Source organism: Arthrobacter sp. PTI12 (assembly GCF_056679915.1).
In genome coordinates this window covers 2,563,435-2,619,598 of the sequence record NZ_CM155256.1, presented here as the reverse complement: position 1 = coordinate 2,619,598, position 56,164 = coordinate 2,563,435, and the positions used below count along the sequence as shown (strand labels likewise).

Sequence of the window (56,164 nt, the reverse complement as noted above, 5' to 3'; positions counted from 1 at the left end):
ATAGACGAGGCCCAGCACCGCGAACACTCCTGCCTTTGCTGCGGCCAGGATTACGAGGTTCTGGGATTGGATCGGCAGGATCACGACCAGCGCTGCCGCCGCCGCAATACCGAGCGTGATGTAGGCGAACGCGCCCGTTCGTCCAAGTGCGAACAGAGCTGCCATGCCGATGAGATATAACGCATAGCCGGTGGACACGAGGGGCAGAACCTTGGCTACCTGCACAAGCTCCGGCATGTCCCCGGCCAGCACCCAGATACCGACGTTGGCGCCGGCAATGCCCAGAAGCCCGAGCAGGAAGGCGGTTCCGGCAGCTTGCCGCGTCACAACACCAAGTTCCGAGGTGAAACCTAGGCCGTTGGAGGCCGCCATGATCCGTGGCGTCCACACGTTATTGAGGCCGGCCAGGACGGCGAAGGGACCGAGAGCGAAGGCGGCTGCGGCAATGTATCGCCCGGCCGCCACGTCTCCCTCCAGCAGTTTCAGGAGCAGGCCGTCACCCTGCATGATCAGGATCATCGCAAGGCTGTGCGGCACAAGCGGGAGCGAGATGCGTACGGCATCCCAGACAGGCCGGGCATAGCTCCGATGGATGGCCGGCTTCGCCAGCAGCAGCGCGACGACGGCGGTGACAGCCATCCCGAGCGTGAAGGAGATCAAGTAAGCGGTCGCGGAGCGTTGAATCAGGAGAACGCCAGCGAGCCCGAGGGTATGTGCTCCGAGGGAAGACCCTGCGCTCAGCAACACGAATCTCACAGCCTTCCTTTCAGCACGCAGATGCGCCTGGGCTGCCACGATCACACTCAACAGCCCGACCGCCGGAATAGTGATGAGGAAGGGGAGGTTTGATTCGAGGTCCCGCTGAGTGAGGAGTACCAGCGCCCAACTCACAGTGATAACCAGAGCTGCACCGATGCTGAACAGCGCGCTTGCAGCTATGATGGCGCGGGAGTGCCGCGGGCCATCGGGGGTTTTGAAGTATGCGCGGGTTACCGCGAGTGGCACACCCGCGGAAAGGATCACCAGACCAACCTGCAGCATGGCAGTGGCGACACCAACGCGCCCCCACTGGGCCGGATCCAGGCTCCTGATGACAACCGGCTGAACCAAGATCGGAGCCAACCCCTGTACCGCCGCTCCGATGAGGTAGAGCAGAGACAGGCGTCCGTTGGACGACGCTTGGGCAGGAGTTGCGCTCAAGGGTCAACCAGGATCCGTGGTTCGACGGCCCGCGAGCTTGCCGAGCGCGGAAGGCGGTCGGGTAAATGCTCCAGGGGATGGCGCAGGAAGTGTAACGGAGAGAGCTTGACCTCGTTGATGACGGGTCCCACGGCCCGACTTTTCATCCCTAGGACGGCCTGGGCCTTTTCAAGTGGGGCACCGAGCCAGTAGTCGAAGAACGGGCGCGGCGACGGAGTCTGCCAGCCCAGAATCTGCCGAAGACCGACGGGGGACCGCATAAACTCCCTACCCAGTTCCTTGTCCGCGATGAGCCGCAGTTCCGATGCGCTGACATTTTCATAGAACTCCGGCCACAGTTTCCTCAGGTAGTCCTCCGAAGAGGTCTCGCTGATGCCTGCAATCTGGAAGTGAGGACCGTATATCGATACCTCGATTCCCACCGACGCGCCGTACACAAGCGCAGTGGCAAGGCGGTTCGAGACCACCTTGCGTGAGGACAGCAGGAGCCAGAGGACACGTGCGAGGAACTCAGGGTCTCGCCGATCACCAGCCGAGGTGATTCTATGGCCGGCGCTACCCCAGGCGTCCAAGAGTTCGGGTCGCTGAAGATCGTCAATGTGCATGCAGACGGTTGAGGGGCCTTCACGTTCATAAATCTCCCGCGCGTAAGCGTGCTGGTCGCCCTCAACCGCCACCAGACGAGTGCCGTGAAATGGGAAGACAACAGTGTCGATTGTCTGTGCAGGCTTGGTGCCGGCTGAATTGACCATGTCGAGGAGGTACAGGAAGGGCGATCCGATGGCAGTTGTAGGAAAGCCCGTAGCGTGGCATGACTCCGGTTCGGTCCAGCCCCTCGACGAGTGGGTCCAGGTGAGAAGGTTCCCCTTTGGAGCTGAGGCCGCCAAGTCCGCGAAGTGGGTGGAGACCGGGGAGACAGGCGTCCATCCGTGCTGGATCAGCCCCGCCACGTGACGCGGCCGCGGGAGGCCGCAGTGCGCCGCGTACACGGCAGAGTGTCCGTAGAAGTGGTTCTGGATGTCCATTGGTTCGCGTCTTCCGTACGGGATCATCAACTGGATGGTCACAACATGGGTGTGCGGCTTTGCTGTAGCAAAGCCGCACACTGACCACAATAGTTCATGCGGAATGGCGCTGAAGTGCGCCCTAGCCGACGCCAAGAATGGTCGACTGGAAGCGTCCTGAACCGTTGCCGTTATACAGCCAGAGTGTTCCGTCGAAACCTCTTGCGATGATGTCAGGCGTCCCCGAGCCGGAGAAGCTGCCGACGCTCGAGAAGCTGGAAAAGCCATTCCAACTATTGCCGATGAGCAGCCGGGGCAGGAAGCCGGCCGCGCCGTTTCCGGGGTAAAGCCAAAGGGTGCCGTCTTCTTCGCGCGCCAGGAGGTCCGCCTTTCCGTCGCCACTGAAGTCATCGCCGCTGGTTATAAAGTCGAAGGCATTCCAACCGTGACCGATAATCCGCGATGCCCGAAAACCCCCAGTGCCATTGCCCGGATATACGTGAAGGGTGCCGTTGGTGCTCCGAGCAGCGAGGTCTGGTTCGCCGTCGCCTGTGAAATCCCCTGGAGCGACGATGGAGCTGAAGATCCCCCAGCCGTGGCCGATCGCCCGGCGCCTCTCAAAGTGTCCGTATCCATCGGTGCCGTACAGCCAGAGCGTCCCGTCGTGGGCCCGAGCCATAAGGTCGGGTGTGCCGTCTCCGTTGAAGTCTCCGACGCTGCCGATCCAGTTGAACTGGTTCCAGCCGGCGCCGACCTGGCGACGTGGCTCAAACCCGCCACTACCGTTTCCGGGATAGAGAAGGAGATCTCCGGACTTGGTTACGGCGAGGAGATCCATGGGGCCGTCGCCGTCGAAGTCGCTGCCTTCCCACACCTGCTGGAAATGCTGCCAGCCATGCCCGACGGCGAGACGCGGCGCAACCGACCCTGTACCGGTGCCGGGGTAGACGAGGAGACGGCTTCCTGAACGCACCATGATGTCGTCATTACTGCCGGCCGCGAAGTTCTGTCCTCCGATGACCTGACTGAATGCATTCCAGCCGGTGCCGACCACGTGACGGGGGAGGAATCTTCCCCTGCCGTCAGCCGGGTAGTGATAGAGGGTGCCGCCAGTTGAGCGAGCCATCAGTCCAGAGCGGGAACCGCCGCTGAAATCCCCGGCGGCGGTTAGTTCGTTGAAGATGTTCCATCCGCTGCCGATCTGGCGACGGGCTTGGAAACCACCGGACCCGTTTCCGGGATATAGCCACAAAGCGCCGTTGAAAGTGGCGGCGACGATGTCGTTCCGGCCGTCTCCAGAGAAATCATTCACTGCGGTGATGTTTGCGAAGATTCCCCAACCGGAACCCACTTGGCGGCGTGGAAGGAAGGAACCCGTGCCGTCGCCCGGGTAAAGCCACAGACGGCCGTCGCCCATCCGAGCGATAATGTCTGCTCGCCGGTCGCCATTGAAATCGGCGGTACCGAGGACGCTGCTGAAGATATCCCAACCTGCGCCAATCTTTCGTGGAGCAGCGATCTGGTTGCCCGGCAGCCCCACCCGAATCACCAGATCGCCGGTCGGCTCCCTGGATATGAGGTCGTCACGTCCATCCCCGTTGAAATCACCGGCAGACAGGTCGATGGGCGCCGTGAACCGGTCCGGGCTGGTCGAATTTTGCGCGAAGGCTTTCAACGAGGTCAGGGAACCGTTCCAGTGATTCCAGTCCCCGACGACGGGCCCGTTTTCGGTGTACTGCCACATGCTGTAGTTACTCCACCCGGCTGGGAGGGCCGGTCGGGTGGTTTCCCAATGTGCGACGTGCAGAGCATGGTCAGAAAAGGCGGTTGAACTGCCGGTGCAGAAGTTCCACCACCCAGCGTTGGTGTAGATCATCGGCTTTCTGCCGGTGAGAGCGATCATGCGGTTCGAAAAATCGCGAACCCAGTTCACCAGTTGACTTGCCGACATTCCGTAACACGGGTCGCCTTCACCTGAAGGAAGGACTTCAGAATCGTATGGATTGTCTTCAATATCCAGCAGGGGTGCGAGAGTACGTCCATCAGCCGACCAGCCCCCGCCTCTCGCGACAAAGTACTCCGCTTGGGCGGCACCCGAAGTTCGGCTCGGAATCGCAAAGTGATAGGCGCCGCGCAGCATGCCCTGTTTGGCCGAACCCGCGTATTGGTGCCCGAACGTTTCGCTAAGGAAGTAGTTACCTTCAGTCGCTTTGACGTAGGCGAAACGGGCTCCATTCGCCCACGCGGCTCCCCAGTCCACTTCGCCTTGCCAGTCAGAAACGTCTACGCCGAGAACGCCGGACGAAGGACGCCAACTGCTCGACTGGGGGATGGTCAGCGCGTCCGCAGTTGCCGCGGCGCCCCGTTCGCCGAGAAGATCCCGACTCTCGAATTCGCTCTCGGAGGGGATTTGCGGATTGCCGGTTTCGGAGATTCTCGATAGTCCCTGCCCCATTCGTGCGCTTCCCAGACCCAAGTCGGTTGGAGACGTTCCTCCTTCGGGTGCGCTTTCGTCCGGCGACGGCGACGGCGAAGGCGCCGGTTCCTCGACGGTATCCGTCGGCTCGGTAGCGGCAACCGACGTTTCGGCGGGAGCACTCGGCGTCGTCGTCGTCGTCGTTTCAGTTCCGACCGCTGGCGTCATCCCGGCGAGGAGGCCAAGAGTGACCAGCGAGGAGAGTGCGAATGTTTTCGAGGCGCGGGAAGCTATCAAGGGAAATCTCCAGATATTGCAAGCCCCGGCAGGGGCCGGGCGTTTCCCAGGAAAGGGTACCTGCGTGTTACTTATGTGACCAGAGGGACAGATGTGACGACTTGAAGCATGGTTGTCCACAGGTCGCTTCATCGGGCTAGGTAAGTTGTTTCGCCGTGGCCTAGGCTTTGAGGCAGGGAAACAAACCTTTGATCGTGCATTACCAGTCTGACAGTCTCCGGCGTGCGCCTCCCTCCTGCATGCCGAATCCTTGGGGAAAACTATGGATGCAGTGCGCATTGTTGAGGATGAGGTAAGAGAACTCATCCGTCGTCGTGGTCTTGATCCGTCCTTGCAGGGTCCGGAGGTGCGGCGGCTTGTCGAAGCGGCAGTCAATGACTACGACGAACGGTCGCTCGTCGGTCCGCTGCCTCCGCTTGGGCATCTGGAGCAGGCCAGGCGCCATGTTTTCGACGCTGTGGCAGGCTACGGCGCGTTACAGCCGCTGCTCGACGATCCAACCATTGAAGAAATCTGGATCAACTCTCCCTCGGAAATTTACGTCGCGCGCGCAGGAGAATCTGAACTCACCTCGCTGACTCTCACCGAGCAGCAGGTCCGCGACGTCGTCGAGAAGATGCTCAAATCGTCCGGTCGCAGGCTGGACCTCTCTTCGCCGTTCGTCGATGCGTCCCTGCCGGACGGATCCAGGCTGCACGTCGTGATACCGGACGTCACCCGACGCCACTGGGCAGTCAACATCCGAAAGTTCATCTCTCGTGCGACGCGCCTTGAGCATCTGGTCGAACTGGGGTCACTGACGCCGCAGGCCGCCAAGTTCCTCAACGCCGCTGTGGCCAGCGGACTGAATATACTCGTTTCCGGCGCAACGCAGGCCGGCAAGACCACACTGCTCAATTGCCTTGGAGCAAGTATCGGCTCGCGCGAGCGGGTCGTGACTGTCGAGGAAATCTTCGAGCTTCAGTTTCCCTTGCGTGACGTCGTGGGGTTGCAGTGCCGGCAGCCCAACCTTGAGGGCCATGGCGAGATACCGCTTCGACGCCTCGTTAAGGAGGCACTCCGCATGCGTCCCGATCGGCTCATCGTCGGTGAAGTTCGGGAAGCTGAAAGTCTCGATATGCTCATCGCTCTGAATTCGGGCTTGCCTGGAATGTGCAGCGTGCATGCCAACAGTGCCCATGATGCAGTGACCAAAATTTGTACGCTGCCTCTGTTGGCGGGCGCAAACATCTCCCGCGCTTTCGTGGTGCCGACGGTTGCCTCCTGCATCGATTTAGTGGTGCATTGCGTTCGCGAGCGATCCGGGCAACGGCGGGTGGCGGAGATCGTTGCACTGGGGCGCCGCGTCGAGAACGGTGTGATTGAGACCTCGACCTTGTTCAAACGAGCGGATGGTGAGCTGCATGCCACCGCTTCGAGCATGCCTGCCGAGGAGAAGTTCGCGGCCGCCGGCTACACCGTCGCCTCGCTCCTGAGCCCATCGTGACCGTTGCAGTCGGTGTGGCACTGGGAGCCGGACTGTTCCTGATATGGTGGTCGACCTGGGCGGTTCCACCGCGGCCTGCAAAGGCCCGGCGTGGTGCCGGCAAGGTGGAGGAACTGCTTCTGCGAGCCGGCGTCGAACGGGTATCAGCGAGCGGTCTGCTGGCAGCCAGCGGGATTGCCGCCCTCTTCGTGTTCCTCTTTGTCTTCGTCTTTACGGGTACGCCGGCCATAGCGGCCTGCTTCGCGATCTTCGGTGGGTTGTCGCCGCTCATGCTGGTTCGTTGGTGCGCGCGGAAGCGCACAGCTTCACTGCGGGAGCTGTGGCCGGATGTCGTGGACCATCTTCGTTCCGCTATCCGTGCGGGCCTGTCCCTGCCGGAAGCGCTGATGCAGTTGGGCGTAAAGGGGCCGGAGGAACTCCGGTCGGCTTTCCGCGAGTTTGCGGGCGATTATCGATCCGGCGGGCAATTCGATCAATCCCTCGATCGCCTGAAGGACCGGCTGGCCGATCCTGTGGCCGACCGCATCGTTGAGGCATTGCGCCTCACCCGCGAGGTCGGCGGCACCGATCTGGGCAGGCTGCTGGGCACCCTCGCGGAATTCCTGCGTGACAGCGCAAGAACCCGAAGCGAGCTTGAGGCGCGCCAATCCTGGACCGTCAACGCTGCCCGGCTAGCCGTGGCAGCACCATGGATCGTGTTGGCCCTACTCTCGACCCGGCCTGAAGCCGTCGCGGCGTACAACACAGCGGGTGGCGCGGTAGTGCTCATCGGAGGACTGCTGGTCTCAGCGTTCTGCTACTGGATTATGCTGCGGATCGGCGCCTTGCCTGATGACGAGCGGGTGCTGAGCTGATGGAGTTTGCACTGGCGGCACTCGTGGGCGCATGCCTGGGATCCGGGCTCTGGCTGATATTCGTTCGACTGCCAATCATGCGTCAGCCGCGGTTCGTTGAGCGCATCGCTCCCCAACTGAAGTCTGTAGACGTGAGCTCAAGACTTCTGCATGCCCAAACGGTTACCCCCTTTGGACCGCTGGAACGAATCATCCGGCCAGTGGCGCGGGACGCCGTCACCTGGCTCAACAGGTTCAGCCCGGCGTCGTCCGTTCTCGCGAGAAGGCTGGAGCAGGCGGGCCGCTCACAATCCGTCCTCGACTTTCGTGCCGAGCAAATCATCTGGGGGAGCATCGGGCTTGCCGCGTCGACAACAATCCTTCTCACTTTGGCGGCCTCCGGCAGTTTCAACGTAATGCTCGCGATCCTCATCGTGTTCGGCAGTGCCGCCGGCGGCTATCTCCTGCGCGATTACCTGCTCGGCGCACAGATAAGGAAGCGGGAAAGCCGCATCCTCGCAGAATTCCCAAGCCTCGCAGAGTTGATGGCCCTCGCCGTCAGCGCGGGCGAGAGCGCTACCGGCGCACTGGAACGTATCTGCAGGACAGGCCACGGTGAGCTGACCAAAGAATTCGCACGCGTTCTTGCCGAAACCTGAGCCGGAACGCCCTTGATGCAGTCCCTTCAGAACTTCTCCAACCGCACCCAACTGGCGCCGCTCGTACGGTTCGTTGACGGCATCAGCGTAGCTGTTGAGAGGGGAACACCGCTCGCCGATGTACTCCGCGCCCAGGCGCAGGACGTGAGGGACCTCTCAAAGCGGGAACTCATGGAATCTGCCGGACGCAAGGAGATCGCCATGATGGTGCCCCTCGTATTTGGCGTCTTGCCGCTCACCGTTCTGTTTGCCGTCTACCCAGGTATTGCCCTGATCAACCTTGGACTCTAATCACCTCAAAGAAAGGAACCAGCATGCGTAACCGCCTCATCGCACGCTTTCTGTTCACGACGACCCTCCTCCGAATCCGTGGGCACCTCACGCACACTGCGGACCACCCCGAGCGCGGTGACGTGCCTGGGTGGGTGATGATCACGCTGATGTCAGCCGTCCTGGTGGCCGCACTTCTGGCTATTGCATCGCCGGCGCTGGAGGGACTGTTCAACGAGGCGATCAACCGCGTCAGTCCATAACGCGGTGACTCTCCTCTCCTCGCGCATGGACAACCGGCACCGGCACCCGAATGAACGGGGCGCCGCAACGGTCGACTTCGCTCTCATCGGCGGCCTGCTGACGATCATCTTCATTGCGATCGTTCAACTCACGCTCGTACTTCATGTGCGAAACACGCTGATCGACGCGGCCTCTTCCGGTGCTCGCTACGGCACTCTCGCCGATCGCTCACCAGCGGATGCAGCAGCGCGCACAAGTTCACTCATCGCCGATGCGATCAACAGCGCCTACGCACAGGACGTGTCGGTGAGCCGGGTCAATCGGGGCGGCTCTGCCGTCCTTCAGGTAACGGTTCGGGCTCCGATTCCCGTGATCGGGCTGATTGGTCCGTCCGGAACCATGGAGATCAGCGGACATGCCGCGCTCCCTTCCTGAACGGGTCTGCGCAGCTTGGCAAGACAACGACGACGACGGCAGCGCAGTTCTCGAATTCACCTTCCTTGGTCTGCTCTTGCTGGTGCCCGTTGTCTACCTCGTGCTGACTGTGGGCTCAGTGCAGGGGGCGTCATTCGCCGTCGTTGGCGCTGCCGACCAGGCAGCCAAGGTTTTCGTTGACTCGGATAGCCCAGAGGAGGCTTATGCCCGCGCTGAACAGGCTGTGGAGTTCACCATCAACGATTTCGGATTCGCACCCGAAGACGCAGCGGTGACGATTACCTGCGCAGGCACCTGCCTGGAGCCCGGGTCGAGCGTCACCGTCGCCGTCGATCTGAGGGTTCCGCTGCCGCTGATCCCCACGATGCCCGGCCTCAACACGTCAGCAGCCACGGTCGATTCAAGCGCAACCCGGCTCGTGGAGCGTTTCGGATGATGCCCCCGGACCGAAACGTGGATAAGGATGATGACGAACAGGGGCAAATCACTGTTCTGATTATCGGGTACATTTTGCTTTCGCTCCTGGTGGTTGCGGTTGTCACCGCGGTTTCCGCCGTCTACATCGAGCACAAGAAGCTGCTATCGGTAGCGGACGGAGCGGCATTGAGCGCAGCCGATACCTTCTCGGTCGCCTCCATAGATTCAGGCGGCGGGGAACCAGTACCGGAACTTGAGAGCGACTCGGTCTCGCGGGCAGCGGCCGCCTACCTCGAGCGGTCGGGCGCGCCGGCGCGGTTCAATAACCTGAACCTGGACCCTGCGACAGGAGCACCGGATTCGCAAACCGCTCGGGTGGTTCTGACCGCCGTCGTTCATCCGCCGATCGTGAACTTTCTGGTTCCAGCCGGCATCCCTATTGCCGCGACGGCTGATGCGCGAGCGGACCTGACCCGTTAACTCCGACCGCAGGACCATGACGTAGTCTTGAAACACCATGGCAGCTATTGATTTTTCCGCGGAGATCCGCGCCCTTCGTGCAAAATACGACTCCATCGTGGCAGTGACGGACGTCGAGGCGATCCGGACGGAAATCGCCGAACTCAGCGAGCAGGCCGGCGAACCCAACCTGTGGGATGATCCTGCCGCCGCACAGCAAATAACCTCCAGGCTGTCCCACAAGCAGACCGAACTCGACCGCTTGGCCAAGCTGACCGCGCGCATTGATGACCTCGAAGTCCTCGTCGAACTGGCGCAGGATGAGGACGACGAAGAGTCCCGCGTCGAAGCCGTGAAGGAGCTAACGTCCCTGAGCAAGGCGCTGGATGACCTCGAAGTCGTCACACTTCTCGCGGGGGAGTGGGACGAACGCGAAGCCGTCGTCACCATCCGCTCGGGCGCCGGAGGAGTGGATGCCGCAGATTTTGCGGAAATGCTCCTGCGCCTGTATCTCCGCTGGGCGGAACGCCGCGGTTACCCGACTCAGGTGCTCGACACGTCCTACGCCGAAGAAGCGGGCCTCAAGTCAGCTACCTTCGAGGTCAAGGCCCCGTACGCGTTCGGCACCCTGTCCGTCGAAGCAGGTACCCACCGCCTGGTGCGTATCAGCCCCTTCGACAATCAGGGCCGGCGCCAGACCTCCTTTGCGGCGGTCGAGGTGATTCCGCTGATCGAGCAGACTGACTCCATTGACATTCCTGACAACGAAATCCGCGTTGACGTCTTCCGGTCATCCGGCCCCGGCGGCCAATCGGTCAACACCACAGACTCGGCAGTTCGGCTGACGCACATTCCCACGGGCACCGTCGTCTCCATGCAGAACGAGAAGTCGCAGATCCAGAACCGCGCGGCGGCACTGAGGGTTCTTCAGTCCCGGCTTCTCCTGCTCAAGAAGGAGCAGGAAGATGCAGAGAAGAAGGCGCATGCCGGTGACGTCAAGGCGTCCTGGGGAGACCAGATGCGTTCTTACGTGCTGAATCCATACCAGATGGTGAAGGACCTGCGCACCGAGCATGAGGTGGGCAATACGTCCGCAGTGTTCGACGGCGAGATCGATGACTTCATCGACGCGGGAATTCGCTGGCGCGCCAACAACCGCAACAGCGGAGAGTGAGCCGGCGGCGCTGTTCGGCACGATGCCGCCCGTTATGGATCCGCGACACACCGTGATGGTGCCTGCCGCAGCGCGGAACTGCTGCCTATAGTCGAGAAGGCCGGTCTCCCTTTCCCCACCCATGCCCATGTACCGGCAGTGTTATGTGGGCGCAGAGTAGTCATGATCAGATTCGAGCAAGTTACCAAGGTCTACGACCAGAAATCGAAGCCGGCACTGGACAGTGTCAGCCTTGATGTCGACCGTGACGAGTTCGTTTTTCTGGTTGGCGCATCCGGCTCCGGTAAGTCGACGTTCATCCGCCTGGTGCTCAAAGAAGACAGGGCAACACGCGGCGCTGTGTATGTGGCCGGGCAGAACGTCGCCAATATCCCGAGCTGGCGCGTTCCGCGGCTGAGACGCGGTATCGGCGTCGTCTTTCAGGATTTCCGGCTGCTGCCCAACAAATCCGTCTTCGCCAACGTAGCTTTTGCAATGCAGGTCATCGGAAAGAGCCGGGCCGTGATCCGCGAAACCGTCCCGGAAGTGCTGAAGACGGTGGGCCTCGAAGGCAAGAACAACCGCATGCCGCATGAACTTTCCGGCGGCGAGCAGCAGCGTGTGGCCATTGCCCGCGCGATCGTGAACAAGCCCGGAATCCTGCTTGCCGACGAGCCCACCGGGAACCTGGACCCGACCACCTCCATGGGCATCATGAAGGTGCTCGACAAGATCAACCAGAACGGCACCACAGTGGTGATGGCAACCCACGACGACGACATCGTGAACACCATGCGCAAGCGCGTGGTTGAGCTTCGGGACGGCTCCGTGGTCCGCGACGATGCGCAGGGCATCTACATCGGAGAAACGACGACGACGGCGGCTGCCGGATGAGGTTCGCATTCGTACTTGGGGAGATCGCTTCAGGGATGCGACGAAACCTCGTGATGGTGGTTTCGGTGGTGCTGGTCACTTTCATCTCGCTCACCTTTGTGGGCGCGGCCGGGCTGCTGCAGCTGCAGATCAATCAGATGAAGGGGTACTGGTATGACCGCGTGCAGGTGGCCGTGTTTCTCTGCGTTGAGAACTCCACCTCGGAGAGCTGCGCATCGGGCCCCGTCACTGATGAGCAGCGCAGCGCCATCGAGGCGAAGCTGAACTCGTCCGAACTGAGCAGTTATGTGGACACGGTGGAGTACGAGTCGCAGGATCAGGCACTGGTCCACTTCCGTGAACAGCTTGCAAACTCGCCGATCGTGGAGGCCGTGACGGCCGATCAGCTTCCGGAGTCCTTCCGCGTTGGTCTCGTCGACCCGGAAAAGTACGAGGTCATCAGCGAGGCTTTCTCCTCTGAACCAGGGGTGGATATCGTTAGTGACCAACGCGAGTATCTCGAGGAGATCTTCGGCTACATCAATATCGCCTCGCTCGTCGCCTTGGGTATTGCCGTAGTGATGAGCGTTGGTGCCATCCTGCTGGTTGCAACCACAATTCGTCTCTCGGCGTTCAGCCGAAGACGGGAGACGGGCATCATGCGTCTGGTCGGCGCAAGTAAGGCGATCATCCAGCTCCCCTTCGTTCTTGAGGGAGTCATCGCCGCCATTCTGGGAGCTGCCATCGCTTCGGGGACGCTCTGGGCTGTTTTGCGCTACGGCGGGGAATGGCTGTCCCGGGAGTATCCGCAGATGGGCTTCATCTCCACCCAGGAGCTTCTGCTCGTGGTTCCTGCACTGTTCCTCCTGGGTGCATTGCTGGCAGGCGCTTCATCGCTCCTAACCCTCAGACGCTACTTGAAGGTTTAGGGTAGGTTCTTGTGAGAAATGAGACTGTATGCGCAGCGTGAACTTATGTTCGCTTCGTTGGATTCCCCGCCCACCGGCGTTCAAGACGCTGACTGCTCTGTCGCTGGCCGCCGTGGCCGGTCTGACGTTGACGTTGAGCGGTCCCGTCCACGCTGATCAGCTCGAGGACCGCAAGTCCGCCCTCGAGGAGCAGATCGCTGAAGTTCAGCAGTCGATCGAGTACCTCGACGAGGACATCACTGAAACCATCGCCCAGCTGAAGGTGTACCAGGGTCAGCTCCCGGGTGCGCAGCAGTCGCTTGCGGATGCGCAGGGTCGCGTTGAAGCTGCAACGAGCGAGGTCAACGCCCTCGCGCAGCGGGTGCAGCTGGCGCAGGAAACCAAGAACAAGCTCACCGAACAGCTGAAGCAGGACGAAGCCGAGATGGCTGAAACCCGGAAGGTGATTGGCCAGATCGCGACGCAGGCGTACAAGAGCGGGGGAGTGCCGACTGGCCTCTCGCTGATGCTTGGGAGCAACGGTTCTGATGGCTTCGCATCCATGGAGCTCGTGGAGCAGGCACTCCGTAACCAGAATTCCGCCCTCGAGCGCATGGCGCAGCAAAACGCCACCAACGTGAACTCGCAGGCGCGGCTGGTCGCGGTTGAAGAGGAGATCGTTGACCTGAAGGCGAAGGCCGAGGCTGCACTCGCGGCGGAACAGGTTGCCAGGGATGAAGCCGCTGCCGAGAAGGCAAAGGTCGACAAACTCATCTCCGACACGTCAACGCTGTCCGAGAAGCTGCAGAAGCAGAAGCCGGTGATCGAGGCAAAGCTCGCCGAAGTCGAAGAGGCGCACCAGCAGGTCGTGGTCGACATAGCGGAACGCCAACGCAGGCTGATCGAAGAAGCCCGCAAGCGGGAAGAGGCCAGGCTCAAGGCCGAGGCCGAGGAGCGGGCACGAATCGAGAATGAGCGACGCGCAGCGGCGGCAGCGGAGGCCAACCGCCGCGCGGCAGCAGAGGCAGCGGAGGCAAACAGGCGTGCAGCGGAAGCAGCGGCAGCCGCCAATCGCCCGAAACCGCCTCCCGTCGTCGTACCTGCCCCGATAGTCCCGAAGCCGGTTGCGCCCGTAATCGTTCCGCCGCCGGCGTCCAGCCCGTCGGCTTTCGGGCTGCGCTCTCCCGTGAGCGGCCCGATCACCTCCGGCTACGGATGGCGTCCAACTCCGTTGGGCACCATCGATTTCAATGGCTCCGGCGGCTACACCCACACCGGAATTGACTACGGGGTGAACTGCGGAACCCCGCTGTATGCCCCGGCGGCCGGCGAAGTCTGGTACGCGGATTCCAACGCCCTTCCGGGTGCCGGCAACCGGATTGTGCTCAACCACGGCGTGGTCGGAGGCAACGCGCTGGCTACCAACTTCTACCACTTGGCGAGCTACCTCGTGGGCCCGGGACAGCGTGTGAGCGCCGGACAGCTGATCGGTTACACGGGTACCACCGGCAACTCGAACGGCTGCCATTTGCACTTCGAGACCGTGCTCAACGGCAGTCTGGTTGACCCGATGGGCCTGCTCTAGCACTTGGATACGGCGAACGGACCTGCGCTGTGGACGCGCACAGCGCAGGTCCGGCCCAACGCCGTAGACTAGGACGCGTTGTTCGCCTTCAGTCTTGAAGCGCACCGCACTATTGAAGGAGTTGAACCGTGCCCAAGGAAAGTGGCCGTCAGGTAGTGGCCACCAATCGGAAGGCCCGGCACGACTACCAGGTGCTGGACACCTATGAAGCAGGAATTGCCCTCCAAGGTACCGAGGTGAAGTCACTCAGGGCCGGCCGGGCGTCCCTGGTTGACGGGTTCGCCATCTTCTACAATGACGAGCTCTGGCTCGAGGGAATCCACATCCCCGAATACACGCAGGGCAGCTGGACCAACCATGCTGCACGCCGGCGTCGTAAGCTCCTTCTGCACCGCGAAGAGCTCACAAAGATCTCCCACAAGATCCGCGAGAGCGGATACACCATCGTGCCTTTGCAGCTGTACTTCCTCAACGGACGCGCGAAGGTGGAGATCGGTATTGCTCGCGGTAAGCGGGAGTATGACAAGCGCCAGACGCTGCGTGAGCAGCAGGACAGCCGCGAAGCGCAGCGCGCCATGCGGGAACGGAACCTAGGGGCATGAGCGATGTCTTCTGGGATGCCCAGGAACCCGACGAGGCCGAGGAAGAGTCCGAGCTCAAGTACAAGCGCCCCTGGTGGGTGACGGTCGGAGCCATCGTGAACCTGCTGTTGCTGTTCGCCGTAGTTCCCGCTGGGTTCCTGTCGCTGATTCCGTTCTTCTTCCTGATTTACGTGTATTTTGCACAGATCCTCGTGTGGATCTCTCCGATCCTGATCCTGCTCAACATGGCCGTATTTTGGTGGAGCTTCCGTCGCAAGCAGGCAGCGACGACGGCGCTGGCGGCTCTGGGGTTGGCGTTCGTGGCCGTTTCCTTCGTTGTCCTGATGCTGTGGCAGGCGCAGATCGTCATCCTTGGAATCAGGTTCTAGCATCCGCTGCCGGTTTTCGGGACTTCCGGAATGATTCGGGAAGTGGTTGCGTTAGACTAGGTATCCCGGAGCAACCCGGGGAGACAGCGAGTAGAATGGCTGCTTGAAAATTGAACATGGGGATGACAGGTTTCGACGATGTTAGTCGCGACAGGTGAAGCGGGCCGAGGATACAGAGTTATCTCGTAAACGCTCTCTGTAAAACAATAAGTGCCGAACAAAAGCGCACTGACTTCGCTCTCGCTGCCTAAGCAGCCGAGCTAGTCCGTCAGCCCGGGTATGCTCTCGACCCGGATCCTGGCGTCATTTAGAGGGCCACTGCTCTTGGTTTTCGTTGCAGGAACCAAGGGGACTCTTATGCAACTGAGCTTGGCAGCCACTTGTTTGCATGATGGCTGGAGCTGAGAAAAACCGACGCAAACTGCGCCCGGAGAAGCCCTGACTACACTGCATCGGACGCGGGTTCAATTCCCGCCATCTCCACTGACTAAGCCCCGGTTCGCCGGGGCTTTTTCTCTGCCTTTCGCAGCATTCAGTCCTGCTGATCGGAAAGATATCCACAGGTTCGTCACGGCAGGCGGCGTGTTTCTGTACGTTTGACCTCATGCCGTCCCGCTTCACAACCGCCTGGATTCATATGCCTTTCCTGCGCTCCGGCTCTCGCGCTCTTCTTCCCGCCGCGATGACGACGGCCATCGCCTGCTCCCTGCTGGTCGCGCCGTCGGCCGGAGCTTCGCCTATCCCGGCGAAGGTCCTCCCCGATGAGGTCGTGGCGGCCCCCGCCACGGCAGGATCGGAGGCGACGGCATCCACCGGGCGCTTCATCATCACCTTCGAGGACGGCCCCGCTGCGGTGCAAGGCGCCAAGGCGAACGCGTTTGGTCGCCTGGCGAAGGATCTCGGCCTGTCCGTCAGGGAGGTCCGCGAGACGGCGGACGGCGCCGTGGTGGTCAAAGCCGATGGTGAAGTATCAACCGTGGCTGCGGACGGCGTTGTCGCGGCACTTAACGAACTGCCAGGCATTGTGCATGTCCAGGAGGATGTGCTCATGCGGCCGCTCGCCGGGGTCAACGATCCCGGCTTCAGGGACCAGTGGAACCTTTTCGGCGAGCCGGCAGGCCTTCGTGTCCCGGCTGCGTGGGACCGGTCAACCGGGGCCGGTCAGACAATCGCAATCCTGGACACCGGAATCACCCCTCACACTGATTTGGACGCTAACGTGCTGCCCGGCTATGACTTCGTTGCGGATCCGGCAATCGCCGTTGACGGCAACACAGGGCGTGATGCCGACCCTAGCGATCCCGGCGATGCCTGTCTGGACCCGGAACCTGGCGCGGAACCCACCGAATCATCCTGGCACGGCACGCATGTGGCAGGTATCGCGGCCGCAATGGGTAACAACAGCAAGGGAATGGCAGGGGTGGCCTATAGGGCCAAACTCCTTCCTCTGCGTGTAATGGGAGCCTGCGGAGGGCTCCTCAGCGACACCGCTGATGCCATCAGATGGGCGGTGGGCGGCACGGTCGCCTGGACCGAGAACGGAATCTCGCACACGCTTCCGGCGAACCCTCACCCCGCCAGGGTCGTCAACATGAGCCTGGGAGCAGAGGAAGTATGCAGCCCGTATCTGCAGCAGGCTATTGACTTCGCGGTGCAGCAGGGGTCCGTCATCATCGCCGCTGCGGGCAATGAATCCCAGCCCGCAACCAACGTGATGCCCGCGAACTGCCACAACGTGATCACCGTCGGCGCTACTAGTCGAGCCGGCAACCACGCCAGCTACAGCAACTTCGGCCCGGAGGTGGACTTCAGTGCGCCAGGCGGAGACGGCAGCACCGGAGCTGAAAATATCCTCTCCACCATGAACAGCGGAAGGACAGCACCGGTGGCCGAGGCCTACGGGTACATGCAGGGAACGTCCATGGCTGCACCGCATGTTGCCGGCGTCGCAGCGCTCATGCTTTCGGTCAACCCGGCGTTGAGCCCGGAAGACATCGAACGAATCCTCGCTGATTCCACCCGGCCGCTGACCCGCGCCTGCGCCAACGGCTGCGGCACCGGTACCGTCGACGCCAACGCGGCCGTCTGGTGGGCGGCAGGTTTCCCGCCGTCTATCCGTGGTACTGCCGATGTCGTCGCTGCTGATGCTGCGGGCACACTCTGGAACTATCCATCGAACGGAAAGGGCGGATTCGCCCAGCGGGCAAGGATCGGCAGCGGGTGGTCCGCGCTGAAGAATGGCTTCGTCACTGATTGGAATCAGGACGGGGTGCTTGACCTGGTTGCGCAGTGGAAGGATGGGCGGCTGACGCACTATGCCGGAATAACCAGCGGAGGCTTCCAGCCGGCGCAGACAATCGGCAACGGCTGGGGCAGCTACTTTGTGACGGTCGGCAAGTGGCGCTCCGGAGATCGGTATCCGGGCATCGTTGCCTACGATCCGCAGGGCGCACTGTGGCACTACCCGAACCCGTCAGGCGGCGTGCTCGGCCCGCGGACGCGCATCGGTACCGGTTGGAATGGTCTTTACCTGACCATGACTGATTTCGACGGCGACTCCCGCATGGACATCCTCGCGAAGAAGGCTGACGGAAAGCTCATTCAGTACCGTTCCAACGGGACAGGTCAGTTCCTGTCGGAATCCCGCAGGACAATCGGCACGGGGTGGCGGAGTGTCAACTCCATGGGCTCCCTCCCCGGGTTCGACCAGTCCGGCGGGCAGGCCTTGATGACCCGGCTCACCGACGGCCGGCTCGCCTACTATCCCTTCGCCGCCGGCCGCTGGGCGGCCCGATCGATTGTCGGATCCGGCTGGAGCGACTACAACCTATTCCGCTGATTCGGCACACGAACCACCTCAAGGACCCGCGAACGTACACTGAACACATGAGTTCGGTGAACGGCCGCCCGTCGTGGCTGCCCCCGCTTCCGCCTCCGCACCGCGGCCGTGCGCTGATCGCGGTGGGTCTGGTGCTAGTCATCGCGACATTTATTTACATCTTCATCATGAGCTACGTCGGTGGAACGCACACGCTATACACGCTGCTGCCGTTGGCAACCGGACTGATCTGCCTCATCGTAGGCCTCACCAGACGAAACGAGGGGCGCTAGGTCAGCGTCTCGGGCCCAGGATCGAGCTCTGGATTGCCACCGCTGCGGCGCCTCGAGCCCACTGGCCGAAGTCGGTCGGTTCACGTGTCAGGTGCACCGGCGCTGCCTCGGGGTCCCGGTGTTCGTGGACTGACGCCCTGATCTCCTCGGCTGCAATATCGGCGAGAGCCGCGCCCTCGCCGGACAGGACCACGAGATTCACCATGGTGAGGTTGGCTACCGCAGCAATGAGGACACCAAGGGCAGTGCCCGCGTTCTTCACCACCAGCGCGGCGAGCCTTTCTCCGCTTCGCGCCCGTTGCAGGACCTCTTCGTAGGTGCATTCCTCCTCGGTGGCCATCCGCACCTGGCCACTGATGGCCGCCATGGTGAGCACAGCCCCAGCGCATCCACGGTGACCCTCCCTGCACAGTGGGCCGGCGGAGTCCACAGGGTAATGCCCGACGAGGCCGAGCCCGGCATCAACGGGGGCAATGACCCTGTCATTGATCACCAGGCCGTAGCCCACGCCCGCCCCCACCGTAAGTACCGCAAAGTTGCTGATACCCCTGCCCGCCCCGAACCATTGCTCACCCACGGTGAGGGCAACGACGTCGTTCTCCACGGTGACCGGGATGCCGGTTCGCTCCTGAACCAGGGAACCGAGCGGTACATCGCGCCACTGCAGAAAGGGTGCCCGCAGGACCGTGCCGTCGTCGCTGACCTTGCCGCCGATGCTGATCCCGATGCCGTCCGCCACCTGGCCGTCGTTCAGCCTGCCGACCACGGAGACAATCGCTTCAACGACGTCGGAGACAGCGTGGCTGACAAGCGGTTCCTCGGCAGCGGCAACTGTCTGGCACCGCAGGTCCGTTGCCACGCCGGAAGCGGCGGTACCGGTGAGTTTGATGCCGATGAACCGGTGCGTGCCGCCGGGCACCTCAAGTGGCCTGGTGGGACGGCCGACTCCGCCTTCAATTACTTCGCGGCCCTCCTGCAGGATCCCGGCTTCGATCAACGGCTTACTCAGGCGGGTCAGGCTCGCCACAGAGAGGCCAAGACGCCGTGACAATTCGCCGCGGGACAGCGGACCGCCGATCAGGACCTCCCTGGCAAGCAGACGGGAGGGGCTGTCAGGAGAGAGGGACGCGACCACGTTCATGAGCGTACCTTTCACCGGAGAGTAGTTTCCATAACGAAAATATAATCGTTGTTTCTGGATCTGTCACACGCGGATTCGGCGCACAATGTGATGATTGACACTTACTTAGTTCTACGGTAAAAATTATTGCATGCATTCACCACGCCCTATCCATCTCGCCCGCGGCGGCACCAGCGTCGTCGTCGACACCTCCACCGCCGGCCTGCCGTCCATCCTGTACTGGGGGCCGGCGCTCGGTGAGTGCCCGGCTGCCGAACTGGCGGCGCTTGCCTCGGCCTCCGTTCCGCAGCGGGTATCCGGAAGTATTGACACCCCTGCCCGCCTCACGCTGATTCCTCAGGAGTCTTACGGCTGGCAGGGCACCGCTGGGTTCACCGGGCAACGCGGCAGCGGATTCCTGACCCCTGCCTTCCAGGTGACGGACCTGACCGCCGGCGAAAACGAACTCACCATCACGGCGAACGACGACGACGCCGGCCTCGCCCTGAAAATACAGCTCACCCTTACGGACGCAGGGCTTCTCCGCCAGCGGCTTGCCGTGACAAACACTGGAACGGAGGAGTATGAGGTGCGTTCCCTCCTCGCCTTTTTTCCCCTTCCCGACAGTGCGCAGGAAGTCCTCGACCACACCGGGCGCCATCTGCGCGAACGATCGCCCCAGCGCCACAACCTCACCACCGGCTCTTATCACCGCGAGAGCAGGCGCGGCCGCCCCGGCGCAGACGCAACCCTGCTCGTTGCAGCGGGGGAGAGAGCATTTGGTTTCGAACGCGGGCGCGTGCATGCCGTGCATACGGCCTGGAGCGGGAACCACCAGTACATTGTGGAGCAGACGCCGTCCGGTGATCGATTCCTCGCGTGCGGTGAGCTCCTGCTGCCCCAGGAGATGTCGTTGGCTCCCGGTGCCACCTATGCGGCCCCGGATGCATTCGGTTCCTGGGGCGATGGGCTCAATGAACTTGCATCCCGCTTCCACACCGAGTTCCGCGGCCGGCCGGAACACCCCGACCGGCCGCGGCCGGTCACGCTCAATACCTGGGAAGCCGTTTACTTCGATCACAACCTTCCCACTCTGAAGGCACTTGCAGACAGGGCTGCCCAGGCGGGCATCGAACGCTATGTGCTCGACGACGGCTGGTTCAGCGGACGCCGCGATGACACCGCGGGTCTGGGGGACTGGTTCATCGATGAAACAGTGTGGCCCGATGGCCTTACCCCGCTGATCGATCACGTGCGCTCCCTGGGGATGGAGTTCGGGCTCTGGTTCGAACCGGAGATGGTGAACCCGGACTCGAAGCTTGCCCGCAATCACCCGGAGTGGATCATCCAGACGCCGGGCCGACTGCCGGTCGCCGCCCGCCAGCAGCAGGTGCTCAACCTGTCGATCCCGGAGGCGTACGACTACATCCTGACCTGCATCGATGATGTGCTCAGAACCAATGACATCGCCTATATCAAGTGGGACCATAACCGCGACCTGCTGGAAGCCGCAGACGCGACGAGCGGTGCCGCCGTCGTCCATTCCAATGTGGAGGCCGTCTATCGACTCATGGCCGAGCTGAAGGAACGTCACCCGGGGCTGGAGATCGAGTCCTGCGCCTCAGGCGGCGCACGCGTGGACATGGGGATCCTGCGTCACACCGACCGCATCTGGACGAGCGACTGCATCGACCCCATCGAACGGCTGGTCAACCAGAAACACACTGGGCTCCTGGTTCCGCCTGAGCTGACGGGCATGCATGTGGGCGGTCCCCGATCCCATTCGACCGGGCGCACGCACACCCTCTCATTTCGTGCAGCTACAGCGATCTTCGGTCACTTCGGCGTGGAATGGGACATCTCCAACCTCACGGCCGAAGAACTTGGCCGGCTCGGTTCCTGGATCGACCTCCACAAACGCTGGCGGGACGTCCTCCACACGGGGACGACCGTGCACGCGGATCTCCCGGACCCGTCAATGGACCTGCGCGGCGTTGTTGCGAGCGACAAGCAAAGCGCCCTGTACGGCTACTCGCTCACGGGCTCAAGCGCATCCTACCCACCCGGCCGAATCACCTTTCCCGGCCTTGATCCCATGACGACCTACAGCATCACACCGGCTGCTTTCGACTACGAGGACCAGGGCCAATCCGGCCTTGCCTGGGTCGAAGCCGCCCGCAATGGCTCACCCCTTGCTATGAGCGGCCGGCTTCTGGGCGCACTCGGCGTCCAGGCGCCGGTACTTTTCCCCGAACAGTCCGTTCTCATCGAAGTCCGACACCACACATCCTAAGGAGAGATTCGTGAAGCATTCCGCTACACGAAGGAAACTGGCGGCGGCTGCGGCCCTGGCGGCGCTGACGCTGTCCGGCTGCACTCCCGCCAGCGGGAACGACGACGTCGTCACCCTCGATTTCTTTCAGTTCAAACCCGAGGCGGTGGGCAACTTCGAGGACATCATCGCCGATTTCGAAGCTGCCAACCCCGATATCGACGTAGTCCAGAACCACGTCCCGGACGCCGACACGGCAATTCGCACGCTGCTGGTCAAGAACAAGACCCCGGACGTGCTGACGCTGAACGCAAACGGGAACTATGGGCTGCTCGCCGAGGCCTGCGTCTTCGCCGATCTGACGGACATGCCCTCTGCTCAGACGGTCCTTCCCGCGGTGCAGGACATCGTGCAGGAGCTCGGAAGCTGCGACGGCTCGGAGATCAACGCGCTGCCCTTCGCGAACAATGCAAGCGGGATCATCTACAACAAGGACATCTTCGAGGAGTACGGTGCCGAGGTGCCGGGAACGTGGGATGAACTGGTGGCGCTCGCCGACATGTTCGAGGCAAACGGTGTTACCCCGTTCTACACAACGCTGAAGGACGGGTGGACCGTAAGCCCCGCCTTCGTCAACCTCGGCGGGGCCCTCCAACCGGAGGGTTTCTACGATGCGCTGCGGCAGGACGAGACTTCATTCTCTGCTGAGTACGAAGAAGCCATGGAGAAGGTTTCAAAACTGTTCTCCTACAGTCAGGAAAACTCGCCCAGCCGGGACTACAACGCAGGGAACGCAGCCTTCGCCAACGGGGAATCCGCCATGTACCTGCAGGGCAGCTACGCCATACCGCCCATCCGAGCCGCGAACCCCGACGTCAACGTCGGTACGTTTCCGTACCCGGCCACCAACGATCCGCAGGACACGGTCGTGGTCTCAGGTGTCGACGTCGGACTTTCAATTGGACGGGACACTGAGCATCCGGAAGAAGCGCGCCGCTTCGTCGAGTTCATGATGTCACCTGACATCGTCGAACGGTATTCGGAAGCGCAAAGCACGTTCTCGCCGCTGAGTGAAAGCCCCTCCAACACGGATCCCGCCCTCGAAGGATTGGCCCCGTACTTCGAGAGCGGCCGAATCATCGGATTCATCGACCACCAGATCCCGCCCAGCCTTCCACTGCCCGCCTACCTCCAGGAATTCATCCTCAGCGGAAACACCGAGAGCTTCCTCGCGAGGATGGACAACGAATGGGACAAGATTGCCGAGCGCACCATCACCCGTGAGGAGGCACGCTCATGAGCGTTCCCACCCTGTCCCGGCCCGCGAAGAAGCTGCCACGCGCTTTCTACATCATGGTGCTGCCGGCCTTCGCGCTGTTCCTGATTTTTCACACCGTACCGGTGCTGACCGGCATCTACTACAGCTTCACCAACTACGCAGGCTACGGCGAGTGGTCCTTCATCGGACTCAGCAACTACATCAATTTGTTCCGTGACGAACGGATCCTGAACGCCTACGGATTCACCTTCCTGTTCGCCATCGTCTCCACCATCGCAGTGAACATCATCGCTCTGTCGGTGGCCATGGCGTTGAACAGCCGGATCAAGTTCAAGACGGGATTCCGCGGAATCTTCTTCATTCCGAACATCCTCTCGATCCTGATCGTCGGGTATGTCTTCAACTACCTTTTCTCCAACTCCGTGCCGGCCATCGCCGAAGCGCTCGGAATCAATGCGCTCACGAGCAGCATCCTGGCCAGCGGGGATACGGCGTGGATCGGTGTCGTCATCCTCTCGGTCTGGCAGGCGGCGGCCTTCAACATCATCATCTACCTGGCCGGCCTCCAGACCATTCCCGGTGAGCTCTACGAAGCGGCGTCGCTTGACGGCGCCTCGGCCTGGAAGCAGTTCAGCACCATCACCTTCCCGCTGATCGGTGCGTTCTTCACCATCAACATGGTCCTGTCGCTGAAGAACTTCCTGCAGGTCTTCGACCAGATCATCTCCCTGACAGGAGGCGGACCGGGCACCTCCACGGAGTCGATTTCCGTGCTCATCTACCGGGGTGGATTCCAGGGCGGCGAATACGGATACCAGACCGCCAACGCAGTGATCTACCTGTTTGTCATCATTGCTATCTCGTTCATCCAGCTGCGCATCCTGCAGCGTAGGGAGGCCTCGTTCTAATGACTGCAACTGCCTACTCCGCCGAGCGAAGTGCCCTCGGGAATAACGACCGAGATTCACGCGTCCACCGTCCCGATCGGCGTCAGATCAACTGGTGGCTGACCGCGCTGGTTTCCGTGCTCTCGCTGACGATCTTCATTCCGCTCTATTTCACGGTGGTGACGGCCCTGAAGACTCCCGATGAGCTGGGCGGTTCCGGATTCGGGTTGCCCGGCACTCCGGCCTGGAGCAACTTCGCCGAAGCCTGGACCCTCACCGACTTCCCGCATGCGCTGATGAACAGCGCGCTGATCACGGTGGGGGCAGTGCTGCTGACCCTACTCACCAACTCCATGGTGGCCTATTCGATTGCCCGCAACATGCACCGGAAGCTCTTCAAGGGGCTGTACTTCTACTTCATCGCAGCGCTCTTTGTACCCTTCCCGATTATCATGCTTCCCGTCGTGAAGGAGACTGCGCTGCTCGGGCTGGACAATCAGCTCGGCCTGATCCTGCTTTATACGGTGTACGGCCTCTCCTTCAATATCTTCGTCTACGTCGCGTACATTCGGTCCATCCCGATGGAGCTCGAGGAAGCGGCGATCACCGACGGCGCCAGCACCTGGACGGTCTTCTGGAAGGTCATCTTTCCGCTTCTTGGTCCGATGAACGCCACGGTCGGAATTCTCACCTGCCTGTGGGCCTGGAACGACTTCATGCTGCCGTTGGTCATTCTTTCCGACCCGTCGGCTCAAACCCTGCCGCTGGCCCAGTACGTCTTCCAGGGCCAGTTCAACACCAACTATTCCGTTGCGTTCGCTTCCTACCTGATGGCCATGGCGCCACTGCTTCTGGTGTACCTTTTCGCACAGCGATGGGTTATCTCCGGTGTGATGAGAGGATCAACCAAATGAGCACCACCAACAGTCCTGAAACCGAACCCGCCTGGTGGACCGGCGCCGTCGTCTATCAGGTGTACCCCCGCAGCTTCGCCGACTCCAACGGAGACGGAATCGGGGACCTTGGCGGGATCATCAGCAAACTCGACCATCTCGCGGAACTCGGCGTGGACGTCCTGTGGCTTTCCCCGATCTACTCCTCGCCGCAGCACGACAACGGTTATGACATCAGCGATTACCGCCGAATCGACCCGACCTTCGGCACGCTCGAGCAATTCGACGAGCTCCTTGAGGGCGTGCACCGGCGCGGGATGAAGCTGGTGATGGATCTCGTAGTAAACCACACATCGAACGAGCACCCGTGGTTCGTTGAATCGGCGTCGTCGACCGACAATCCCAAGCGGGACTGGTACTGGTGGCGGGACGCACGGGAGGGCTTTGACACGGGGGAGAAGGGCGCCGAGCCGAGCAATTGGGGCTCGGCGTTCAGCGGTCCGGCCTGGACACTGGATCCCGCCACGAACCAGTACTATTTGCACCTCTTCGCACCCGAGCAGCCGGACCTGAACTGGGAGAACCCGGAGGTACGCCAGGCTGTCTACGAGATGATGAACTGGTGGGTCGACCGGGGAGTGGACGGTTTCCGGATGGACGTCATCAACTTCATCTCCAAGGACCCTGCGCTGCCGGACGGCCCGGTGCAGCCCGGGAAACTGTGGGGCGACGGCTCCCAGTATTTCGTGTCCGGACCCCGCATCCACGACTATCTGCAGGAAATGCACCGCGAGGTTTTCGAGGGGCGGAAAGCCGAGCTCATCACGGTCGGCGAGATGCCAGGTGTCACCATCGACGAGGCGAAGCTCTTCACTGATCCTGCCCGCAGCGAGGTCGACATGGTTTTCCAGTTCGAGCACGTCGGCCTCGATCATGGGCCAGGCGGCAAGTGGGACTACAAGGGACTGGACCTTCGTGATCTCAAGACCTCATGGAACCGCTGGCAGAAGGGACTGGCCGGTACAGGCTGGAACAGCCTGTACCTGAACAATCACGACCAACCGCGCCTGGTTTCCCGGTTCGGCAATGACGAGGCTTTTCGCTACGAATCCGCCACCCTGTGGGCGGCGCTGCTTCACCTGCACCGCGGGACGCCGTATGTCTACCAGGGCGAGGAAATCGGTATGACCAACGCTCCGTTCGAGAGCGTCGAGGATTTCCGTGACATCGAGTCGATCAACCACTTCTATGAGGCCACAGGTCCGTTGGGCCACAAACCGGCGGAAGTGCTGCGAAACCTGCGCATCATGAGCCGGGACAATGCCCGCACGCCCGTGCAGTGGACGGCGGGGGAGCAGGCAGGCTTCACAAGCGGTACGCCCTGGATTGCGGTCAACCCGAATTATCCGACGGTCAATGCGGACACGGACCGCGCAGCCGACCAATCGGTCTTCCGGTTCTACCAGCAGCTCATCGAACTCCGGCACAAGGACGAGGTAGTCCGTCTCGGCGAGTTTGTGATGCTCGCTGAAGACCATCCCACCCTCTACGCCTTCACCCGTACGCTGGGCGGCGGGTCGCTCCTCATTGTCGGCAACGTCTCGGGTGACACGCTGAGCCTCCCCGACGACGCAGAGCTAGCGGATCAGGTCAGCGGCGGAACACTGATCCTCGGCAATTACGGCGACGAACCCACGCCTGAGCTTCGACCCTGGGAAGTGCGGATCCTCCGCACTGCGTGATCGGCGTTGATTCGGCAGGACACGCCCCTAATGCTTCGCCATTAGGGGCGTGATCGGCGACTGAACGTTCAGCGTTCGGCGATCAGCGTCTCGGTGTAAAGGTCAATCAGCCCGGTGACACCGCTTTGTTCCATTGCGCGGCGCTGGCGGACAGCGCCGGTACCGCGCTCCCACACCGTCTTGAGGCCGGTTTCAATCCAGTGGGAATCGCCCGCGTCCTCCAGTGCCGTGCCGACGTACTCGAGCAGGCGGTCCATCTGTTCACGGACGGGCGTCAGCTTTCCGGTCAGTGGATTGACGACGACGTCGCTCAGCCCCTGGCGCGCGGCCTGCCACTGTGCCGCATCCAGCAACTCGGCGTCGGGATCCGGATACGGCGTGCCGTTCAGGGCATCGCTGACCGCTGTGCTGACGAGGCCGCGCACCAGGCCGGCGATGAGCACGGAGTCCTGCGCCTCCAGCTGTGCGTCTGCTGTGCGAACCTCCAGGGTGGGGTAGCTGTCGGAGAGCCGGGCAACCCAGGTGAGAACCCCGCGGTCGATGATGACGCCGGTATCCACGAGGCGTTCGATCCGGCGCTCGTACTCCGCAGCATCCGCGAAAATCGGCGGAATGCCCTGTACCGGCCAACGACGGTAGTGCACCGTCCGCCAGCTGGAGAAGCCGCTGTCCCGGTCAAGCCAGAACGGAGAGTTTGTGCTCAACGCAGTGATGATGGGAAGCCAGGGTCGGATCCGGTTGAGCGCCTGTACACCGGTTTCCTTGTCCGGGATGGACACGTGCACATGAAGCCCGTTAACGAACTGGTCCGCTACGATCCCGCGGGCGCTCGATTTCAGTTCGTGGTAGCGCTGTTTATCAGTGAGCTCGGGGTACCCCTCCTGGATGCGGGGAGCCGTTGCCGATCCGCTGGCCCGAACTCCTGACTTCCGCGCCGCTGCCGCCAGTTGCCGCCGGAAATTCAGCAGCGATTCCTCCGCTTCGGTGAGCGTATGGCACACCGGCGTTGCGGTTTCGATTTGGCAGCTCAGCAGTTCGCGTTGGATATCCTCGCCGCTGACTGCGCCGCCGGATTCGAGAAGTGCCTGGACGTCCGCTGCATTGAAGACGGGCAACCCCGATTCGGGATGGAGCAGGAGGTACTCTTCTTCGATTCCCAGCGTGGTCATGGAGCGCCTTTCGATGCGTTCACGGATCCACTTCAGTCTAGTCAGCCAGCTTTGTACTTGTGTTTTCCCGCGTCATATTGTGCCGATGATCAGAAGTCCCAGCGCGGCCGCGGCCAGCCCGCAGCCGGAGTTTGCAAGCACATGCACGACGGCGGCCACCCGCCTCCTGCCCCGCCACAGGAGAACAGCCGCGACAGTGAAGGTGCTGAACGTGGTGAACCCACCGGCCAGTCCCGCACTGAGCGCGGTGTAGACGGGGCTACTGAGTGCAGAGTTCAGCAGCAGTCCCCAAAGGATGCCGATTCCACCCGATCCAAGAATGTTGACCACCAGCGTTCCCATGGGAAAGGGCGGCACCAGCGAAGACGGGTGCCGCCGTCGTGCACGGAGCGCTTCATACGCTGTGTCGACGGCGAAGCGGAGCAGCGCGCCGACCATTCCTCCAAGGCCCACCAGAGCCGCAGTCATCATGGCGCCCGCCTCTGCCCCACGATGATTCCGGCGGCAGCGGCCGATACACCGAGCGCGAGCGACAACCCGACGTACGGCACCATCAGCGCCGGCTCGATCACCGCGGCAAGCGAAACCGCGGAGAAGGTTGTGAATGACCCAAGGAGGCCCGGCCCCAACCCCGCCCGCAACTCCCGCGGCCCGCGGGTTCCTGCCCAGCGCTCGGTCAGCCAGCCAAGCAGGAAACTTCCACCCGCATTGATCGCGAGCGTGGTCCAGGGGAATGCGCCGGGCGGCTCGGGAAAGAGCAGGCCGAGCAGATATCGTGCCTCGGTTCCTGCGAAGCCTCCCATGGCGACGGCGGTCCATACCTTCCAGCCGAGAGGTGCAGGAAGGGCATCCGGTTGAGCGGTCATGGCACCAAGCTACAGCCGGCGTGTCGGCCCACTGACTCGACCCAGATGGCCCCGGTGAGTTCCTTACCGAAGCTGAAGTCCCGCGCACCGGTCCCGGTGCCGACGCGCGCCTGAAGCGGACCGCCGAAGGGAGTCCTGCCCAGCACTTCCACCGGAGAACCAATACCGATGTCTTCGGCCGCCAGGAACCTCAAGAGCTGTGGGTCCTCATCGCTGATCCGGGTAACCCGTCCGGAGTGGCCATCGTCGAAGCTGTCCAAGGGTAATGCGTCGGGAAGCGTGATCGCCCCCGCAGCCGTCGGAATCGGATCACCGTGCGGGTCAACGGAAGGGAAGCCCAACCGGGCGTCGAGCCGGTCGATGAAGGTATCGGAGACAGTATGCTCCAGCAGTTCAGCCTCATCATGGACTTCATCCCAGCGGTAATCGAGATCGCGTACCAGGAACGTCTCGATCAGCCGGTGCCGCCGAACCATGGCCAGGGCCAGGCGGCGACCGTCAGCAGTGAGTTCGACGGGCCGGTACGGTGTGTGGTTCACCAGCCCGAGCTCGGCCAGCTTCCGGATCATTTCGGAGACCGACGAGTTGGCAACCGACAGCCGGGCGGCGAGCCGCGATGATGTCACGGGCTCATCATGCCACTCAGAGAGCGCGTAGATGGTCTTCACATAGTCTTGGACACTTGAGGATTCGCTGCCGGGTGTGCTCACTTTCGACGCCATGTCAGACAGCCTGCCTTGCCGGTGAACCGGCCCGCCGGCGTCGCTGTCTCAGTTGTGCGATGAGGCCAGTCCGGGGCGCCGCGATGTAGGCAACTGAAAACGCGAGTGCCTGCGCAAGCACAACTGCGGCTCCGGTTGAGATGTCGAAGTAGTAGCTCGCGTAGATGCCGGAGACCGCGGCGGTCGCAGTGATCAGAACAGCGAGTATCAGCATCCGGTCAAAACTGCGTGTCAGCAAGAAAGCAGTGGCGCCAGGCGTGATCAGCATGGCCACGACGAGGATGATACCGACAGCCTGCAGCCCCACCACCACGCTGAGGGCGAGCAATCCCAACAGGAGCGCAGCCAGCGCCTTGGTGTTGAGCCCGATGACGTGTGCATGCGTGCGGTCGAAGGCGAGCAGCGTGAGATCCCGCCGCTTGACCAGCACGATCACCAGGGTCAACGCACCAAGGATCAGAACCTGCCACAGCTCACCGTCCGTGACCCCGAGAACGTTGCCGAAGAGGATGTGCATAAGGTCCACTTGCGAGGGCGTTCGCGAAATGATGGCCAGTCCCACGGCGAAAAGAGCGGTGAACACCACACCGATCACGGTGTCGGACTTCAGCCTGGTGGTCGACTTCACAGCGCCGATCAGCGCAACGGCACCGGCACCGAAAATGAAGGCGCCGATCGAGAACGGAATACCGACGATGTAGGCGAGCGCGACCCCGGGCAGCACCGCATGGGAAACGGCATCACCCATCAGGGACCAGCCCATCAGGATGAGCCAGCAGGATAGAACCGAGGCGACTACGGCAGCCGCCAGCGTCACCAGCAGGGCGCGGGTCAGGAACCCGTATTGCAGCGGTTCGAGGAGGAACGCGATGGGATCCATCTAGGCTCCCGCCCGGGTAGGCGCCACCGCAGGGTCAAGAGTGCCTGCAGGCCCGAACGCGCGCGCGAGGTTGGCATGGGTGAGCACATCCTCGGGGGTTCCTTCGGCAAGGATCCGTTGGTGCAGGAGGATTGCGCGGTCGCACAGTCGGGGCAGGCCGGCGAGGTCGTGGGTGGACACCAGCACCGTCCGGCCTTCATTCTTCAGTTCGCGGAGGAGCTCCACAAGGGTGGCCTCGCTGCCCTTGTCCACGCCTGCGAATGGTTCATCGAGGAGGAGGAGCCGGGCGTCCTGGGCGATTCCGCGGGCAACAAAGGCGCGCTTCTTCTGCCCGCCCGAGAGTTCCCCGATCTGGCGGTGGCGAAGCTCTGTCAACCCGACCCGCTCCAGTGCCTCGGCCACCGCGGCGCGATCAGTCCGTGAGGGATGCCGCAGGGGACCCATGTGAGCGTACCGCCCCATCATGACGACATCGGCGACGGAGACAGGGAAGTCCCAGTCCACGTCCTCGGCCTGCGGAACATAGGCGACGAGCTTGCCTTTACGGGCTGCCGTGGACGTTCGGCCGAAGAGCGAGAGCGTTCCCTGTTGCGCCGTCACCAACCCCAGGAGGCACTTGAAGAGGGTCGATTTTCCTGAGCCGTTCACCCCGATCAGTCCGCAGATCTGGGCGCGGTTGATGGTGAAGCTCACGCTGTGGAGCGCAGTCACGTCTCCGTAGTTGACGCCCAAACCTTCGACGGCGATGGCCGGCTGTTCGCTGGCTGTCAGAGTCATCGGGTCAGTCCTGCAATGATGAGGTCGATGTCGTGTTGGAGCAGGTCGAGGAACGTGGGGACCGGCCCGTTCTCCTCCGACAGCGAGTCCACATAGAGCGGACCGGCCAATTCAGCGCCGGTGCTTCGTGCAACCTGCTGCTGCGCGGACGGATTGACGGTGGACTCGCAGAAGACTGTGGGCACGTTGTGCTCCTGAACAAAGGAGATGACGTCGCTGATCTGCCGGGGGGTTCCCTCGGTGTCGGAATTGACAGGCCAGATGAAGGCTTCTTTGATTCCGGCGTCCCGCGCGAGGTAGGAGAACGCCCCCTCACACGTGACCAGAGCCGGCGTTGCCTCACCAGTGCTGAACGCATTCTGCAGAGCGGTCAGCATGCCCTGGAGTTCCCGCTTCAAGCCGGCGCCGTTGGCTTGGTAGTCTCCGGAATGTGCGGGATCAAGCTCTGACAGTGCCGTAACAATGTTGTCTACGTACGTTTGCGCCGCCTTCGGGGACATCCAGGCATGGGGGTTGGGCAGTCCCTGGTAATCGCCGGAACGGATGTCAACGGGTTCCACGCCTTCGGAAAGCACCACATGCGGCGCATCGATGGACAGGACGAAACGTTCGAACCAGCGCTCCAGGCCCAGGCCGTTGTCAAGGACGAGATCCGCGTCCTGCGCCTTGACGAGGTCTGAGGGAGTGGGGTCGTAGCCGTGGATTTCGGTTCCGATCTTGGTGATCGATTCAACCCGGATATGCTCACCTGCCACCGAGCGTGTGAGGTCCGCGAGAACGGAAAAGGTGGTCAGTACAACAGGCCGCGGGTCCTTGTGTGAACTGGTCCGCTCCACAAGTGGGGTGCCACAGCCTGCAAGCACCAACGTTGTCAGGATGAGGAGTACCTGAATCCGAAGTTTCGGCATACCGAAAATATAGCCCGATCACGCTGCTGCCGCCACTGCTCCTGTGCAGCCGGAGCCACGGCACTCGACAGGAGAGCAATCGACAGGGCATGGTGGGCCTAACGGTATGTTGCCGGCAGGGCACGGCGGGACCACTATAAGGAGGTCGGGTTATGAGCGAAGAACCACAACACGAGGAAGTGCCGCGCGAGCACTCTGAACAGCCGGCAGAGGGGGATCGCGCTCAGAATCCCGCCGACACAGGCACTCACTCACAGGACCCGGCTGAGGGTGCAGATTCCGGGCCGGAAACGAACGGGACGGACGCTGAGGGCTAAAGCCGGCCGGCCCGCCAGCAGTAGGTAAGGTACGGCAGCTCGAGGACTGCGTCCGGCTGGTGCCCCAAGTGATCGTGCAGGTACCACGACAGATTGTTTTCCACCTTGGTGCGCACACCGGCTGATGCGTTCTGGTAGTAGGTGCGGGAGCGCGCAAGTTCCACGATGTCCGAGACCGGAAGAACCTGCGTCCATGGAATGACCCTAGACTCCGGCTCCGAAAAGCGCGGACCAAGCATAGGGCGGTAGCTCGGCCGGAAAACGTCTCCGGCATGCATGATGCGGGAGAGCCGGTGTACCCAGGCAACGCTGACGTCCAGCTGATTCCAGACGAGCGCGAATCTTCCCCCCGGTGCCAACACACGTGCGGCCTCCTGGCTTGCCGCAGCAGGATCACACCAGTGCCAGGCCTGGGCAATTGTGAGTACATCAGCGCTCGCCGTTGCGAGTCCCGATGCCTCGGCAGTTCCCTGCACTCTGGCTACGCGCGGGAGTTGTTGTCCGAGGACTGCAAGCATGTCCAGGGATGGGTCAACAGCTGTCACCTCCGGGCAGCGGCGGATGAGCTCCCGGGTGAACTTGCCGGTGCCGGCGCCAACGTCTGCTGCGCGCAACGCTCCGGCGGGTATGAGCCAGTCCACGCTGTCTTGGGGGTAGCCCGGACGCACGCGCTCGTAGCGGTCACTTTCCTGCAGGTAGCCCCGCGCCAATTCACGACGGCGGTGTTCGGCGAGGCGCGGACCTCCAACACCCATGTTGGGAACTCCTCGCATGACGGGTACGGAACCCGTCAATTAAAGCACCCGGTTGAAGGCGGCGTCGCGCCGAGGAAGTGCGGTCGCAGCGCTCAGTCGGTTGTGCAGGGCGCGGCGCCGGCAGTTCCCGGCGTGGGCGGAGCCCAGTCAGGGAAAGGGCGGGTCTCGACCGCGGGCACCCAGCGCCCGGCGTCGACCGCATAGTCAGTCCCCAGTCCATCCCGAAGAAGCGAGCGCAAACCGGTCAACAGCCTGTCGACGTCGTCCTGCCGTGATCCGAGCCCGAAACTCGCCCGTAGCGAACCTGACGGCAGGCCCAGCCGCTTCAGCAGCGGATGAGCGCAAAACTTCCCGTCCCGCAGTCCAACCCCGTGTTCTGCGGACAGATATGCGGCGACCAGCCCGGCGTCGTAACCGTGGACAGAGAAGTTCACTACGCCGATCGCATCGGTGCTGTCAGCGAAGATGCGGTGAACTGCTATGCCGGGAAGGTTGGAGAGCCCTTCCACGAGGGCATCCCGCAGCTCTGATTCATGCGCAAGCCAGGCCGGTTCATCCAACCCAGCGATGGCCTCTGTTGCCTTCGCCAGCGCGGCTGCACCGAGCACATTCGGTGACCCGCCCTCATGGCGCGCGGAACCGGTTGCCCAGGACACCGAGTCCACTTTCACAGTCTTCACTGCGCCGCCTCCGGCGAGGTGGGGCCTTCCGGAATCGAGCCAGTCGCCTCTACCGACCAGGACGCCCGCGCCGAAAGGCGCATACAGTTTGTGGCCCGAGAAGGCCGCGTAGTCGATACCGTCGCGGAGCAGATCCAGCCGCCGGTGGGGAGCGAGCTGAGCCGCGTCGACGACGATCCGCGCGCCGTGCGCATGAGCCGCCGCTGCGAACCGGCCGATGGGCAGAACTTCTCCGGTGACATTCGACGCACCGGTTACAGCAAGCAGGCTGATTCCTCCGGATGCCAATTCCTCTTCCACAGCGGCGAGCGTTTCCTCGATGGTTCCCGCGGCGACCAGCCCGCGATGGGGAAGCTGCAGCCAGGGCAGCAGATTGGCATGGTGTTCCACGTCGAGGTAGAGGACCTCACCGTCCTCCGGCAGGCATCCAGCCAGGAGGTTCAGCGAATCGGTGGTGTTGCGGGTGAAGATGACCGCATCATCTTCCCGGCCGCCGACGAAGTTCCGCACAGTCCTTCGTGCATTCTCGTAGAGCGAGGTGGAGATTTGCGATGCGTACCCGGCGCCCCGGTGCACACTCGCATAGTAGGGAAGCACGCTCTGCACATAGTCATTGACCTGCTGCAGCGCCGGCGTTGAAGCGGCATAGTCCAGGTTGACGTAACGGACGGCAGTGCCGTCCACCAGCGGCGCCTGCAGCTCAGCGCCCATCACGGACGCCAGCGGTGCAGCGGAGAGTTCGTTCTCAAGAAGTGCGTTGCTCACAGGAGGTACCCCACGTAGGTTCAGGGGACCTGCTTCACCAGGCCCCGCGCTTGCCGAACCACGTTCTGGCCCGGCCAGGTCGTCACCCGGGGCACCCCGCCGCGGAAGGAGGGTTGCCGGCCAGCAAACCGGGGTTTAACGCTGGCACTCGTGACCTAGGAATCCAGACTAAAGCAGGCCGGGAATATCCGGTCCTTGTGTTACGTGTTGGTGTTAAGCGACCACGTCAGACGCCGGTACCTTCCTGAAGCAGATCGTCCAGCGAGGGGTTCAGTCGCTTCAGGACATCATTGTGAAGTGTGCTGTTGGTTGCCAGCGCGTTGCCTCCGAAGGGTCCGTCGGAGCCTTCGAGTGACGTGAAGCGACCGCCGGCTTCCGTGACGATGGGTACCAGCGCGGCCATGTCATACAGGTTCAGCTCAGGTTCGCAGGCGATGTCCACAGCGCCTTCGGCGACAAGGCAGTAGGACCAGAAGTCACCGTAGGCGCGTGTACGCCACACGGATTCGGTGAGCGATACGAATTCGTCAAAGTTGCCGCGCTCTTTCCAGCCGGACAGGTTCGAGTAGGAGAGCGAGGCGTCTTCCAGCCGGGATACGCTCGAAACCCGGAGCCGGCTGGCTGCCGCGAGAGACTTACCCATGAACGCACCGGTGCCCGTTGCAGCCCACCAACGCTTTCCGAGCGCGGGGGCGCTCACAACACCGACGACAGGCCGGCCCTCGTCCACCAATGCAATGAGGGTAGCCCATACCGGTACGCCCCGGACGAAGTTCTTGGTTCCGTCAATAGGATCGATGATCCAGCGCCGCGAGCCGGCGCCGCTGCTGCCGTACTCCTCACCGAGTACGGCATCGCGCGGACGCGCACGCGAGAGTTGCCCGCGGATAGCCTCTTCCGCCGATTTGTCCGCATCCGTGACCGGGGTGAAGTCCGGCTTGGTTTCGACCGCCAGATCCAGCGCCTTGAACCGGGACATGGTCTGGTCGTCTACGGAGTCGGCCATTACATGGGCAAGGCGGAGGTCATCGTTGTAGCTCTGGAGGTTCATACTTTCAACCTATATGGTCAGGGTGCACAGATGCGGGAGGTCCCGATGCGGACGCGCTCAGCGCTGGGCTACGATCGGTTCACGCACGCACAGGAACGGGTGTCATTGAACGGTGTGCTGTTAAACGCAAGAAAGGGGACACCGGCCGAAGCCGATGTCCCCTTTCTTGAAGCGCTAGATCTTGAAGCGCTGAAACTTAGAGAACGGAGACTTAGAGAACGGAGATGTTCTCAGCCTGGGGGCCCTTGGGGCCCTGGGTGGTCTCGAAGCTGACCTTCTGGTTCTCCTCAAGCGAGCGGAAGCCGCCGGAGTTGATTGCGGAGAAGTGAGCGAAAACGTCAGCGCCGCCGTCGTCAGGAGCGATGAATCCAAAGCCCTTTTCAGCGTTGAACCACTTGACTGTACCTGTTGCCATTTTTTTATTCCTTGAGTGTGAGGATCCCCCCGTACTTCGGGGTTCCTGTCGCGGTGTTCATTTCGCCTGCAAAAAAAGCTTTCGAACTCCGGAGAGAAATCAAGGCTTAACATTCGTGCGCAACACAACAACTTCGTTCAGTCTAGCAGGCAATCGGCGCCGTAGTCACATCACTCACTGCATCCCCAGCTCCTTGGCACCCTTGGAAGGTTCGATGCCCGCCCCGAGAAGCCGGCGCAGCGAAGACAGGCGCACCGGACCGGATTCGCCGGCAGCGCCCGACGCGACCCAGCCGTCCAGTCCGCAGTTGACGGCGGCGGCATCGTGGCGGCAGCCCCGCTCGCAGTCCTCGGTGCCGGGTGCAAGATCCGGGAAGGCGGCGAGGATGCGGTCGGCCTCGACATGGGCAAGGCCGAAGGAACGAATGCCCGGAGTGTCGATAATCCACGTACCGGGTGCTGAGTCTGCAGCTTTGAGGGCATAAGCCGATGAGGAGGTATGGCGCCCCCGCCCGGTGACCGCGTTCACTCCGCCCGTCGCCCGATTGGCTCCGGTGAGCGCGTTCACCAGCGTCGACTTGCCCACGCCGGAGTGACCGAGCAGTACGCTCACTTTGCCGTCCAAAAGCTCCTTCAACTGCTCGACGGCGCCGGGCGCGAGGAGCGCTGAGGCGCCGGTAGCGGATGTGGTTTCCACTGCGTCCGGTGTGGACGCAGTCTGGCTGGTGATGATGAGCAGGTCAAGATGTTCGTAATTCGCCAGCAGATCCGACGGATCCTTCAGGTCTGCTTTGGTGACACAGAGGAGGGGCTGAATACCGGCGTCGTAGGCGGCCACCAGCGCGCGGTCGATGAACCCCGTGCGCGGCTCCGGATTCGCGGCCGCAACCACGATCACCAGCTGGTCGGCGTTGGCAACCACAGCGCGTTCCACGGGATCGGTGTCATCCGCGCTGCGGCGAAGCAGCGTGCGTCTTTCCTGGATCCGGACCAGGCGGGCGAGAGTGTCCGGTTCACCGCTCACATCTCCCACCAGCGCCACCAGATCTCCGGCGACGACGGGGGACCGCCTGAGTTCCCGTGCCCGGGCGGCAATGACAACCCGCTCTGCGTTGGTGTCCTCATCCACAACCGCGGTATAGCGTCCGCGGTCCACCGTGATGATTCGTCCGGTCACCGCATCTTCATGAGCCGGACGGTCCTTCGTGCGTGGCCGGGAACCCTTCTTGTTCGGCCGGATCCGAACATCGGATTCATCCCAGGAAGCGGTCCCGCGGCGCGACCCGGCGGATGTCACCGAGAGCCGCTCGGACCAGCGGTGGCAGCGAGTGCCTTCCACAGCTCGGGGAACTGGGGCATGGTCTTGCCGGTGGTCGCAATGTTCTCAATCTCCACGCCGTCCACTGCGAGCCCCAGGATGGCGCCGGCCGTGGCCATCCGATGATCCTCGTAGGTGTGGAAAGGACCGCCGTGCAGCGGAGCCGGGCGTATGACCAGGCCGTCAACGGTCTCCTCGACATCACCGCCAAGGCGGGTAATCTCCGCGACGAGGGCGGCGAGCCGGTCAGTCTCGTGCCCGCGCAGGTGTCCAATGCCCGACAATGCCGACGGTGTCCGCGCGAGCGAGCACAGCGCAGCGACGGTTGGCGCCAGCTCGCTGGTGTCGGCCAACTCGGCGCCGGTGATCGTCCCGGTGCCGCGGACCACCAGAGTGGAGTCATCGGTCAGCTCAACCTCGGCGCCCAGCAGGGGGAGTATGGTCAGCCACTTCGCTCCGACCTGAGTGGTGTCCGAAGGCCAGTGCGGCACACGCACGGTGCCGCCGGTAGCGAGGGCAGCGGCGAGGAACGGACCGGCATTGGAGAGGTCAGGCTCGATGCGCACATCGAACGCGCTGATGGTTCCCGGCTCCACCCGCCACGAGTTCGGAATGGAATCGTCGACGACGACGCCGGCCTCCCGCAGCACTGCAACCGTCATGGCGATGTGGTCAAGGCTCGGCACCGGCTTGCCTACATGCTGCAGGTTGAGGCCCTCCGTGAAGCGGGCGCCAACGAGCAGCAGCGCAGAGACAAACTGGGACGAGGCGCTCGCGTCTATCACCAGCGTGCCGCCCTCTACCGCTCCGGTTCCTGCGACCGTGAAGGGCAGGGAGCCGCCGTCGTTCTCGAGCTGTACTCCAAGTTCGCGGAGAGCACTGATGACCGCGCCCATCGGGCGTTTGCGGGCGTGAGGGTCACCGTCAAACGAGGTGCGCCCCGCACGAAGCGCCGCTAGCGGAGGAACAAAGCGCATGACCGTGCCGGCCAGCCCGCAGTCCACGCTCATATCCCCGGACGCGTCGGGCGGAATGGGCGTAACGAGCAAGTCAGGGCCATACGTGCCGTCGCCGTCGAGCTCCTCCACCGTGGCACCCAGCGACCGAAGGGCTTCCACCATCAACAGGGAATCCCGCGAGTGTAACGGTGCGCGCAGCCTGCTCGGGCCGTCCGCAAGCGCAGCGAGAATAAGGTACCGGTTGGTCAGTGACTTCGACGCCGGGACCTCCACTGTTGCATCAACGGGACCGGCTGCGTGCGGTGCCGGCCAAAAGGATGTGGCGGACGGTGCGGCGGACAGCGCGCTCATACTCCTTAGCTGCCCGTGACTTCCGAAGCGGTCTTGCGTACAGCTTTCTCCGCCTTCTTGATGCTCTTGCGGGTGTCATGGCTGAGGGCCAGGGCATTACGGCGCGCATCCTCGGCGAAATGCTCTGCACGCCAGGCCCAGCTCGGCCGGCCGTTGGTGTCCACGGCGGCGAGCAGCACAGCACCGATCAGCGACAGGTTCTTGAGGAGCTGGTTGCGGCGGTCCTTGCGGGCCTTGGACGTGGACGAATCCGCGCTGTTGAACTCAACAACGGCGTTCAGCGTGGACGTGGCGACCAGCACCAGAGCAGAGACGCGGGAAAAGCGCCCGATCCCCAACAGAACCGCCGCACCGAGATGGGCAGCGCCGAGCACCTTCGCGACACGCTGTTCGTTGCTCGTTGCCGAGGCCGTTGCGGGCACCGCCTTGTTGATGCGGTCAAGGGTGGGACGAAGGGCAGTAGCTGTGGCCTCGGTATTCCGGAGGCGGTCAATGCCCGTGAGGACGAAGCTGCTGGCAAGCAATGGGCGGGCGAATACGCGAACAAGGGTCACAATGCCTCCTGGCTTCCAGCGCCGTGGGCGGCACCGGATCTACTTGGCGAACAAAGTCAGTTACAACCGTGGATGAATGTGTCTAGTTTTGCACTTTTGGCGGACCGAGGCGATCCGGCCGCGGCGTGTGCACCGGAATATTCACCTGCTGCCCATGGTTGGAGATACATGAACACGCAGTAAACGGATACGAGGAGCAGATGGGCACAGCAACATCAGTGCGGGGCCACATCCCGCGCATCCACATTGATGCGCCGGCCGGTCCGGCGCAGCGCCGGCAAACCCGCGGACGCGTAGACTTTGCAGCAATGAATACCACAGCCGCGGCGGGGCCCACCCCAGCCGAAGACGAGGAACTGGACCTGTCCACCGAATCCGTTGCTGATCGCACGGCGAGGTTCGAGCGGGACGCCATGCAGTACGTGGACCAACTGTATTCGGCTGCCATGAGAATGGCCCGTAATCCGGCAGACGCGGAAGACCTGGTTCAGGAGGCCTACACCAAGGCATTCTCCGCGTTCCACCAGTACAAGCCGGGAACCAACCTGAAGGCGTGGCTGTACCGCATCCTCACCAACACCTATATCAACCTGTACCGCAAGCGGCAGCGGGAACCCCTGCAGTCCCACTCGGACACCATTGAGGACTGGCAGTTGGCGAAGGCAGCGGAGCACACCTCCCTCGGTCTGCGTTCGGCCGAGGTGGAGGCGCTGGATCATCTTCCGGACTCCGATGTGAAGCAGGCCCTGCAGGCAATTCCGGAGGAGTTCCGGCTGGCAGTCTACTTCTCGGACGTCGAAGGCTTCGCGTACAAGGAAATTTCAGAAATCATGAACACCCCGATCGGCACCGTCATGTCACGGCTGCACCGAGGACGCAAGCTCCTGCGCGAGTCGCTGTCCGAGTATGCGCATGAGCGCGGCATGGGTAGTTCGGTACGCGCGTCCACCGCTGATGGTGGAACTACACAGGAGGGCGGAAAATGAGCGACTGCCATAGCCTCGGCAACTGCGATGACACGCGGATCGAGCGGCTCTACGAATACCTCGACGGCGCCCTTTCGCATGCAGACCTCGTCGAGATCAAAGATCATCTCGAGGATTGCCCGGAATGCGCGCAGGAACACGATCTGGAATGCCTGATCCGGTCAGTGGTGAAGCGCTCCTGTACGGAGGTTGCACCGGCGAAGCTGAAGGCCAGCATCCTCGACCGCATCAGCCAGATCAAAACAGTGGATCATTAGGCCGGACGGCCGGTGTGGCCATAGCAAACAGAAAAGCCCCCGCACGCGTGCGGGGGCTTTTCTGTTTGCTATGGCCGTGATGTCAGGTGTTGGGGCGCTTACCGTGGTTAGCGCCGCCGCGCTTGCGATCACGGCGCTTACGTGCACGCTTGCTCATGGCTGCCTCCTTATGTTGCCTGTTGTGGCTTTGCCGATCGACCACATGGGTCCGGACTGCCCTCCATTCTCCCACACGCAGGCGGCACGAACCTAAACGTGCAGACCGGCTCGTTGCAACCCATATGCGCCGCAGCACCTGCCTAGGATGGAGCGGAACGTCTCTCAGGTCCCTAGCGAAGGAGCGCCGAATGCGCGCAGTGTATGCCGAGTCAGTGTCCGCCCAATCCCCGCTCGACGGCCTGCGGATGGGTGAGCTCCCGGAACCCGAGCCACCGGCAGGTTTCCGGAGGGTCCGCGTGCGTGCCTCAGCCCTGAACCACCACGATCTCTGGTCACTGCGCGGCATTGGCCTCGGCGAGGACAAATTGCCCATGATTCTGGGCTGCGACGGCGCGGGAGTGGACGACGACGGCAACGAGGTGGTCGTGCACAGTGTCATTTCCGCTTCCGGTTGGCAGGGCGACGAGACCCTTGACCCCCGCCGTTCACTACTGTCGGAAAGTTATCCGGGCACCATGGCGGACTTCGTGTGGGTGCCGGAGCGGAACCTCGTACCCAAACCTGCGGATCTCAGTTTCGAGGAGGCCGCATGCCTGCCGACTTCCTGGCTGACGGCGTACCGAATGCTGTTCACCACGTCGCCGGCAGCACCGGGCTCGACCATCCTCGTACAGGGCGCCGGGGGAGGGGTTTCCAGCGCGCTCATCGCGCTGGCGCGCGCGGCGGGCTACCGGGTATGGGTTACCAGCCGCAGCGCCGGGAAACAGGACCGGGCGAGGAAGCTCGGCGCACACGAAGTGTTCGACGCCGGTGTCCGCCTCCCGGAGCGGGTGGACGTGGTGTTCGATTCCGTTGGGGAAGCCACCTGGGCGCACTCCCTGAAAGCGCTGAAGCCGGGCGGCGCTGTGGTCACCTGCGGTGCTACGAGCGGCCCCGCTCCGTCAGCGGACCTTAACCGTGTGTTTTTCCTGCAGCTGCGTGTCCTGGGTTCCACGATGGGGACCCGGAACGAGCTGGAACGCCTCGCACAGTTCCTTGCGGTAACCGGCGTGCGTCCGGTCATCGACTCTGTGCATCCGCTGGAGGACGCGCGGGCAGGCTTCGAGCGCATGGCGGCCGGAGAGGTTTTCGGCAAGGTGGTCTTCGACCACGGAGCGTAGGCGCGCTTCCTGCGGAATCATGACCCTGAGAGGGCCTGATGAATCAGGCGGGCGCGGGAATCTCCAGCCACTGGAACCAGCCGCGGTGCAGGACAAGCCAGGCCATCAGGCCGTAGCCTGACTGCCCTGGTCCGCCACCGTTGGCAGCGAGGTCCGAGCGCCACTGTTCGTGCGCGTGCAGGGGAGTGAAAGTGTCCACATAGACATGCTTTCGTCGGGTGGTCACGTCAGCGAACGCCGCTGAGAGGTCAGCGAGCCTGCGGTTGCGCTCGGCGTCCAGCCCGGGCGGCGGTCCAACAACGAGCACCTTGACGCTCATGTGTGCTGCGCCGTCGAGGATGTTGGCAAGGTTGAGCCGGCTGCGTGCCGTTGAAAGGTCGAGGTCAAGGTCCCGATCCGAGAGCGCAATCAGCAGCCGGTTCTCGGTACTGTCCGAGAACCTGCGGGAAGCTTCTTCCAACCAACGTGCCGCCAGCGCTTCCGTGCCCTCGCCGGGCGCAGCAAGGCTGAACGTTTCCAGCGTTGCGTTATCCGGTGTTGTTCGCGCCAGCACCCGGCCCAGCCAACCGAGCGCGCGTGGATCACCGAGTCCTGCCAGCAGCTCGTCTCCCACAGCGGCAAGCCTTATTCTGCGTTGTTCCACGTTTTCCCTCTGGTTGCTTGTCGGGTTGTTACTCGTCGGGCCGTCAAGCCGCGGCTGCGACCTGGTGCGGGGAACGCCAATGGGCAGGGTCCCGACAGGCCCTGCCCATTGTACGTTCGGGCTGAAGGCTCAGGGATTGCGGTCGAAAGCCTTCTTGATGAGGATCTCCTGCTCCACCGCGTGGTGCTTCGCGGATCCGGTAGCCGTCGAGGCTGAAGCAGGACGGGAGGCCAGGTTCAGCCCGCGGTCCAGGTGCTGGGGAAGATTCAGGCCGATGAAGGGCCACGGTCCCTGGTTGGCCGGTTCGTCCTGCGCCCACACCAGGTCAGCATTGGGGTAGGCGGCGATCGCGGATTTGATCGCATCGACCGGGAGGGGCGCCAGCTGCTCAACCCGCAGAATGGCGGTGGAAGTGTCGTCCGCCTTCTGCCGCGCTGCTGCCAGGTCATAGTAGAGCCGACCGGATACCAGCAGGACCCGCGTGACGTCCGACGGGTTGAGCCCCGCGGTGTCCTCGATGACCGGCTTGAAGCTGCCCTGCGTGAAGTCCTCGACGGCGCTCGCTGCAGCCTTGAGCCGCAGCAGCTGTTTCGGCGTGAAAATCACGAGCGGCTTGCGGGGGCGGGTGTAGGCCTGTCGCCGCAGCAGGTGGAAGTGCGATGCCGCCGTCGTGGGGTTGGCTACCACCATGTTGTCCTCAGCGCACATCTGCAGGAAACGCTCGATGCGCGCCGACGAATGGTCCGGTCCCTGTCCCTCATAACCGTGCGGGAGCATCAGCACCAGCGACGAACGCTGGCCCCATTTTTGCTCGGCAGAGGAGATGAACTCGTCGATGATGGTCTGCGCGCCATTGACGAAGTCGCCGAACTGCGCTTCCCACAGCACCAGCGCGTCAGGGCGTTCCACCGAGTAGCCGTATTCGAAGCCCATGGCCGCATACTCTGACAGTAGGGAGTCATAGATCCAGAACTTGGCCTGCCCCTCACTGAGTTCACCAAGCGGTAGCCACTCGTTGCCATTGGCGCGGTCGTGGAACACTGCGTGCCGCTGCACGAACGTCCCACGGCGGGAGTCCTGCCCGGCAAGGCGCACGGGGACGCCCTCCATGAGCAGCGACCCGAACGCTGCGATCTCGCCGAAACCCCAGTCGATTCCGCCTTCGCGGGACATCTGCTCGCGTTTTTCAAGCAGGGCCTTGAGCTTGGGGTGGACCGTGAAGCCCTCCGGGAAGGCAAGGTGCGCCTTGCCGATGTGCGCGAGCGTCTCCGCCGTGATTGCCGTGCTTGCCGGGGCTCCGACACTGTTGTCTCCGCGTTGCGCGATAGGGCGCTCGATGTCGGAGACGGCCGCTGCATCCTTGGTGACTACCGGGATGGGGGAGGTCTGGGCTGCATGGGTCTCAGCGAAGACCCGCTCCAGCCGTTCCTGGTAGTCGCGCAAAGCCTGCTCGGCTTCTTCCTGGCTGATGTCGCCCCGACCGATGAGGGCCTCGGTGTACAGCTTGCGCACCGAACGCTTCGCCTCGATCAGGTTGTACATCATCGGCTGGGTCATCGAGGGGTCGTCGCCCTCGTTGTGACCGCGCCGGCGGTAGCACACCATGTCGATAACGACGTCCTTGTTGAACCGCTGACGGAACTGGTAGGCGAGCTGTGCTACGCGGACCACGGCCTCCGGATCATCACCGTTTACGTGGAAGATCGGTGCCTGCACCATCTTTGCCACGTCCGTGGAGTAGACAGACGAGCGGGATGCTGTGGGCGAGGTGGTGAAGCCGACCTGGTTATTGACAATGATGTGAATAGTTCCACCGGTGCGGTACCCGCGCAGTTGGGAGAGGTTCAGCGTTTCCGCCACCACTCCCTGGCCTGCGAAGGCGGCGTCGCCGTGAACCAGGATGGGCAGGACAGGGAAGGTATCTCCCTGGTCCAGGCGGTCCTGTTTGGCGCGGACAATGCCCTCAAGCACCGAGTCAACAGCCTCGAGGTGTGACGGGTTGGCCGCAAGGTAGACCTTGGTCTCGTTGCCGCTGTCCGAGGTGTAGGTGCCCTCCGTTCCGAGGTGGTACTTCACGTCACCGGAACCCTGGACCGAGCGCGGATCCTGTGTACCCTCAAACTCCCGGAAAACCTGGGCGTAGGTCTTGCCGGCGATGTTGGTGAGGACGTTCAGGCGTCCGCGGTGGGCCATGCCGATGGCGACCTCATCAAGGCCGTCGTCTGCGGCGTCGGAAAGGATTGCGTCCAATAGCGGAATAAGCGACTCACCACCTTCGAGTGAGAACCGCTTCTGGCCGACGAACTTTGTCTGCAGGAAGGTTTCAAACGCCTCAGCGGCATTCAGGCGGTGGAGGACGCGCAGCTGCTCCTCGCGGCTGGGCTTGGAGTATGAATGCTCAAGCTCGTCCTGGAACCACTGGCGTTCCTCAGGGTCCTGAATGTGCATGTATTCAATACCGGTGGTCCTGCAGTAAGCGTCCCGGAGCACACCGAGGATGGTGCGGAACTTGAGGGCAGGCTTGCCGCCGAAGCCGCCGGTCGGCCATTCGCGGTCGAGGTCCCACAGCGTAAGTCCATGGGTACGTACATCGAGATCCGCGTGCTTGCGCTGCACGTACTCCAGCGGATTGGTGTCCGCCATGAGGTGTCCGCGTACGCGGTAGGCATGGATGAGCTGCTGGATTCGGGCAACTTTGTTGATCTCATCCATGGGATCAACCTGAATATCTGCGCTCCAGCGGACGGGCTCGTACGGAATACGCAGCGCTTCAAAGATCTCATCGTAGAAGTTCTGCTCGCCCAGGAGAAGTTGGTGCACGATCCGCAGGAACTCACCGCTGCCCGCACCCTGGATGACCCGGTGGTCATAGGTGGAGGTCAGGGTGATTGTCTTGCTGATGGCGTGCTGGGCAAGTGTCTTTTCGCTGGCGCCCTGGAAGGCCGCCGGGTACTCCAGTGCGCCGGCTCCGATGATGCAGGCCTGCCCCTTGGAGAGCCTCGGGACCGAGTGCACGGTCCCGATTCCTCCCGGGTTGGTAAGGGAAACGGTAGTGCCGGCGTAGTCGTCCGCACCGAGCTTGCCCCCGCGCGCCCGCTTGACGAGATCTTCGTAAGAGTGCCAGAACTCGGAGAAGTTGAGCGTCTCCGCCTTTTTGATGTTGGGCACCACCAGCAGCCGGCTGCCGTCCGGGCGAGGCATGTCGATAGCCAGACCGAAGTTCACATGAGCCGGTTGCACGGCGGCGGGCTTGCCGTCCACGATGTCGTAATACACGTTCTGCGACGGGAACTGGGCAAGCGCGCGGATGATCGCGTATCCGATGATGTGGGTGAAGGAGACCTTGCCGCCCCGCGCACGCTCCAGATGGTTGTTAATCACGACGCGGTTGTCGATGAGCAGCTTCGCCGGAATGGCACGCACGCTGGTGGCGGTGGGCACCGTAAGGCTGGCATCCATGTTGGTGGCGATCGCCTTGGCGGGCCCGCGAAGCACCGTGACTGAGTCTTCATCCATCTCGGGGTTCAGCTCGGACTTCGGGAGCTGGGCGGGAATGGGAGCCTTTTCCGGCTTGGTTTCGGTCTTCGGTTCAGCCTTAGCGCCCGGCTTGGCCTCACCCGACGGCTTCGCCGAGGCTGCCGGCTCACCTGAGTTCTTGTTCTTTGATTCTTCCTTGGGCACCGGGGGCATTCCGGACTCCTGGCTTGCAGCGGGGGATTCACCCGACGCCTTCGGAGCATCCTGTTCCGCCTGGACAACGGGTAGCTCCCGCGTAGGCGGATTTGGGTCCGAACCGGACGAACGCTTGGCTGAATGCCGCCCGTTGTCTGAGCCGGTGTTGTCCGACTCGAACGATTCGAAAAGGCTCCACCACTTCTTGTCTACCGAGTTTCGGTCCTGCTGGAATTGCTCATAGAGCTCATCCACAAGCCATTCGTTCCCGCCGAATTCTTCCGGTAGACGGTGGTTGGGTTGTTGTGGCACTTGTTATACGCCCTCTTCCATGAGTTGCCCTTTGGCCCAAAAAGATCCGCAGAAGGTTCCAATCGGCGCTCGCCTGACCCTGTTGACCTGCCCTTCAGTCTAATGACAGTTTCAGGCAACAAGCCAATCTCCGGGGCTTACCCCCGCGTAGCTTTTCCAATGGCTCGCCATGTGCCCGGACAGGTGCCGGATTCGGCATACACTCGCTTGTGTAACCGACTGCAGGAGCTCCCGTGCGTTTCATCAACACGCCCTCAACTGACCTTACCTATTCGGACGTTTTCCTCGTTCCGTCCTCATCCGAAGTGATCTCACGGTTCGACGTCGATCTCGCGAGCGACGACGGAACGGGAACCACCATCCCTCTGGTCGTTGCGAACATGACGGCCGTTACCGGTCGCCGCATGGTGGAAACCGTGGCCAGGCGCGGCGGACTGGCCGTACTGCCGCAGGACATCCCCACGAAGGTCATCAGCGAAGTCACCGGATGGGTCAAGCAGCGCGACCTCGTCTTCGAAACCCCGCTGAAGCTGCAGCCCGGGAACACTGTGATTGATGCGCTGCACCTGATCAATAAGCGCGCCCATGGCTCCGTGATGGTCGTCGACGACGCCAACCGTTGTGTGGGAATGGTCCGCGCAGCTGACTGCGAGGGAGTGGACCGGTTCGCCTCGCTGGAGTCGGTGATGCGGAGTGCGCTCACGCTCGACGCCTCGCGTTTCTCCCAGGATCGTGACACCGCGCTGCAGCAGGCCTTCGAAGAACTCGATGCTGCCGGCGCTTCCCTCGCGGCAGTCACGCGGGACGGACAGCTGGCGGGTGTCATCACGCGCAAAGGGGCACTGCGCTCCACGATCTACCAGCCGGCCACGGACAACGAGGGGCGCCTGCGCGTCGCAGCGGCGGTCGGAATTAATGGAGATGTCGCCGCCAAGGCAGCCGAGCTGCTTGCTGCCGGCGTGGACGTGCTGGTGGTGGACACCGCCCATGGTCACCAGCGCAAGATGCTGGATGCGCTCAAGGCTGTCGCGTCGCTCGATCCATCCGTGCCGGTGGTCGCCGGCAACGTGGTCAGCGCCGACGGCGTTCGCGACCTCGTCGAAGCAGGCGCGTCAATCATTAAGGTAGGTGTCGGTCCGGGCGCCATGTGTACCACCCGGATGATGACCGCGGTTGGTCGTCCGCAGTTTTCTGCCGTCCGCGAATGTGCGCAGGCGGCCGCAGAGCTGGGTGCGCATGTCTGGGCGGACGGTGGAGTCCGATACCCGCGGGATGTCGCCCTGGCGCTGGCTGCCGGGGCCAGCCAGGTAATGATCGGATCCTGGTTTGCCGGTACCTACGAAAGCCCCGGGGACCTGCAGACGGACAGCCAGGGCCGACAGTACAAGGAGAGCTTCGGCATGGCCTCCGCCCGCGCAGTGCAGAACCGGACCCAGCGCGATGACGTCTTTGCGCGGGCACGCAAGGGCTTGTTCGAGGAGGGCATCTCGACCTCGACGATGTACCTCGACCCTGCCCGCCCCGGTGTGGAGGACCTGCTGGACATGATCACTGCCGGTGTCCGCAGTTCAATGACCTACGCGGGCGCGCGCTCCCTCGCTGAATTCCGCGAACGCGCCATTGTCGGCGTGCAGTCGGCGGCGGGCTATGAGGAAGGCCGCCCGCTGCAGCAGAGCTGGTAAAACTACGACGGCGGCACTGCCCGTTTCCGTGTCAGCTGCGGTGCTGTTGCTGTAAACTGGAAACCTTATGGACAGTCCTTCTAGGGGCCGGACCATGGCGCGCACGCAGCGACAGTCAGCATTGATCCGACGCGCAGCGCAGCCATCCAGTGCCGGCAATCCCCGTCATGCCCATCACCTACCCCCTTCGCGGTCCGCGGTAAGCGGACCAGCTGCAGTTAGTGCGGCCGGCGCGGTTACCGTCCCTCTAGGAGAGCCCACGTGCGGGACTTCCCCGTCGACGGACGTCACCCAGCTGGACGACTCCTCCGAACCGGCGGAACCTCCGAAACCCGGCGCGCCGGTTGGAATCGGCGCATCCAAGCTCACCCTGGCGGTGATCAGCTAATGGAGTGGTTTTACCTGGCCATCGGCCTGCTGCTGATCCTCGGCACCGGCTTCTTCGTTGCCGTCGAGTTTGCGCTTGTCGCACTGGATCAGACCTACGTCCAGCGGGCAGTCGACGAGGGCGACAAGCGCGCGGAGCCGCTTCTTCGCTGCCTCAAGTCGCTTTCCACCCAGCTTTCCAGCTGTCAGCTGGGCATCACGCTGACCACCCTGCTGACCGGTTACGTCATGGAACCGTCAGTGGGGCGTCTTCTCGAGTCGCCATTGGCTGCCCTCGGTGTCCCGGACACCGCGCGGTCTTCGATCTCACTTATCCTCGCGATGGTCCTGGCGACGCTGCTCTCGATGCTCATCGGTGAGCTGGTGCCCAAGAACATGGCAATATCCCTGCCCTTCAAAGTCGGCAGGGCACTCGCACGCCCGCAACTCCTCTTCACGGCAATCTTCAAACCCGCGATCGTTGTCCTCAATGGTTTCTCCAACCGGGTCCTGCACCTGTTCGGCCTGGAAGCGAAAGAGGAGATTTCGGGAGCGCGGTCACCGTCAGAGCTGTCCTCGCTCGTGCGCCGGTCGGCAGAAATGGGAACCCTGGATCAGGGCACAGCGAACTTCCTCGCTCGCACCTTCAGCTTCTCCGAGCGCACAGCAGCGGACGTCATGACGCCGCGGATCCGGATGGCGACCATCGAATCCGATGAAACTGTGGCCGACGTCGTTGATCTGGCACGAAGAACGGGATACTCCCGGTTCCCGCTGATCGGGGAATCGCCCGACGACATCCGCGGGGTGGTGCACGTGAAGAAGGCGGTCGCCGTGCCGCGGTCCAGACGCGCCGAACTTCCGGCCGGCACCATCATGACCGACGTGCTCCGGGTTCCCGAGACGGTGCATCTTGATTCCCTGCTCAGTGAGCTCCGGGAGGCCAACCTGCAGCTCGCTGTAGTACTCGATGAGTACGGCGGCACGGCTGGTGTGGTCACGCTCGAAGACCTGGTCGAGGAGATCGTCGGCGAGGTGGCAGATGAACACGACAAGCTCAAGCCCGGTGTACTGCAAAGCGCCGCCGGGAACTGGTTCTTCCCCGGAATCATGCGCCCGGACGAGGTCAGCGACCAGGTCCCGCACCTGTCGGTGCCCGATGAAGCAGGTTATGAGACGGTCGGCGGTTTCATGATGTCTGTCCTGGGCCGGATCGCCGAGGTCGGTGACCGCGTGGAGGTGCCCGGTGGAATTCTTGAGGTGGAACGCATGGATGGGCGCCGCATTGACCGCATCAGCTTCCTCCCGGTCGAGCCCGCGGAATCCGGGCAGTCCGGCGACGGCGCCTCGTCAGTAGGGGGCATCCGATGAGCGACTGGGCAGGAATTCTTTGGCTGGTCCTTCTGTTGATCGGCAATGCGTTCTTCGTCGGTGCGGAATTCGCGATCATGAGCGCACGCCGGAGCCAGATCGAACCGCTCGCGGAGGAGGGGTCCAAGCGGGCGCGCACTACGCTCTGGGCGATGGAACACGTCTCGCTCATGCTTGCCTGCGCGCAGCTGGGCATCACCGTATGTTCGCTGCTCATTCTTCAGGTGGCCGAGCCTGCCATCCACCATCTGATGGTGGTACCGCTTGAGGCGATCGGTCTGCCGGGAGGCCTTGCGGACGGCATTGCATTCGGTATCGCGCTGGCGCTCGTGACGTTCCTGCATGTGACGTTCGGCGAAATGGTGCCGAAGAACATTTCGGTATCGGTAGCTGACAAGGCTGCCCTGCTCCTCGCGCCGCCGCTGGTTATGGTAGCGAAGGTTGTGCACCCGGTGATTTCCAGCCTGAACTGGACCGCCAACCACATCCTGCGCGCCCTGCGCATCGAGCCGAAGGATGAGGTGACCTCGTCCTTCACGTTGGAAGAGGTGCAGTCCATTGTGCAGGAATCGACGCGCCACGGGCTTGTGGATGACGACGCCGGGCTGATCAGCAGCGCACTGGAGTTTTCAGGGCAGACAGCAGGGACAGTCATGGTCCCGTTGGATGAGCTGGTTACCCTCGGAACCAATTCCACTCCCGAGGAGTTTGAGCGGGCGGTCGGCCGCACCGGGTTCTCCCGTTTTGTGCTGGTGGATGAACTCGGCAATCTCACCGGCTATATGCACTTGAAAGATGTCATGTCCATGCCGGAACAGGCGTACGCCAGGCCCATTACGGAGAACAAGGTTCGCGCGCTTGCGAACCTGAGCATGGACGATGAGATCGAGGACGCGCTGGCCACCATGCAGCGCACTGGATCCCACCTCGCTCGTGTCATGACGCAGGACGGCAAGGCGCGCGGTGTTCTCTTTCTGGAGGACGTCATCGAGCAGTTGATTGGCGAAATCCGCGATGCTACGCAGAACCAGGGGTTGAGGAGAACCGGCGAATCGCTTCAGGAAGGCGTCAACCTCGGCACCACAGAAGCACGCTAGGCGAGCGCTTCGGCTCCCTCCTCCTGCGAGCGGGCGGCACCGGACGCGAAATGCGAATGATTCGCGTTTAGGTTAGAGTTGGTCCATCCACTTGAACCGCTTTGCTATCCCCTGGAACAGATCGAGGACCTTCATGCGCAGCATTTCCGCGCGAACGACGGCGGCGCTCACCGCTGTAGCCCTTTTTCCGCTGGCTCTGGCCGGCTGCGGACAGGACGCCGGCAGCGCCGGAGAGACGGCAGAGTCGGGAGCCCTGCAGGTTGTGACCTCCACGAATGTCTACGGCAGCATCGTTGAAACCGTGGGTGGGCAGAACGTCGAGGTAACGGCGATCGTCAACAGCCTTAGCCAGGATCCGCACTCCTATGAGGCGACAGTGCAGGACAAACTCGCTGTGTCCAAAGCTGACCTGCTGGTGGAAAACGGCGGAGGTTATGATCCCTTCCTTCACCAGCTCGCCGACTCGGTGGAAATGGATCATGACTACGTGCTCAGCGCCGTCGGGATTTCGGGCGTAGCTCCCGAGGATGAAGCCCACGCGGAGGAGGAGGCGCACTCGGAGGACGAGCATGACCACGGATCCTTCAACGAACACGTCTGGTACAACCTCGATGCCATGGCAGACCTTGCTGATGCTATCGGGGAAAAGCTCGCTGAGTTGGACCCGGCTAATGCAGACACCTATGAGAGCAACGCGGACACGTTCGCAGAGGAAGTCGCAGGGCTGCAGGGCCAGGCCGAGGCCCTGGCCTCGGAGGCGGACGGTAGGACCGTGGCCGCAACCGAACCCGTTCCCGCCTACCTGCTGGAGGCCGCCGGGCTGAAGGATGCCACCCCCGCCGATTACACGGAGGCCATCGAGGAGGGGGCCGATGTGCCCGTTGCGGCGCTGAACGAGATGCAGGAACTCGTTCAGAGCCGGTCCGTTGCCTTCCTGGCCTACAACGAGCAAACCGAAGGCCCGCAGACACAGGCGGTACGCAGCACCGCCGAGGCCGCGTCCGTGCCGGTCGTTCAGTTCACTGAGACGCTTCCGGAGGGCGAGGATTACCTCTCCTGGATGAGCGCCAACGTCGAGAACATCGCTGAAGCCCTGAAGTCCTGACAGAATTGGCCAAGACCCTCCCTCCCACGGCTTTAGGAGACTTCATGGTCACCGACGACGACGGCGATGCTGCCGCTCACCCCGTGGTGAGCCTGCGCTCAGCCTCGCTCTCTTTTGGTCGCCGGAGCCTATGGCATGACCTGGAGCTGGACATCCGGCCGGGTGAGTTCCTTGCTGTGCTTGGTCCCAACGGGTCGGGGAAAACCAGCTTGCTGCGGGTTCTCCTGGGCTTGCAGGAGTTGGACTCGGGGACAGCCACCATGAACGGCCACGCACTGCACCGTGGAAGCCGGGCATTCGGTTACATACCGCAGCAGAAGTCATTCGCGCCGGAGACCCCCCTGCGTGCGAGGGACCTGGTGGGGTTGGGAGTGGACGGGCACCGCTGGGGTTTTCGCCGAGGCGGCGCATCCTACCGGCGAACCGTGGATGCCCTCCTGGAAAAGGTGGGCGCGTCGTCGTATGCGGATGCGCCGGTCGGGCGACTGTCCGGCGGCGAGCAGCAGCGCCTGCGTGCCGCGCAGGCGCTGGCTACCGACCCGCAGGTACTGCTGTGCGATGAACCGTTGCTTTCACTGGACCTCCACCACCAACAGGCGGTGAGCCGGCTCATCAATGATCAATGCCGTAAGCACAACACCGCCGTTGTCTTCGTGACGCATGAGATCAATCCGATCATCGATTATGTTGACCGCGTCCTCTATCTGGCAGGCGGACAGTTCCGTGTGGGCAGGCCACAGGACGTGATGACCAGCGAAGTGCTGTCCGATCTCTACGACAGCAGGGTGGACGTCATCCACAACAACGGCCGCATTGTTGTCGTGGGCCTGCCGGATGCAACCACCCACCACCACGCGGAAGTAGCGCAGCAATGACGTTCGAGGAGATGCTCCAGGCCGTTTTCACGTTCGACAACTACAGCGAACTCCTGCCGCTGGTGCAAAATTCGATCTGGGCCGGCGCAGTGCTGGGCCTGCTGGGCGGCCTGATCGGCACCTTCGTAATGATGCGGGACCTTGCCTTCGCAGTTCACGGCATTGCCGAACTCTCCTTCGCCGGAGCTGCCTTCGCACTGCTGATCGGGGCCAATGTGGTGTTCGGCTCGCTGATCGGCTCAGTGATCGCCGCGCTCCTGCTTGGACTGATGGGCATCCGGGCGCGCGACCGTAACTCGATCATCGGCGTCATCATGCCGTTCGGGCTCGGATTGGGCATCCTGTTCCTGGCCCTTTACGAGGGCAGGGCGGCCAACAAGTTCGGTCTGCTCACGGGGCAGATCGTCTCAGTTGACCAGGTTCAACTGACGCTCCTGGCGGGGTGCGCCGTCGTCGTCATGGTTGCCCTTGGCGCCATCTGGCGTCCGCTGACCTTCGCCAGCGTGGACCCGGATCTTGCAGAGGCGCGCGGTGTGCCGGTGCGCGGTCTCTCGCTGATCTTCATGTTCCTGCTTGGAGTCTCCGTGGCGCTGTCCATTCAGGTTGTGGGCGCCCTGCTGGTGCTCGCGCTGCTGATCACTCCCGCTGCGGCAGCGCTCAAGGTCACCTCGTCACCGCGGCTGGTGGTGCTGTTGAGCGTCGCATTCGCGTGCACATCGGTGGTCGGTGGGATCCTGCTGGCGCTGGGTGGACGGATCCCCATCAGTCCCTACGTGACCACCGTTTCCTTCGTGATCTACCTGGTGTGCAGAGCTATCAGCTGGCGTCGCGCACAGAAGGCGACGGCGTCGGAATCCCGGGCCGTCCAGCCCGCCTAAGCCTTTGCGGCGCTGCACTCCGGACACAGCCCGTAAATCTCAACCGTGTGCGCAACTTCGGTGTACCCGTGCTCCTGCGCCATGCGGGCAGCCCACTGCTCGACCGCCGGCGCTTCGATTTCCACTGCCCGTCCACACCTGCGGCAGAGCAGGTGATGGTGGTGATGTTCGACGGCGCACCGGCGGTAGACAGCCTCTCCCTCGCCGTTCCGCAGCACATCCACCAGGCCGTCGTCGGCCATTGACTGAAGGATCCGGTAGGCGGTTGCCAGCGAGACCGACTCGCCGCGCTCGTGCATTTTGCGGTAGAGCTCCTGAGTGCTGACGAAGTCGTCCAGCTCATCGAGGGTTGCGCTGACTGCCCGGCGCTGCCGTGTGACGCGCTGTTCCGAGCCCTTGCGTGTTGGCTGGCCTGCTTCAGCTGGCATGTCCGCTTAGGTCACCTCACTCTCGGAATCTGCAGTGGAGTTCCGGACCGATGCTCCGGAATGAACCCGGGTCAAGGGTAGCACCGGCCGTTGTCCCTATCGGTTGCGCGGAACCGGAGACGGAGCGTCGCGACGGCGGTAGTGTGGGCGCATGTTGCTCACCAAGTACACCCACGCGTGCGTCCGGGTCGAGAAGGACGGGACAGCTCTTGTCCTGGATCCCGGGAACTTCTCCGAAGTCGAGGAGGCAGTGTCCGGCGCGGCGGCGGTCCTGATTACCCACGAACATGCCGACCACTTCGACCGGGAACGAATCAGCGCTGCCATCCGCGCCGACTCACTACTGGAGGTGTATGCACCCCAGGGCGTCGCTGCCCAGTTGAGGGAGGCGCTGGACGATGACGGCGCGGCCGCGCGCGTGCACTCAGTCGAACCGGAGCGCAGCTACACCATCGCGGGCTTCACGGTGCAGACCTTCGGCGGACAACACGCCCTCATCCATCCGCACATCCCGGTGGTGAGGAACATCGGCTACCTGATCAACGGTGCCCTCTACCACCCGGGCGATTCGTTCATCGTTCCTCACGGCGTGCAGGTGCAGACGCTCCTCGTGCCGGTTCACGCCCCGTGGTCGAAGACGGCTGAGGTAATTGATTTCGTCACCTCAGTCCGCGCAGAGAGGGCGCACCAGATTCATGACGCACTGCTGAACGGGACCGGACTGGCGATGGTCGAGGGGCACGTCTCCCGGCTGGGGAAGCACTACGGGACGGACTTCGAGCACCTGGATCCAGGCCGGAGCGTCGAGCTCTGAGCCTCGGGCATCATCCATCCGGCGACTTCCGGGATTCCGGGCTGCGCGGTGAAACGGTGTAGGTTGCAACTTCCTTCAGCTGCGGAGCGCGCGGATCGCCGTCAGTGGCGCCGGTTGCCCAGCGCAGGCTCAACCCGTCGTCGGTATCTTCAAGAACCGCCAGGTTGTTGTCGAACCAGGGACCCCTGATGCTCTTCCAGGAGAAGGGCGGCTTCGGCACCTTCACGGAACGGGCAGCCAGTGCTCCCACCGGGCCTGCGACGCCGTAGGACATCACCACTGTGGCAAAGCGCAGAGCGCGGGGGAGCGGGTTGCGGATCGGGGAACACACGGCCTGGATGATCCGGCTGCCCGAGGACCGTTCAACCTCTGCTATGTAGGAAAAGTGCACGTCACCGGAAAGGAAGGTCACGGTCTCGGGTGCCAACCCGCGCTTGCCGTCAGCCACCTCGGTCGCGAGGTCCGCGACCACCTTGAAGCTGCGCTGGAACGCGCCCCAGTGCTCAAGGTCCAGTGCCTGCCGCAGCGCCTCGCCGATGCGCGACCCCCGCTTCCCCCAGGCACCCTCTGCCAGGGCTTCGTCCCATGACTCGATATGGTGCAGCCCGCGCGGGAGGAGGAACGGAAGCGAGGTTGCAACGATCAAGTGCCGCACTCCGCCCTGGAAGTGTTCGTCCAGCCAGGCGAGTTCGGCATCATCCAGAAGGGAGCGCTGCCCAGGATCGAGCACGCGTGCCGCACGTGAATCGACAGTGATGATCCGCACGTCCCCGATGTCCCGGCAATAGCTCCAGCGGTAGCTGGACGGCTCGGCGTCTGCCCGTTCGGCAAAAGCTTCGAGGTCCGCGGTGAGATCGAGTTCGTCAGGGCCCTGATGGGCGCGGATTCTCTGCCAGAGAATGTCGTCGGCGCGTCCAACCGGAGAAAGGTTCCCGAGGTGCTGATATACCCAGTAGGAGGCTAGTCCGGCAACGATGCGGCCCTGCCACCAGGAGGTGCCGTGCATTTTCTCCCGCCACGTGAGGGAGGCATTCCAGTCGTCGCGGATGTCATGGTCGTCGAACATCATCGCGCTGGGAACGGTGGAGAGCAGCCAGCGGTTGGCGTCGTCGGACCAGGCGAGTTTGTACAGGTGGGCATACTCTTCGTAGTCCTTCAGCTCCTCACCCGGCGGATCATCAAGGGAGCGCCGTGAACGGATGAAGTCCTGCATCTCCTTACTCGTTGAATCCGCATAGACCTGATCGCCGAGGAAGGCGATCAGATCGGGGCGGGCACCGTCGTCGTTGTGGAGGGCCTGATGCAGGGCGAAGGCGCGCAGCGCGTCGACGCCGTGGCCGGCGTTGCCGAGCGCGTCATGC

General features: G+C 62.9%; 53 protein-coding genes, 1 other RNA gene, 1 pseudogene and 1 riboswitch (2 of these 56 running past the window's edge). Of the genes and pseudogenes, 32 read left to right on the top strand and 23 right to left on the bottom strand.

Features of this window, described 5'->3' with window-relative positions; translation table 11 throughout:
* From AC1MBU_RS12540 to AC1MBU_RS12530, 3 genes are all read right to left on the bottom strand, one after another.
* Window positions 1-1,200 carry the 5' portion of a lipopolysaccharide biosynthesis protein gene (locus AC1MBU_RS12540; protein ID WP_479787339.1) on the bottom strand. The gene continues 210 nt to the left of window position 1, outside the view, so only the first 1,200 of its 1,410 coding nucleotides appear in the window; its start codon is at window positions 1,198-1,200; its stop codon lies off the left edge, out of view.
* Window positions 1,197-2,225 carry a hypothetical protein gene (locus AC1MBU_RS12535; RefSeq protein ID WP_479787338.1) on the bottom strand — a complete coding sequence of 343 codons (1,029 nt, stop codon included), beginning with the start codon at window positions 2,223-2,225 and terminating at the stop codon, window positions 1,197-1,199. The genes AC1MBU_RS12540 and AC1MBU_RS12535 overlap by 4 nt, the downstream gene beginning before the upstream one ends.
* A 121-nt stretch (window positions 2,226-2,346) precedes the next feature.
* A complete protein-coding gene (locus AC1MBU_RS12530; RefSeq protein WP_479787337.1) occupies window positions 2,347-4,917 on the bottom strand; it encodes a GH25 family lysozyme in 2,571 nt (856 codons plus the stop codon).
* A 262-nt stretch (window positions 4,918-5,179) separates the two neighbouring features.
* On the opposite strand from AC1MBU_RS12530, the gene AC1MBU_RS12525 reads away from it, so the two are divergent.
* From AC1MBU_RS12525 to AC1MBU_RS12450, 16 genes and pseudogenes are all read left to right on the top strand, one after another.
* On the top strand, window positions 5,180-6,403 hold the full coding sequence (locus AC1MBU_RS12525) for a TadA family conjugal transfer-associated ATPase (protein WP_479787336.1): 1,224 nt from the start codon (window positions 5,180-5,182) through the stop codon (window positions 6,401-6,403).
* Window positions 6,400-7,257 (top strand): type II secretion system F family protein, encoded by an 858-nt coding sequence (locus tag AC1MBU_RS12520; protein ID WP_479787335.1) that lies wholly within the window; start codon window positions 6,400-6,402, stop codon window positions 7,255-7,257. The genes AC1MBU_RS12525 and AC1MBU_RS12520 overlap by 4 nt, the downstream gene beginning before the upstream one ends.
* Window positions 7,257-8,186, top strand: a pseudogene (locus AC1MBU_RS12515) (type II secretion system F family protein). Before AC1MBU_RS12520 ends, AC1MBU_RS12515 begins: the two are co-directional and overlap by 1 nt.
* Window positions 8,187-8,209: 23 nt before the next feature.
* Complete coding sequence (locus AC1MBU_RS12510) at window positions 8,210-8,428, top strand: hypothetical protein (protein WP_277357913.1); 219 nt, start codon at window positions 8,210-8,212, stop codon at window positions 8,426-8,428.
* Between the two features lie 25 nt (window positions 8,429-8,453).
* Entirely contained in the window at window positions 8,454-8,843 is a 390-nt protein-coding gene (locus AC1MBU_RS12505; RefSeq protein ID WP_056547943.1) for a TadE/TadG family type IV pilus assembly protein, read from the top strand.
* Window positions 8,824-9,279 (top strand): hypothetical protein, encoded by a 456-nt coding sequence (locus AC1MBU_RS12500; protein ID WP_479787334.1) that lies wholly within the window; start codon window positions 8,824-8,826, stop codon window positions 9,277-9,279. Before AC1MBU_RS12505 ends, AC1MBU_RS12500 begins: the two co-directional genes overlap by 20 nt.
* Window positions 9,276-9,740: a pilus assembly protein TadG-related protein gene (locus AC1MBU_RS12495; protein WP_479787333.1), complete on the top strand. Its 465-nt coding sequence runs from the start codon at window positions 9,276-9,278 to the stop codon at window positions 9,738-9,740. Before AC1MBU_RS12500 ends, AC1MBU_RS12495 begins: the two co-directional genes overlap by 4 nt.
* A gap of 37 nt (window positions 9,741-9,777) precedes the next feature.
* The gene (gene prfB, locus AC1MBU_RS12490) at window positions 9,778-10,893 is read left to right on the top strand and encodes a peptide chain release factor 2 (protein WP_277357910.1); all 1,116 of its coding nucleotides are present in this window, start codon (window positions 9,778-9,780) and stop codon (window positions 10,891-10,893) included.
* A 162-nt stretch (window positions 10,894-11,055) separates the two neighbouring features.
* On the top strand, window positions 11,056-11,766 hold the full coding sequence (ftsE, locus tag AC1MBU_RS12485) for a cell division ATP-binding protein FtsE (RefSeq protein ID WP_277357909.1): 711 nt from the start codon (window positions 11,056-11,058) through the stop codon (window positions 11,764-11,766).
* Complete coding sequence (ftsX, locus tag AC1MBU_RS12480; protein ID WP_479787330.1) at window positions 11,763-12,674, top strand: permease-like cell division protein FtsX; 912 nt, start codon at window positions 11,763-11,765, stop codon at window positions 12,672-12,674. The genes ftsE and ftsX overlap by 4 nt, the downstream gene beginning before the upstream one ends.
* 28 nt (window positions 12,675-12,702) lie before the next feature.
* Window positions 12,703-14,238 carry a M23 family metallopeptidase gene (locus AC1MBU_RS12475; protein WP_277357907.1) on the top strand — a complete coding sequence of 512 codons (1,536 nt, stop codon included), beginning with the start codon at window positions 12,703-12,705 and terminating at the stop codon, window positions 14,236-14,238.
* Between the two features lie 128 nt (window positions 14,239-14,366).
* On the top strand, window positions 14,367-14,840 hold the full coding sequence (smpB, locus tag AC1MBU_RS12470; protein WP_277357906.1) for an SsrA-binding protein SmpB: 474 nt from the start codon (window positions 14,367-14,369) through the stop codon (window positions 14,838-14,840).
* Window positions 14,837-15,208: a hypothetical protein gene (locus AC1MBU_RS12465; protein ID WP_277357905.1), complete on the top strand. Its 372-nt coding sequence runs from the start codon at window positions 14,837-14,839 to the stop codon at window positions 15,206-15,208. The genes smpB and AC1MBU_RS12465 overlap by 4 nt, the downstream gene beginning before the upstream one ends.
* Before the next feature lie 118 nt (window positions 15,209-15,326).
* Window positions 15,327-15,694, top strand: a transfer-messenger RNA (tmRNA) gene (ssrA, locus tag AC1MBU_RS12460).
* Window positions 15,695-15,812: 118 nt separating this feature from the next.
* Window positions 15,813-18,047 (top strand): S8 family serine peptidase, encoded by a 2,235-nt coding sequence (locus AC1MBU_RS12455; RefSeq protein ID WP_346028081.1) that lies wholly within the window; start codon window positions 15,813-15,815, stop codon window positions 18,045-18,047.
* A 47-nt stretch (window positions 18,048-18,094) separates the two neighbouring features.
* A complete protein-coding gene (locus tag AC1MBU_RS12450; RefSeq protein WP_277357903.1) occupies window positions 18,095-18,319 on the top strand; it encodes a hypothetical protein in 225 nt (74 codons plus the stop codon).
* Window position 18,320: 1 nt separating this feature from the next.
* On the opposite strand, the gene AC1MBU_RS12445 is transcribed toward AC1MBU_RS12450, so the two are convergent.
* Window positions 18,321-19,460, bottom strand: a complete 1,140-nt coding sequence (locus AC1MBU_RS12445) for an ROK family transcriptional regulator (protein ID WP_346028082.1) — start codon at window positions 19,458-19,460, stop codon at window positions 18,321-18,323.
* A gap of 130 nt (window positions 19,461-19,590) precedes the next feature.
* Here AC1MBU_RS12445 and AC1MBU_RS12440 point away from each other — a divergent pair, with 130 nt between their 5' ends.
* Genes AC1MBU_RS12440 through AC1MBU_RS12420 form a run of 5 tightly spaced genes read left to right on the top strand, consistent with a single transcriptional unit; the run spans window position 19,591 to window position 26,512 of the window.
* On the top strand, window positions 19,591-21,732 hold the full coding sequence (locus AC1MBU_RS12440; RefSeq protein ID WP_479787326.1) for an alpha-galactosidase: 2,142 nt from the start codon (window positions 19,591-19,593) through the stop codon (window positions 21,730-21,732).
* A gap of 10 nt (window positions 21,733-21,742) precedes the next feature.
* A complete protein-coding gene (locus AC1MBU_RS12435) occupies window positions 21,743-23,011 on the top strand; it encodes an ABC transporter substrate-binding protein (RefSeq protein WP_479787324.1) in 1,269 nt (422 codons plus the stop codon).
* A complete protein-coding gene (locus AC1MBU_RS12430; protein WP_277357899.1) occupies window positions 23,008-23,898 on the top strand; it encodes a carbohydrate ABC transporter permease in 891 nt (296 codons plus the stop codon). The genes AC1MBU_RS12435 and AC1MBU_RS12430 overlap by 4 nt, the downstream gene beginning before the upstream one ends.
* Window positions 23,898-24,791: a carbohydrate ABC transporter permease gene (locus AC1MBU_RS12425; protein WP_479787323.1), complete on the top strand. Its 894-nt coding sequence runs from the start codon at window positions 23,898-23,900 to the stop codon at window positions 24,789-24,791. Before AC1MBU_RS12430 ends, AC1MBU_RS12425 begins: the two co-directional genes overlap by 1 nt.
* Entirely contained in the window at window positions 24,788-26,512 is a 1,725-nt protein-coding gene (locus AC1MBU_RS12420) for an alpha-glucosidase (RefSeq protein WP_479787322.1), read from the top strand. The genes AC1MBU_RS12425 and AC1MBU_RS12420 overlap by 4 nt, the downstream gene beginning before the upstream one ends.
* A gap of 68 nt (window positions 26,513-26,580) precedes the next feature.
* Here AC1MBU_RS12420 and AC1MBU_RS12415 read toward each other — a convergent pair whose 3' ends face one another.
* The 7 genes from AC1MBU_RS12415 to AC1MBU_RS12385 form a co-directional block, all read right to left on the bottom strand.
* Entirely contained in the window at window positions 26,581-27,681 is a 1,101-nt protein-coding gene (locus AC1MBU_RS12415; RefSeq protein ID WP_479787321.1) for a carboxylate-amine ligase, read from the bottom strand.
* Window positions 27,682-27,753: 72 nt separating this feature from the next.
* On the bottom strand, window positions 27,754-28,152 hold the full coding sequence (locus AC1MBU_RS12410) for a fluoride efflux transporter FluC (RefSeq protein ID WP_479787319.1): 399 nt from the start codon (window positions 28,150-28,152) through the stop codon (window positions 27,754-27,756).
* A complete protein-coding gene (locus tag AC1MBU_RS12405) occupies window positions 28,149-28,547 on the bottom strand; it encodes a fluoride efflux transporter FluC (RefSeq protein WP_346028088.1) in 399 nt (132 codons plus the stop codon). Before AC1MBU_RS12405 ends, AC1MBU_RS12410 begins: the two co-directional genes overlap by 4 nt.
* Window positions 28,544-29,269: a metal-dependent transcriptional regulator gene (locus AC1MBU_RS12400; protein ID WP_471671869.1), complete on the bottom strand. Its 726-nt coding sequence runs from the start codon at window positions 29,267-29,269 to the stop codon at window positions 28,544-28,546. Before AC1MBU_RS12400 ends, AC1MBU_RS12405 begins: the two co-directional genes overlap by 4 nt.
* A gap of 1 nt (window position 29,270) precedes the next feature.
* The gene (locus tag AC1MBU_RS12395; RefSeq protein WP_479787317.1) at window positions 29,271-30,149 is read right to left on the bottom strand and encodes a metal ABC transporter permease; all 879 of its coding nucleotides are present in this window, start codon (window positions 30,147-30,149) and stop codon (window positions 29,271-29,273) included.
* Window positions 30,150-30,926 (bottom strand): metal ABC transporter ATP-binding protein, encoded by a 777-nt coding sequence (locus AC1MBU_RS12390; RefSeq protein WP_479787316.1) that lies wholly within the window; start codon window positions 30,924-30,926, stop codon window positions 30,150-30,152. It abuts the gene before it with no gap.
* Entirely contained in the window at window positions 30,923-31,834 is a 912-nt protein-coding gene (locus tag AC1MBU_RS12385) for a metal ABC transporter substrate-binding protein (protein WP_479787315.1), read from the bottom strand. The genes AC1MBU_RS12390 and AC1MBU_RS12385 overlap by 4 nt, the downstream gene beginning before the upstream one ends.
* Before the next feature lie 152 nt (window positions 31,835-31,986).
* Between AC1MBU_RS12385 and AC1MBU_RS12380 the strand changes: the two genes are divergently transcribed.
* Window positions 31,987-32,151, top strand: a complete 165-nt coding sequence (locus AC1MBU_RS12380) for a hypothetical protein (protein ID WP_200954787.1) — start codon at window positions 31,987-31,989, stop codon at window positions 32,149-32,151.
* Here AC1MBU_RS12380 and AC1MBU_RS12375 read toward each other — a convergent pair.
* From AC1MBU_RS12375 to AC1MBU_RS12345, 7 genes are all read right to left on the bottom strand, one after another.
* A complete protein-coding gene (locus AC1MBU_RS12375) occupies window positions 32,148-32,906 on the bottom strand; it encodes a class I SAM-dependent methyltransferase (protein WP_277357889.1) in 759 nt (252 codons plus the stop codon). The genes AC1MBU_RS12380 and AC1MBU_RS12375 overlap by 4 nt on opposite strands.
* Before the next feature lie 92 nt (window positions 32,907-32,998).
* Entirely contained in the window at window positions 32,999-34,297 is a 1,299-nt protein-coding gene (locus AC1MBU_RS12370) for an aminotransferase class V-fold PLP-dependent enzyme (RefSeq protein WP_346028412.1), read from the bottom strand.
* A 95-nt stretch (window positions 34,298-34,392) separates the two neighbouring features.
* Window positions 34,393-34,507, bottom strand: a riboswitch (SAM riboswitch).
* A 70-nt stretch (window positions 34,508-34,577) separates the two neighbouring features.
* The gene (gene hisN / locus AC1MBU_RS12365) at window positions 34,578-35,402 is read right to left on the bottom strand and encodes a histidinol-phosphatase (RefSeq protein ID WP_056548009.1); all 825 of its coding nucleotides are present in this window, start codon (window positions 35,400-35,402) and stop codon (window positions 34,578-34,580) included.
* A 211-nt stretch (window positions 35,403-35,613) separates the two neighbouring features.
* On the bottom strand, window positions 35,614-35,817 hold the full coding sequence (locus AC1MBU_RS12360; RefSeq protein WP_026545912.1) for a cold-shock protein: 204 nt from the start codon (window positions 35,815-35,817) through the stop codon (window positions 35,614-35,616).
* Window positions 35,818-35,991: 174 nt separating this feature from the next.
* Window positions 35,992-37,113: a ribosome small subunit-dependent GTPase A gene (rsgA, locus tag AC1MBU_RS12355; RefSeq protein ID WP_479787313.1), complete on the bottom strand. Its 1,122-nt coding sequence runs from the start codon at window positions 37,111-37,113 to the stop codon at window positions 35,992-35,994.
* Window positions 37,110-38,444, bottom strand: coding sequence for a 3-phosphoshikimate 1-carboxyvinyltransferase (gene aroA, locus AC1MBU_RS12350; RefSeq protein ID WP_479787311.1), 1,335 nt, complete (start codon window positions 38,442-38,444; stop codon window positions 37,110-37,112). The genes rsgA and aroA overlap by 4 nt, the downstream gene beginning before the upstream one ends.
* 5 nt (window positions 38,445-38,449) lie before the next feature.
* Window positions 38,450-38,998 (bottom strand): DoxX family protein, encoded by a 549-nt coding sequence (locus AC1MBU_RS12345; protein ID WP_479787310.1) that lies wholly within the window; start codon window positions 38,996-38,998, stop codon window positions 38,450-38,452.
* A 308-nt stretch (window positions 38,999-39,306) separates the two neighbouring features.
* Here AC1MBU_RS12345 and AC1MBU_RS12340 point away from each other — a divergent pair, with 308 nt between their 5' ends.
* Complete coding sequence (locus tag AC1MBU_RS12340; protein ID WP_235563265.1) at window positions 39,307-39,984, top strand: sigma-70 family RNA polymerase sigma factor; 678 nt, start codon at window positions 39,307-39,309, stop codon at window positions 39,982-39,984.
* The gene (rsrA, locus tag AC1MBU_RS12335; protein WP_056548021.1) at window positions 39,981-40,241 is read left to right on the top strand and encodes a mycothiol system anti-sigma-R factor; all 261 of its coding nucleotides are present in this window, start codon (window positions 39,981-39,983) and stop codon (window positions 40,239-40,241) included. Before AC1MBU_RS12340 ends, rsrA begins: the two co-directional genes overlap by 4 nt.
* Window positions 40,242-40,323: 82 nt before the next feature.
* Here the strand turns inward: rsrA and AC1MBU_RS12330 are convergent, their stop codons facing one another.
* The gene (locus AC1MBU_RS12330; protein WP_369299106.1) at window positions 40,324-40,398 is read right to left on the bottom strand and encodes a 50S ribosomal protein bL37; all 75 of its coding nucleotides are present in this window, start codon (window positions 40,396-40,398) and stop codon (window positions 40,324-40,326) included.
* Window positions 40,399-40,588: 190 nt separating this feature from the next.
* On the opposite strand from AC1MBU_RS12330, the gene AC1MBU_RS12325 reads away from it, so the two are divergent.
* Window positions 40,589-41,560: a zinc-binding dehydrogenase gene (locus AC1MBU_RS12325; RefSeq protein WP_479787309.1), complete on the top strand. Its 972-nt coding sequence runs from the start codon at window positions 40,589-40,591 to the stop codon at window positions 41,558-41,560.
* A 43-nt stretch (window positions 41,561-41,603) separates the two neighbouring features.
* Here the strand turns inward: AC1MBU_RS12325 and AC1MBU_RS12320 are convergent, their stop codons facing one another.
* Together AC1MBU_RS12320 and AC1MBU_RS12315 are read right to left on the bottom strand one after the other, a co-directional pair.
* Entirely contained in the window at window positions 41,604-42,203 is a 600-nt protein-coding gene (locus AC1MBU_RS12320) for a GDSL-type esterase/lipase family protein (protein ID WP_277357884.1), read from the bottom strand.
* Window positions 42,204-42,332: 129 nt separating this feature from the next.
* Window positions 42,333-46,187: a multifunctional oxoglutarate decarboxylase/oxoglutarate dehydrogenase thiamine pyrophosphate-binding subunit/dihydrolipoyllysine-residue succinyltransferase subunit gene (locus tag AC1MBU_RS12315; protein ID WP_479787307.1), complete on the bottom strand. Its 3,855-nt coding sequence runs from the start codon at window positions 46,185-46,187 to the stop codon at window positions 42,333-42,335.
* Between the two features lie 233 nt (window positions 46,188-46,420).
* Between AC1MBU_RS12315 and guaB1 the strand changes: the two genes are divergently transcribed.
* The 6 genes from guaB1 to AC1MBU_RS12285 all read left to right on the top strand — a co-directional run bounded on the left by guaB1 (window position 46,421) and on the right by AC1MBU_RS12285 (window position 53,561).
* A complete protein-coding gene (gene guaB1, locus AC1MBU_RS12310; protein WP_056548034.1) occupies window positions 46,421-47,869 on the top strand; it encodes a GMP reductase in 1,449 nt (482 codons plus the stop codon).
* A gap of 387 nt (window positions 47,870-48,256) precedes the next feature.
* Window positions 48,257-49,606, top strand: coding sequence for a hemolysin family protein (locus AC1MBU_RS12305; RefSeq protein WP_277357882.1), 1,350 nt, complete (start codon window positions 48,257-48,259; stop codon window positions 49,604-49,606).
* On the top strand, window positions 49,603-50,703 hold the full coding sequence (locus tag AC1MBU_RS12300) for a hemolysin family protein (protein WP_479787305.1): 1,101 nt from the start codon (window positions 49,603-49,605) through the stop codon (window positions 50,701-50,703). Before AC1MBU_RS12305 ends, AC1MBU_RS12300 begins: the two co-directional genes overlap by 4 nt.
* A gap of 133 nt (window positions 50,704-50,836) precedes the next feature.
* On the top strand, window positions 50,837-51,808 hold the full coding sequence (locus tag AC1MBU_RS12295; protein WP_479787304.1) for a metal ABC transporter solute-binding protein, Zn/Mn family: 972 nt from the start codon (window positions 50,837-50,839) through the stop codon (window positions 51,806-51,808).
* 44 nt (window positions 51,809-51,852) lie between these two features.
* Entirely contained in the window at window positions 51,853-52,683 is an 831-nt protein-coding gene (locus AC1MBU_RS12290; RefSeq protein WP_479787301.1) for a metal ABC transporter ATP-binding protein, read from the top strand.
* Window positions 52,680-53,561 carry a metal ABC transporter permease gene (locus AC1MBU_RS12285; RefSeq protein WP_479787299.1) on the top strand — a complete coding sequence of 294 codons (882 nt, stop codon included), beginning with the start codon at window positions 52,680-52,682 and terminating at the stop codon, window positions 53,559-53,561. The genes AC1MBU_RS12290 and AC1MBU_RS12285 overlap by 4 nt, the downstream gene beginning before the upstream one ends.
* Here the strand turns inward: AC1MBU_RS12285 and AC1MBU_RS12280 are convergent.
* The gene (locus tag AC1MBU_RS12280) at window positions 53,558-53,989 is read right to left on the bottom strand and encodes a Fur family transcriptional regulator (protein WP_056548042.1); all 432 of its coding nucleotides are present in this window, start codon (window positions 53,987-53,989) and stop codon (window positions 53,558-53,560) included. The genes AC1MBU_RS12285 and AC1MBU_RS12280 overlap by 4 nt on opposite strands.
* Window positions 53,990-54,140: 151 nt before the next feature.
* Here AC1MBU_RS12280 and AC1MBU_RS12275 point away from each other — a divergent pair, with 151 nt between their 5' ends.
* The gene (locus AC1MBU_RS12275; protein WP_277357877.1) at window positions 54,141-54,803 is read left to right on the top strand and encodes an MBL fold metallo-hydrolase; all 663 of its coding nucleotides are present in this window, start codon (window positions 54,141-54,143) and stop codon (window positions 54,801-54,803) included.
* A gap of 10 nt (window positions 54,804-54,813) precedes the next feature.
* On the opposite strand, the gene AC1MBU_RS12270 is transcribed toward AC1MBU_RS12275, so the two are convergent.
* Window positions 54,814-56,164, bottom strand: the 3' portion of a protein-coding gene (locus AC1MBU_RS12270; RefSeq protein WP_471671859.1) for an alkaline phosphatase D family protein. Its footprint extends 332 nt past the window's final position; only the last 1,351 of its 1,683 coding nucleotides appear in the window; its start codon lies off the right edge, out of view — the gene reads right to left on this strand; its stop codon occupies window positions 54,814-54,816.

What these genes read in the sequence shown, in the direction of transcription:
- AC1MBU_RS12535 (WP_479787338.1), bottom strand. Translation starts at nt 2,225, where the DNA reads ATGGACATCCAGAACCACTTCTACGGACACTCTGCCGTGTACGCGGCG.
- AC1MBU_RS12525 (WP_479787336.1), top strand. Translation starts at nt 5,180, where the DNA reads ATGGATGCAGTGCGCATTGTTGAGGATGAGGTAAGAGAACTCATCCGT.
- AC1MBU_RS12510 (WP_277357913.1), top strand. Translation starts at nt 8,210, where the DNA reads ATGCGTAACCGCCTCATCGCACGCTTTCTGTTCACGACGACCCTCCTC.
- AC1MBU_RS12505 (WP_056547943.1), top strand. Translation starts at nt 8,454, where the DNA reads ATGGACAACCGGCACCGGCACCCGAATGAACGGGGCGCCGCAACGGTC.
- AC1MBU_RS12500 (WP_479787334.1), top strand. Translation starts at nt 8,824, where the DNA reads ATGCCGCGCTCCCTTCCTGAACGGGTCTGCGCAGCTTGGCAAGACAAC.
- AC1MBU_RS12495 (WP_479787333.1), top strand. Translation starts at nt 9,276, where the DNA reads ATGATGCCCCCGGACCGAAACGTGGATAAGGATGATGACGAACAGGGG.
- prfB (WP_277357910.1), top strand. Translation starts at nt 9,778, where the DNA reads ATGGCAGCTATTGATTTTTCCGCGGAGATCCGCGCCCTTCGTGCAAAA.
- ftsE (WP_277357909.1), top strand. Translation starts at nt 11,056, where the DNA reads ATGATCAGATTCGAGCAAGTTACCAAGGTCTACGACCAGAAATCGAAG.
- ftsX (WP_479787330.1), top strand. Translation starts at nt 11,763, where the DNA reads ATGAGGTTCGCATTCGTACTTGGGGAGATCGCTTCAGGGATGCGACGA.
- AC1MBU_RS12475 (WP_277357907.1), top strand. Translation starts at nt 12,703, where the DNA reads ATGCGCAGCGTGAACTTATGTTCGCTTCGTTGGATTCCCCGCCCACCG.
- AC1MBU_RS12465 (WP_277357905.1), top strand. Translation starts at nt 14,837, where the DNA reads ATGAGCGATGTCTTCTGGGATGCCCAGGAACCCGACGAGGCCGAGGAA.
- AC1MBU_RS12455 (WP_346028081.1), top strand. Translation starts at nt 15,813, where the DNA reads ATGCCGTCCCGCTTCACAACCGCCTGGATTCATATGCCTTTCCTGCGC.
- AC1MBU_RS12450 (WP_277357903.1), top strand. Translation starts at nt 18,095, where the DNA reads ATGAGTTCGGTGAACGGCCGCCCGTCGTGGCTGCCCCCGCTTCCGCCT.
- AC1MBU_RS12445 (WP_346028082.1), bottom strand. Translation starts at nt 19,460, where the DNA reads ATGAACGTGGTCGCGTCCCTCTCTCCTGACAGCCCCTCCCGTCTGCTT.
- AC1MBU_RS12440 (WP_479787326.1), top strand. Translation starts at nt 19,591, where the DNA reads ATGCATTCACCACGCCCTATCCATCTCGCCCGCGGCGGCACCAGCGTC.
- AC1MBU_RS12430 (WP_277357899.1), top strand. Translation starts at nt 23,008, where the DNA reads ATGAGCGTTCCCACCCTGTCCCGGCCCGCGAAGAAGCTGCCACGCGCT.
- AC1MBU_RS12425 (WP_479787323.1), top strand. Translation starts at nt 23,898, where the DNA reads ATGACTGCAACTGCCTACTCCGCCGAGCGAAGTGCCCTCGGGAATAAC.
- AC1MBU_RS12420 (WP_479787322.1), top strand. Translation starts at nt 24,788, where the DNA reads ATGAGCACCACCAACAGTCCTGAAACCGAACCCGCCTGGTGGACCGGC.
- AC1MBU_RS12415 (WP_479787321.1), bottom strand. Translation starts at nt 27,681, where the DNA reads ATGACCACGCTGGGAATCGAAGAAGAGTACCTCCTGCTCCATCCCGAA.
- AC1MBU_RS12410 (WP_479787319.1), bottom strand. Translation starts at nt 28,152, where the DNA reads ATGATGACTGCGGCTCTGGTGGGCCTTGGAGGAATGGTCGGCGCGCTG.
- AC1MBU_RS12405 (WP_346028088.1), bottom strand. Translation starts at nt 28,547, where the DNA reads ATGACCGCTCAACCGGATGCCCTTCCTGCACCTCTCGGCTGGAAGGTA.
- AC1MBU_RS12400 (WP_471671869.1), bottom strand. Translation starts at nt 29,269, where the DNA reads ATGGCGTCGAAAGTGAGCACACCCGGCAGCGAATCCTCAAGTGTCCAA.
- AC1MBU_RS12395 (WP_479787317.1), bottom strand. Translation starts at nt 30,149, where the DNA reads ATGGATCCCATCGCGTTCCTCCTCGAACCGCTGCAATACGGGTTCCTG.
- AC1MBU_RS12390 (WP_479787316.1), bottom strand. Translation starts at nt 30,926, where the DNA reads ATGACTCTGACAGCCAGCGAACAGCCGGCCATCGCCGTCGAAGGTTTG.
- AC1MBU_RS12385 (WP_479787315.1), bottom strand. Translation starts at nt 31,834, where the DNA reads ATGCCGAAACTTCGGATTCAGGTACTCCTCATCCTGACAACGTTGGTG.
- AC1MBU_RS12380 (WP_200954787.1), top strand. Translation starts at nt 31,987, where the DNA reads ATGAGCGAAGAACCACAACACGAGGAAGTGCCGCGCGAGCACTCTGAA.
- AC1MBU_RS12375 (WP_277357889.1), bottom strand. Translation starts at nt 32,906, where the DNA reads ATGGGTGTTGGAGGTCCGCGCCTCGCCGAACACCGCCGTCGTGAATTG.
- AC1MBU_RS12370 (WP_346028412.1), bottom strand. Translation starts at nt 34,297, where the DNA reads ATGGGCGCTGAGCTGCAGGCGCCGCTGGTGGACGGCACTGCCGTCCGT.
- hisN (WP_056548009.1), bottom strand. Translation starts at nt 35,402, where the DNA reads ATGAACCTCCAGAGCTACAACGATGACCTCCGCCTTGCCCATGTAATG.
- AC1MBU_RS12360 (WP_026545912.1), bottom strand. Translation starts at nt 35,817, where the DNA reads ATGGCAACAGGTACAGTCAAGTGGTTCAACGCTGAAAAGGGCTTTGGA.
- aroA (WP_479787311.1), bottom strand. Translation starts at nt 38,444, where the DNA reads ATGAGCGCGCTGTCCGCCGCACCGTCCGCCACATCCTTTTGGCCGGCA.
- AC1MBU_RS12340 (WP_235563265.1), top strand. Translation starts at nt 39,307, where the DNA reads ATGAATACCACAGCCGCGGCGGGGCCCACCCCAGCCGAAGACGAGGAA.
- rsrA (WP_056548021.1), top strand. Translation starts at nt 39,981, where the DNA reads ATGAGCGACTGCCATAGCCTCGGCAACTGCGATGACACGCGGATCGAG.
- AC1MBU_RS12325 (WP_479787309.1), top strand. Translation starts at nt 40,589, where the DNA reads ATGCGCGCAGTGTATGCCGAGTCAGTGTCCGCCCAATCCCCGCTCGAC.
- AC1MBU_RS12305 (WP_277357882.1), top strand. Translation starts at nt 48,257, where the DNA reads ATGGAGTGGTTTTACCTGGCCATCGGCCTGCTGCTGATCCTCGGCACC.
- AC1MBU_RS12300 (WP_479787305.1), top strand. Translation starts at nt 49,603, where the DNA reads ATGAGCGACTGGGCAGGAATTCTTTGGCTGGTCCTTCTGTTGATCGGC.
- AC1MBU_RS12295 (WP_479787304.1), top strand. Translation starts at nt 50,837, where the DNA reads ATGCGCAGCATTTCCGCGCGAACGACGGCGGCGCTCACCGCTGTAGCC.
- AC1MBU_RS12290 (WP_479787301.1), top strand. Translation starts at nt 51,853, where the DNA reads ATGGTCACCGACGACGACGGCGATGCTGCCGCTCACCCCGTGGTGAGC.
- AC1MBU_RS12285 (WP_479787299.1), top strand. Translation starts at nt 52,680, where the DNA reads ATGACGTTCGAGGAGATGCTCCAGGCCGTTTTCACGTTCGACAACTAC.
- AC1MBU_RS12280 (WP_056548042.1), bottom strand. Translation starts at nt 53,989, where the DNA reads ATGCCAGCTGAAGCAGGCCAGCCAACACGCAAGGGCTCGGAACAGCGC.
- AC1MBU_RS12275 (WP_277357877.1), top strand. Translation starts at nt 54,141, where the DNA reads ATGTTGCTCACCAAGTACACCCACGCGTGCGTCCGGGTCGAGAAGGAC.